This is a genomic window from Acidovorax sp. JG5, from assembly GCF_017939685.1.
Taxonomy (GTDB): Bacteria; Pseudomonadota; Gammaproteobacteria; order Burkholderiales; family Burkholderiaceae_C; genus Acidovorax.
In genome coordinates, this window is record NZ_JAGKSE010000002.1 from 113979 (window position 1) to 169110 (window position 55132).

The following is a 55132-nucleotide window of genomic DNA, read 5'->3' on the forward strand; positions in this document are numbered from 1 at the left end:
CCCAGGCGCGCAATGGTTGCAACGTCGGGGCGCTCGGCGGCGTCCAGCCAGTGCTGCAGGGTGTGGCCGCTGCAATATTCCATGACCAGGTAGGGGATGCGCTCCAGGTCGCCCGCGGCGACAAAGCGCGGCACGTGGGGCCCGGTGAGTGTGGGCAGGATCTGCAGCTCGACCTCGAAACTGACGATGTTCTCGGCGCCATCGCCCGCCGTCATGCGCGGGATCTTCATGGCCAGCGGAAACCCGGGGTTGGGCGGGCCCACGGCGTATTCCACGCGGTAGATATGGGCCATGCCGCCTGCATGGATGCATTCGAGCACGGTGAAGCCGTCCACCTCGGTGCCCGGTTCGAGCAGCTTCATCGGCCCACCTCCAGGCGCTGGGCAAAGTAGTCGGGCATGGCGCCGGTGGCGCGGATGGCGGCGGCAGCGGCGGCATGGTCGTAGGGCACGCGTTCAAAGCGCAGCAACCAGGCATCGGTGTCGAGCAGGGCATACATGGCACGCGGGTCGCCGTCGCGCGGCTGGCCCACCGATCCGATGGTGGCCACCCATTGCCGGCGTGGCGCCACCGGAATGGCCACGCCCGGCTGCGGCGCAAAGCGCATGAGCCCGCGCCCGGTGCCCCGGTAGTACAGCGTTTGCTGATGCACATGGCCGCAAAACACATGGCGGATGCCGGGGCGCTGGGTGGCGGCATCCAGGCATTGCTGCGCCACGGCCGCGTTGTCGACATAGCGCCAGCGCTCGGGCGCGTCGGCGCTGGCATGCACCAGCAAGACGCCGCCCACTTCGGCGACCAGGGGGCGTGCCGCGAGAAAGTCGCGCTCGTTGGGCGTGAGCTGCGCGTGGGTCCAGCCGGCCCCGTGTGCGGCCACGCTGCTGGCGGCCTTGTCGCCCGGTTGGGGCGGGTGTACGGCCAGGGCGTCATGGTTGCCGCCAATCACGCAGTGGCCGTCTGCCACCAGCGCCATGGCCTGCTGCACCACATAGCCCGGGTCGGCGCCATAGCCCACCAGATCGCCCAGCCAGGCAAAGCGCTGCGCGCCTTGCGCGCGGGCGTGGGCCATGCAGGCGTCGAGTGCCTGGCGATTGGAATGGATGTCTGACAGCAGCGCCAGCTTCATCAATGTCTCCTGGATGACGCCATCCTAGCCCAGACCCTGGTGAAGCCGGCCCGTGAATCCGCGCGATGGATTCGTCGGTTCGTCGCTAGAAGGGCCGGCAGGGCCCGCACCCTGTCGGCTCTGCCGGTGCTTCAGACCAGCGTGAGCGTCACGTCGATGTTGCCACGCGTGGCGTTCGAGTAGGGGCAGACCTGGTGGGCTGCATCCACCAGGGCTTGCGCTGCTGCGCGATCCATGCCGGGCAGGCTGATGGCCAGGCGCACGGCAATGCCGTAACCCGCACCGACCTTGCCCAGGTCCACGCTGGCGTCAATGGCCAGGTCCTGCGGCAGGGTGATTTTTTGCATGCCGGCCACGGCCTTCATGGCGCCGATGAAGCAGGCCGAATAGCCGGCGGCAAACAACTGTTCGGGGTTGGTTCCGGTGCCGGCCGTGCCGGGCGAAGACAGTTTGACGTCCAGGCGGCCATCATCGGTGCGCGAGGCGCCGTCGCGGCCACCAGTGGTATGGGCGTGGGCGGTGTAGAGAACTTTTTCGAGCGAGGCCATGGTGTCTTCCTTTGGAGGTGATGCCCGCAGCGCGGGACGGTGGTGGAAAGCAAACGGTTGGATAGCGTCAGGGCGCGTTGAGCCGGTCGCGCAGCGTCTTGAGCTGGCCGGTGAGTGCCGCCAGTTCGGGCAGCGTGCACTGGCTGCTTTGCAGCACGCAAGGCGGAATGCGTTCGGCGGCATCGCGCAGCGACTGCCCCACGGGCGTCAGGCTGATGCGCACGCGCCGCTCGTCCTCGGCGTCGCGCAGGCGGGCAATCAGCCCCGATGTTTCGAGCCGTTTGAGCAGCGGGGTGAGCGTGCCTGAATCCAGATAAAGGCGTTCGCCCAGGGCGCTCACCGTGATGCCATCGCCCTCCCACAGCACCAGCATCACCAGGTATTGCGGATAGGTCAGGCCAATGGCATCGAGCAGCGGCTTGTATAGCTTGGTCATCGCCAGCGAGGCGGAATACAGCGCAAAGCACACCTGGTTGTCCAGTTGCAGGGCTGCGGGGCTGGGCGAAAGGGGCGAAGGTTTGCGTAGCATGGGTTGAATTATTGTCGACAATTAAATTGTGCAAAATTTAATTGAGAGAAACCTTTTGGGGTAGGGGGTTTTTGCGTCTGGCCACGCCATCAAAAAAGGCGCCCTCGGGCGCCTCGTGTTGTACGTGGCGTTGCCGCCGTGCTCAGTAGCTGTAAACGCCACGGCCAGTCTTGCGGCCCAGGCGGCCGGCGGCCACCATTTCGCGCAGCAGCGGGCAAGCGCGGTATTTGCTGTCGCCAAACTCGGCCAGGTACACGTCCATCACGGCCAGGCACACGTCCAGGCCCACCATGTCGGCCAGGGCCAGCGGGCCGATGGGCTGGTTGCAGCCCAGCTTCATGCCCGCGTCGATGTCCTCGGCGGTGGCCAGGCCGTCGGCCAGCACAAAGAAGGCCTCGTTGATCATGGGCACCAGGATGCGGTTGACCACAAAGCCCGGGGCGTTCTTCACGGTGATGGGGCTCTTGCCCAGCGCGAGCGCCATGGCCTTCACGGCGTCGTGCGTGGCGTCGCTGGTTTGCAGGCCACGGATGATTTCCACCAGCGCCATCATCGGCACGGGGTTGAAGAAGTGCATGCCGATGAACTTGTCGGCGCGGCTGGTGGCGGCGGCCAGCTTGGTGATGGAGATGGACGAGGTGTTCGACGCAATGATCACGTCGGGGCCGACGATGCCGTCAACCTGCTTGAGGATCTTGAGCTTGAGTTCATAGTTCTCGGTGGCGGCTTCGATGACGAGCTGGGCGGCCTTGAGGTCGTCGTAGCTGGTGGACGTCTTGATGCGCGCCAGCGCCGTTTCCTTGTCGGCGGCCGTGATTTTTTCCTTCTTGATCAAGCGGTCCAGGCTGCCGGCCACCGTGGCCAGGCCCTTTTGCACTGCGGCGTCGGAGATGTCCACCATCACCACGTGGATGCCTGACACGGCGCACGCCTGCGCAATGCCATTGCCCATGGTGCCAGCGCCAATGATGCCAACGGTTTGAATCGTCATAGTGAGAGCTCTCTTGGAAGTGGAAAAAGTAACCGACATGGTAAAGGGATCGCATGTCCGGTCGGTTATCGTGCCTGGACACCGCTGCATCGCATGGCGGAAGAGACAAGGGCGACATGTTCGACTACATCGTGATTGGTGGGGGATCGGCCGGCTCGGTGCTGGCGGGGCGGCTGACCGAGGACCCCTCCGTACGCGTGTGCCTGCTGGAGGCGGGGCCCGCCGACCAAAGTGTTTTCATCCATTGCCCGGCCGGGCTGGCCGTGATGGCCAAGTTCGAGCTCAACGGCTGGGGGCAGAACACCACGCCGCAGCCAGGGCTCAATGGCCGCCAGGGCTGCCAGCCGCGTGGCAAGGTGCTGGGCGGCTCCAGTTCCATCAACGCCATGGTGTATGTGCGCGGGCAGCATGCCGATTACGACCATTGGGCCGCGCAGGGCAACCCCGGCTGGGCATGGAACGATGTCAGGCCCTATTTCCTGCGCGCCGAGCACAACGAGAGCCTGCGGGATGAATGGCATGGCCAGGGCGGCCCCCTGAATGTGGCCGACCTGCGCGCCCCCAACCGCTTCAGCCAGCTGTTCACCGAGGCGGCGGTGCAGGCAGGTTTTCCGCACAACACCGATTTCAATGGCGCCACGCAAGAAGGCGTGGGCATTTACCAGGTCACGCACAAGAATGGCGAGCGCCATAGTGTGGCCAAGGGCTATCTCACCCCGCACCTGGGCCGCCCCAACTTGCAGGTCATTACCCAGGCGCATGCCACGCGGGTGCTGTTGCAAGGGCGGCGGGCCGTGGGTGTGGAATACAGCCAGGGCGGCCAGCTGCACCAGCTCAGGGCCGCGCGCGAGGTGCTGCTGAGCGCTGGAGCGCTGCTGTCACCGCAACTGCTCATGCTGTCGGGCATTGGTCCGGGGGCGCAACTGCAGCGCCACGGCATTGCGGTGCAGCACGAATTGCCCGGCGTGGGCGAGCATCTGCACGACCACCCGGATGTGGTGCAGGTGATGGATGCACCGGGGGTGACCGATCTGTTCGGGCTGTCGCCGCGGGGCATGGTGAACGTGGCGCGCGGCATGCGGGAGTGGCGCCGCGCCCGCACCGGCATGCTCACCACCAATTTCGCCGAGGCGGGGGGCTTCATCAAGAGCGATCCATCCGAACCGGCGCCCGATCTGCAGTTGCATTTCGTGATCGGCAAGCTCTTGGACCATGGCCGCAAGACCGTGCTGGGCCATGGCTATTCCTCGCATGTCTGCCTGCTGCAGCCGCGCAGCCGCGGCACCGTATCGCTGGCCAGCAACGACCCCCTGCAACTGCCGTTGGTGGATCCGCAGTTTCTGCGCGATCCCGACGACATGGTCCGCATGGTGCGGGGCGTCAGGCGGATGCGCACTATCCTGAGTCAGCCGGCGCTGGCCCAGTTTGGCGCCAGGGAGCAGGCCGCATCCGCCCATGCCCAGACCGATGCGCAGATCGAGCAGTTCATCCGCCAATACGCCGACACCATCTACCACCCCGTGGGCACCTGCCGCATGGGGCCGGGACCGCTGGACGTGGTGGATGCCCAACTGTGTGTGCATGGCATGCAGGGATTGCGGGTGGTGGATGCGTCCATCATGCCGCGCATCGTGAGCGGCAACACCAATGCGCCGGTTGTCATGATTGCCGAAAAGGCGGTGGATTTGCTCCGCGCAGCAGCATAAAGAAGGACACGCCAAGGCGTGCTGGGCGGGAACCCATGAAGGTGTTCAAGCCTGCCTCAACCGTTTGGGACGGCCGAGAGGTCAGCGCCTGGCGTTGAAAAGCCACCGGTCGTGTCCGTCCGCAATGCCAGCTTGTTGCGCCGCCTTCATGCCATCAAACATCGGGCAATAACGGTGTAAGCCTTGAGCCCTGCGCTCGCGGGGCATCCCACGATGCCGTCATTTCCCTACAATTGAAGCGTGCCAAACGGCGCACAGTCGATCGGACGAACTCACTCTCTGCATGGAGGCGGCGATGTTCAGACCCATGATGATGCGTACCAGGGGCGCCGCCATGGCGTTGCTCGCGGGTTTGGCGATGTGCGGCGGCGCAACCACCGCGAGCGCGCAGGCCGATTGGCTGGCGCTTTGCAGCAAGTGCGTCAACCCGACGGTCTTTTCAAAGTCGGGCATCGGCACCGCCAACGCAGTGGCCGAGGCGCGGATCACGAGCGCCGAGGTGCAGGGCTGGTGTGCCAACTGGCAGCCTGGTGACAAAAACTGTGTGAAGCAGCAGCTTGCGGCTGAAGACCTGAACAAGGTCTATCGGGCCACAGCCAATTGCCCGGCCGGCCGCATCACGCCGATTGACGGCAAAACCTACCGCCTGGCAGGCGTCTGGGACAACCGCGACATTGGTGCAGGGCGCAGCAAATGGCGCGATGCCGCGGGCAGGATTGTCGGGCGGGATAACGCCAGCGGTGGTCTGGGCATTTCGCAGCAGTGGGAACTGCTGTGTCCGGGCAAGGGCCAAGGCGCGAAAAGCGTGCCTGCGGCGCCGCAGGTTGCCCGGAACCTGCCTGCCCCAGAGTTTGCGGTGGGCCAGATCGTCCAGGCCCGATACGGCCATGAATGGGTTCGGGCGCGCGTGAATCAGGTTCGGAGGGTCAACGGCACCGGGGGGCCGGAGATTTCCTATGACGTCAGTCTGGAGAACGGCAAACGCGGCATCGTGTCGGCGCGGATGCTGCGGGCGCAATGGCCCGGCTAGCCCGGCGGCTGCGCTCCGGGGGGTGTCGTGCACCGCCACTGCAAGAGGTGTTTTGCTTTTAAAAATATAGCTATTTGCGCTTGTCCTGATTGGGCTGGAGCCTGTTTTTATGCAAAACCCGGTGTGGACGGCCGCTGTCCGTTTCAGCCGCGAAAGCGCCGCCGCGTAAGCGCCAGGGCCACCCAGAAAGCCACCACGGTGGTGACCACCAGCACCAGGCCATGCCGCCATGGGTGGGCGGGCCACTCGTCCATGAACAGCGGCCGCACCAGTTCGACCGCATTGGTCAGCGGCAGCCAGTCGGAGATGGCGCGCACGATGGGCGGCAACTGCTCGCGCGGAAAGAACACGCCCGACAGGAACATCATGGGCGTGAGCACCAGCGTGAAGTAGTAGGTGAAAAAATCATAGCCCTTGGCCAGCGCGTTGAAGATGAGCGCAATGCTGGAAAACATGATGCCCACGAACAGCAGCACCGGCCAGGCCACCAGCAGCTTGGGGCTGTGGCTGATGCCCAGCGCCAGCATCACGCCCAAAATGGCGGTCACGGTGAACAGCGCCTTGAATGCGGCCCACAGCATTTCGGCCAGCACCACATCGTCCAGGCTGATGGGGGCGTTCATGATGCCGTCCCAGGTTTTTTGCACATGCATGCGCGAAAACGCCGAGTACAGCGCCTCAAAGCTCGCCGCGTTCATGGCGCTCATGCAGATTGAGCCGCTGGCCAGGAACAGGATGTAGGGCACCGCCTGCCCGCCCACATGGATCTGCCCCACCAGCGCGCCCATGCCGTAGCCAAAGGCCACCAGCCACATCAGCGGCTCGGCGATATTGCCCACCAGGCTGGGAATGGCCAGCTTGCGCCAGACCAGCAGGTTGCGCAAAAACACGGGCCACCAGCGCACAGACAGGCTGGGCGCGCGCCATACCGAGGGAGGGGGCGGGCCGGCAGTGGCCGAGGCGGATGGGACGGTGGTGGACATGCGCTTATTGTGCGATGTTGGCGGACGGGCGCACAGCTCCCGATACGCTGTTGCCCAGCCAGCTGGGCACGGCCATTGCTTGGGCATTGCCCATGTCCACCCATGTCCTGAACCTGCCCGCCGGTGCCAGTGCCCTCTGGCAAAACCGACTGGGGCTGTTGCTGGAGTCCACGGGCGAGGGGGTGTTTGGCATCGACCTGGCGGGAAACTGCGTGTTCATCAATCGGGCGGGTGCGCAGATGCTGGACTTTGCGGCCGATGAGGTGATGGGGCGCAATATGCACGCGCTCACCCACCACAGCCATCCTGACGGCAGTCCCTACCCAGATTGCGACTGCCCCATCTTCAACGCGTTTCGCCAAGGCCTGCCCTGCCGGGTGGATACCGAGGTGTTCTGGCGCCGCGATGGCTCGGCGTTTGCTGTGGAGTATTCGAGCCACCCTATTTTGGAAGGCAACCAGGTGCAGGGCGCCGTGATCGCTTTTGTCGACATCACCAGCCGCAAGCGTGCTGCCGACGAACTACAGCGTGCGCACGATGAACTGGCCCGCGCCAACGACGAGCTGGAGCGCCGCGTGGCTACCCGAACTCAAGAGCTGTCGCAGGCGCTGGCGCAGCTGCGCGAGCTGTCGGCCTACTCGGAGCAAGTGCGGGAGGACGAGCGCACCCGTATTGCCCGCGAAGTGCATGATGAACTGGGTAGCTTGCTGGTGGCTCTGAAGATGGATGTGAACTGGCTGCACAAGCGCCTGGGCGAGCAGGGTGAGCGCACGCCCGAGGCGGCGGGCGACATGCGCACCCAGATGCGCTGCAAGTGCCAGAACATGAGCCGCCTGATCGAAAGCGCCGTGGACAACGTGGGCCGCATCATTACCGACCTGCGCCCCAGCATCCTGGACCATCAGGGCTTGTGGGCCGCGCTGGAGTGGCAGGCGCAGGAGTTTGTGCAGTCGGCCGAGCTGGAACTGGAGTGGCAGATGGAGGTGCCTGCCACCTTGCTCCTGCCTGAGCCTGCGGCGATCGCGGTGTTTCGCATCTTCCAGGAGATGCTGAGCAATGTGGGCCGCCACGCGCAGGCCAGCGCCATCGACATTGCCATTGATGTGCAGGACGAGATGCTGCAACTGCGCGTGCGCGATAACGGGGTAGGCGCTACCCGCCAGGCCCTGGAGGCGCCCACCGCTTATGGGGTGATGGGCATGCGCGAGCGCGCGCGGCAGCTGGGTGGCCAGCTGAGCATCACCAGCGAGCCGGGGCAGGGCTTGTGCCTGCAATTGCTGATTCCTCTGGAGCTGTCGTGAATTCCGTGGTTCGTGTATTGATCGGGGATGACCACCGCATCGTGCGGGAGGGGCTAAAGCAGGTACTGGGCGACCCCGCCAACGGTGCACCCGAGATCGCCGTGGTGGCCGAAGCCACCCAGGGCAGCGAGGTGCTGGAGCAGGTCTCGGCACTGGAGGGGGTGACGGGCGCACCGGGGCTGGACCTGGTGCTGCTGGACATTGCCATGCCGGGCATGGATGGCCTTGAAGTGCTGCAGGCGCTGCGCAAGACGTGGCCCGCGCTGCCGGTGCTGATGCTCAGCACCTACCCCGAGCGGCAATACGCGGTGCGCTGCATCCAGATGGGCGCGGCGGGCTACCTGCACAAAAGCGCCGACCCCGACGACATGGTGGCCGCTGTGCGCAAGGTGGCGGCGGGCGGGCGCTATCTGACCGAGGCCACGGCGCAAGCTCTGGCGGGCGCGGTGGAACGCACCTGGGTGGTGCGCACAGTCCAGCAGGGCGCGCCCGCTGGGGTGGATGCGCTCTCCTACCGGGAGCACCAGGTGTTCCGCCTGCTCACTGCCGGGCAGAGCGTGAGCGAAATTGGTGCGCAGCTCAAGCTCGCGCCCAACACGGTGAGCACCTATCGCGCCCGCATCCTCGAAAAGACCGGCGCGCGCAACGACGTGGAGCTGGCGCTGCTGGCGCGTGGCGCGCCGACAGAGTGAATCCGGTGCGTTGCGTGACCGATTTGTAGTGCTGGCCCTACACGCTGTAGACACCACACCCACGAATTCATGACAGAGGGCCGGCACCGGCAAAAACTGGCCCGCGCTTTGCGTAACGCCTGGCACCAACTTCTTCGAGGTGTGCCATGTCCGAATTCTTCTCGCCCTACGATGCCGACCGCCCGTTGATGCTGAAATGCAGCTGTGGCCGCGACCACACGGTGGCAGACCACCACGCCGAGGTGTCGGCCGATGCCGCCGCAGCTACCCTGCGCCAGCGCAGCGAGACCCGCGAGTTCGAGCTCTACAGCAACGAGTTCATCGAAGCCACCCTTGTCAAGGCGCTGTTTCCGCAAGACGCAGTGCGCCGCCGCTTCATCAAGGCGGTGGGCAAGGGCACTGCCATGGCGGCCATCGCCAGCGTGCTGCCTGTGGCCAGCATGCAGGCCATGGCGCAAGAGAAACAGGGCGCACTGGAGAAGACCAACCTCAAGATCGGCTTCATTCCGATCACCTGCGCCACGCCGCTCATCATGGCCCACCCGCTGGGCTTCTACAGCAAGCAGGGCTTGAATGTCGAAGTCACCAAGACGGCCGGCTGGGCGCTGATCCGAGACAAGATGATCAACAAGGAGTACGACGCCACGCACTTCCTGAGCCCCATGCCGCTGGCCATCTCCATGGGCCTGGGTTCCAACGCCACGCCCATGAACGTGGCCACCATCCAGAACGTGAACGGCCAGGCCATCACGCTGAGCCTGAAGCACAAGAACAACCGTGACCCCAAGAACTGGAAGGGCTTCAAGTTCGCGATTCCCTTCGAGTACAGCATGCACAACTTCCTGCTGCGCTACTACCTGGCAGAAGCGGGCCTGAACCCCGACACCGACGTGCAGCTGCGCGTGGTGCCGCCGGCCGAAATGGTGGCCAACCTGCGCGCGGGCAACATCGACGGCTTCCTGGGCCCGGACCCCTTTAACCAGCGCGCTGTGTTCGAGGAGGTCGGCTTCATTCATCTGTTGACCAAGGACCTGTGGAACGGCCACCCTTGCTGTGCCTTTGGCACCAGCACCGAGTTTATCCAGAAGAACCCCAACACATTTGCCGCGCTCTACCGCGCGGTGCTCACCTCGGCCGCCATGGCGCGCGACCCGGCCAACCGCGAGCTCATCGCCAAGGTGATTGCGCCCCAGGCGTACCTGAACCAGCCCGAGGCAGTGCTCAACCAGGTGCTCACCGGAAAGTTCGCCGACGGCCTGGGCAAGATCCAGAGCGTGCCCGACCGCGTGGACTTTGACCCCATGCCGTGGCAGAGCATGGCCGTGTGGATGCTCACGCAGATGAAGCGCTGGGGCTACATCAAGGGCGATGTGGACTACAAGCAGATCGCCGAAAAGGTGTTCCTCATCACCGATGCGAAAAAACAGATGAAGGCGCTGGACCAGAAGGCGCCCGAAGGCGCATACCCCAAGTTCAAGATCATGGGGCGTGAATTCGATGCCGCCAAGGCGAGCGAGTACGCAAAGAGCTTCCCTATCCGCAAGGCGGCATGACATGACTCCCGCCAAGAACCTCAACCTGCGCGCGGGCCTGTTGTCCGTGCTCATTTTCCTGGCTCTGCTGGGTATCTGGTACATCGCCACCGCTTCTTCGGGCGCGGGCACCAGCACGGCAGGCATGACCGCCGAGCAGATCGAGTACGCCAAGATGATGGGCAAGGATCCAGGCGCCAGCGCCAAGGGCAGCGGCTTCCCATCACTGGCAGAGATGGGCCGTACCGTGTGGGGGCATGTGTCCAACCCGTTCTATGACAACGGCCCCAACGACAAGGGCATCGCCATCCAGCTCGCGCATTCGCTGGGCCGCGTGGCGCTAGGGTTCGGCCTGGCCTGCTTGGTGGCGATACCGCTGGGCTTCGTCATAGGCATGTCGCCGCTGCTGCGGCGCGCGTTCGATCCGTTCATCCAGGTGCTCAAGCCCATCAGCCCGCTGGCGTGGATGCCGCTCGCGCTCTACACCATCAAGGACTCATCCATCTCGGGCATCTTCGTGATCTTCATCTGCTCGGTGTGGCCCATGCTGGTGAACACAGCGTTTGGTGTGGCATCGGTCAAGCGCGAGTGGCTCAACGTGTCGGCCACGCTGCAGGTCAACCCGCTGCGCAAGGCCTTTCTGGTGATCTTGCCCGCCGCAGCGCCCACCATCCTCACGGGCATGCGCATCAGCATGGGCATTGCGTGGCTTGTGATCGTGGCCGCCGAGATGCTGGTGGGCGGCACGGGGATTGGCTACTTCGTGTGGAACGAGTGGAACAACCTGTCGCTCACCAATGTGATTTTCGCCATCCTGGTGATCGGTGTGGTGGGCATGTTGCTCGACCTGGCGTTTGGCCAACTGCAGAAGGTGGTGACCTATGTGGAGTGATGTCGCCCAGCGTCCCGCTGTTTCCAGCTCCAATGCCCTGCAACGAAAGGCCTATGCCGTGACCCAAGGCTTCCTCCAGATCGACCGACTCAGCAAGGCCTTTGTGCCCGCCAAACCGGTGTTTGCCGACGTGTCGTTCACGCTCGACAAGGGCGAGTTCGTATGCATCATTGGCCACTCGGGCTGCGGCAAGACCACCATCCTGAATGTGCTGGCGGGGCTCGACACTGCCACCTCGGGCACCGTCATCATGGACGGTCGCGAAGTGGCCGGCCCCAGCCTGGACCGGGGCGTGGTATTCCAGAGCCATGCGCTCATGCCCTGGCTCACCGTGCGTCAGAACATCGCCTTCGCCGTCAAGTCGCGCTGGCCCGACTGGAAGAAGAGCCAGGTCGACGCGCATGTGGAGAAGTTCGTGGCGCTGGTGGGCCTGTTGCCAGCGATAGATAAGAAGCCCTCGCAGCTGTCGGGTGGTATGAAACAGCGCGTAGGCATTGCGCGCGCTTTCTCCATCCAGCCCAAGATGCTGCTGCTCGATGAGCCATTCGGCGCGCTCGATGCGCTTACGCGGGGCACCATCCAGGATGAGCTGATGACCATCGTGCGTCAGACCCAGCAGACGGTATTCATGATCACCCACGATGTGGACGAAGCCATCCTGTTGGCCGACCGCATCTTGCTCATGAGCAACGGCAACGAGACGCCCGACGGCTACCGCCCCGGTGGCATCGCCGAGGTGGTCGTCAACCCACTGCCGCGTGAACGCACGCGTACCAGTCTGCACCACCTGGATGGCTATTACGCGCTGCGCAACCACATCGTGGACTTTCTGGTGACGCGAGCGAAAGCGTGAAACACCCCCGAGTCACATCGCGCCTTTTCCCTTTCAGGGGGACGCCGCCAGTGCGGCGGGGCGGCCCTTGCACGGCGGCCCTGGCCTGGGTAGCGCCAGTTTCAGCCACTGCATCCAAAGCCCGGCCGAAATACGTCTCCCTTTTAACCCACTCTTTTTCAAGGAGCCATCACCATGAACCGCAACGACGTTACCGAAAAGATCATTAGCACCAAGGTCGCCAAGGGCCTGCAATGGGACGCCATTGCCAAGAAGGTCGGCCAGTCCAAGGAATGGACCACGGCCTTGTGTCTGGGCCAGATGACGGCCACGCCCGAGCAGGCAAAAATCCTGGGCAAGATATTTGGCCTTACCGTCGAGGAGCAGAAGTGGCTGCAAGTGGTGCCCTACAAGGGCTCGCTGCCCACGCCCGTGCCCACCGACCCGCTGATCTACCGCTGGTACGAAGTGGTGAGCGTGTACGGCACCACCATCAAGGAATTGATTCACGAGGAGTTTGGCGACGGCATCATGAGCGCCATCGACTTCAGCATGGACATCCAGCGGGAAGCCAACCCCAGCGGTGATCGCGTGAATGTGGTGCTGTCTGGCAAATTCCTGCCGTATAAATCGTATTGATCGACCCCTTGAGGCGCTTTGCGCCTTCCCCCGAGGGGGCACCGCCAGTGCGGCGGTTACTGGTTTGGGCGGTGCGAGTGTGTCGCCATAGCCCCTGCCGGGTTGCCCGGCAGGGGCGCATCCAGCTGTTACCAGGCGGGTTACAGCTGCAAGGCCTTTGAACAGGCGCTTACGCAGCCTTCCTAAAGATGCAATTGACCTGGTGCTTCACGATCTGGCGCTTGACCTTGTTGGCCGTGGTGCATGCGGTCGCGGGGCCACGCAGCCCTTCAAAACCTCATCGAGCAGCAGCTGGTCGAGCAATATGGCGGTGGCAATCGTGCTGGCCAGGGGATCAGGCCGGAAACGGTGGACGGGGTGATGTTCATGGCGTTTTGTCTGTGCCGGTGGGTTGAAAAGACAGCCGCATCTCGTGCTGCTGCCATGAGCACTCACCACAATGCCGTTTTGAAAGCCAGCCGGGCGCAAAAAAATTTCGCGCCCGGCACTTGGGAACGGAGTCCCTTTTTCAATGAAGCGTCAGCGGCCGGGTGGTGGTCTTCACTCGCACCACTGCAGCCCGGTGTTCATAAGGGCTGGCATCTTGGCCCAGCACAGCAGCAGCCAATGTGCGCGCCTGGCGGGCAATCGGTTCGATGAATCGGCTGCATTGCCCGTCGATGCTGATGCAATCGCCCAGCGCATGGATGCGGGGCACGCTGGTTTGCAGGGTTTCTGCGTTCACCGCAATGCCATTGGCCCAATCGAGTCCTGCACTCTGCGCCAGGCGATGGTGGGGCAGCAGGCCTGCGGCTACCACCACTTCGTCGGCAGCAAATCGTGACCCGCTGGTGGTGCTGACGCGGTATTGAGAGCCTATGCGTTCCACCTGCTGCACTTGTAGGCCGCCCTCAAAGCGGATGGAAAGGTCCTTCCAGGCGTCAAGCAGCTGAGGCCCCGCTTGCTGGCTCTGCCAGCGCGCCAGCGGTTCTGCGGCTGTGTCCAGCAGCGTGATGCGGTGGCCGCCCAGGGCCAGGTCGTTGGCCAGCTCGCTGCCTACCAGGCCCGCGCCAATGATGAGCACGTCCTTGGGCTGGTCGCCCAGCTGCTGGCGCAGGCGCTGGTAGGCGTCCAGGTGGTTGATGCGCCAGCACATCTGGGGTGACAGTCCAGGGGGCAGGGCCGCTTGCGCACCATGGGCCAGCACAAGGTGGCCGTAGTGCAGTGCGCCCCGGGTAGTGCGCAGCTGTTGCGTATCGGCACAGATGCGCACCGCATGGGTGTGGGCCAGCAATGTGATGCCCAGGCGCTGCGCCGCATCGCGTCCGGTTTCGGACACCAGCGCCTGCGGGTCCAGTTGGCGCGCCATGGCGACCGATAGCAAGGGCTTGTCGTACCGGTCGCCCGCACATGCGGTGACCATGGTGATGGGCAGCGTGGCGCTGTACAGGCGCAGGGTTTCGGCCAGTTGCCAGCCGGCGCGACCCGCGCCGACGATGACCACACCCGGTTCGCCACGCAGGCGGATGGTGGGTGGCGCCGCGCTGGCCAGCGCACGCAGCGCTTCCAGGGTGGGTGCTTCATACGGCGAAAAGTCCGCCTTGGTCACACCGCACAGCGGGCAGGCCCAGTCGTCGGGAATGTCTGCCAGCCGCGTGCCGGGTGGCAGGCCGCCATCGGGGTCGCCGTCGACTTCGTTGTAGATGTAGCCGCAGGCGTTGCAGATGTAGCTTTTCCAGGGCGCTGTAGCAGCTCCATCGGCCACAGCGGCTGTATCGGCGAACGCTTCGCACAGCGCCAGTGACGCTGCGCTCAATTCAAACTTGGAAGTAGCCAGTGGCGTGGTGGTAGAGGGGGTCATGCGGGCATCTCCTCGGTGCTGAGCCGGGCAATTTCTTTGCGCAGGTGCTTGATGGCGGGCGTGACGATGGCCACAAAGTGTGATTCGCGCACGCGCCGCTGCACGTCCGAGCTCATGAGGTAGCCGCGCGCGCCCTGGTGCATCAGGGCCGACTGGGCAGCGCGCAGGCACAGCTCCGCGCCATGGGCGCGGGCGTCCAGCACGTCGATGAAGAAGTCAGTGTTGGTGTCGAAAGGGGTTTGAGCCAGTTGCATGACGCGTGCGGTCAGCGCGTCCAGCTCGGTCTGCAGCGCATCGGGCCGGTCTTCCAGGAATTGGTTGACGTGGCCCAACTGGGCTTCCACCGCCCACATCGAGTCGATGGCGCCCTGGGTGATGCCAACGGCCATGCCGCATTGCAGCATCACAAACGCAGCACGGATGCGCGCGATGAAGGGGCGGGTGGGGGCGGCCATGATGTCGGCCGTGCTGATGAAATGGTCCTTGAGCCGCAACGCATAGGTGCCCGTGCCTTCCATGGCCGAGAAGCTGGGGCATTCGCGCATCTCCACGCCAGGGGCATTGCAGCGCAGCAGGAACATCACCTCGCGCTGGCTGGCCGCGCCATCCGCCTCCACCACCGCCGCAATCGCACCGCAGTAGTGGTCAGGACCCAGGTTGCTCACCCAGGGCAGGGTGCCGTTGATGAGGTAGCCACCCTCCACGGGCGTGGCTTTGAGCAACAGGCTTTCGATTTGCGCGTAGCTCTTCATGGGGTTCGACAGCGCCGTGCCGCCCATGCCTGCGCCGCTGGCGTGGCGCTGCAGCACATCGCCCACCAGCGCGGGGTTGCCCGACTGCTGCAGGTACAGCCCGCACACCGCCTGGCACCACATCATGAAGCCGGTGGCGCCGCACACGCGCGAGGCCTCGGCCATGGCGCGGATGGCCAGGCCGTAGTCGGCCGGGCCGGCCGTGCTGTCCAGGTGCGCACTCATCGCGCCCACGGCGGCCAGCTGCTGTAGCTCGGCGCAGGGGTAGTAGCCGGTGCGGTCAATCGCCTCCACCTGCGCGGCCAGCGGGCCCTGGGCAATCTGGCGCACGGCGGCCAGCAGCGCATCGCCCCGCAGGGCGCCGTTCAGGTGGAGTTGAGGAGGGAGATCGGCGGGGTTCATGGGGCTCCTTGGGTGCGCGGGGAACGGTTGGTCAGGTATGGGGCGCCCTCAATCAGCCAGGCTGATCTCGAAGGGGATGGGGTTGCGCATGCTGTTGGCCACGGGCGAGTAGAAGTTGGCGTGCTGCACGATCTCGTCCAGCACCTCGCGCGGCGCATCGCCCTCCACCAGCACCTTCACGCGGATGGCCTGGAAGCCCATCTCGGGTGGCGTCTTCTGCAACGCACCACCCGCACCCCAGGCGGCCGGGTTGCCGATGTCGCCTTCCATGAAGACCTCGATCTTGCTGAGCTTGACCTGCTTCCAGGTGGCCACGGCCGTGATGCCTACGGCCAGGCAGCCGCCCAGGCCCGACAGCACGATTTCGCCAGGAGCCGGTGCCGTGTCCTGCCCGAACAAGTGCAGAGGCTCGTCCACCACCACTGGCGCATGGTTGCCCACATAGCTTAGCGAGCGGTACTGTCCTTCCATCACCGTGTGGACCTTGTTGGTGCCCCGGCTCGCAGGGTTGTTGCGGCCCTTGTCGGCAAAGGCCATGAGCCCGTCGCGGTCGATGGGGCGCAGGTGCGTGTGCACGGTGGTGACGGGGGCAGAGGGTTCCAGCAGATCGGTGGACATGGTATTCCTTAAAGAAAAAAGAGTGGAGGCAGAGAAAAATGAAATGGAGGGATCGCAGCGGGCCACGCCCGCTGCAAAGGCACACGGGGCTCAGGCTGCCAGTGCCAGCGCAGGCTTTCTGGGGAACTTGACCAGCGGCAGCCCGCTTTCAATTGGCAGCTTGTCGTCGCGCGACCATTCGTTCCACGAGCCGAAGTACATGCGCACATCGGCAAAACCTGCCTGCTTGAGCGCGAGGAAGGTGTTGGACGCACGCGCGCCTTTAAAACAGTACAGATACACCGTGTCCGCAGGGCTGATGCCCGCCGTGGCGCATTCAGCGCGCACTTCGTCGGGCGACTTGAAGACGGGGCCCTGGGCCGATGGCTTCATAAAGCGGTACCACTCCAGCCACTTGGCGCCCGGCAGGCGGCCCTTGCGCGGCGCAAAGTCCTTGCCATAGGGGCTGGAGCTGTCGCCAATCCACTCGTCCACATCGCGCACGTCCAGCAGCACGGTGTCGGTGCCCAGGGCCTCGATCACGTCCTCCTTGGTCAGCATCACATCGGTGGTGGCCAGGTCGGTGGGGAAGATGGCCGGTGTGGGCACCACGTCTTCGGTGGAGGTGGGCAGCTCTGCGGCCTTCCAGGCCGAGTAGCCGCCATTGAGCACCTTGACCTTGGGGTAGCCCAGCCAGGTCAGCAGGTAGTAGCCCCGGCACGACTGGCCATAGCCGCTGTTCAGTGCATCTTCATAAAACACCGCCGTTTCCGCACCCGACAGGCCGATGGCGCCTAGGTGTGCGGCAAAGGTGTCCTTGAGTTCTTGCAGCCCCTGGGGTGTGGAGGTGGCCAGGTAGGTGAAGGTCTCGCGCAAATTGACTGCGCCGGGGATGTGCCCCAGGGCATAGGTATCAGCGTCGCGGGTGTCGATCAGTACCACAGGCTCCGCGGCTTGCAGGGCCTGTAGCTGGGTGGGCGAGATGAGGATGGCGTCGGAGGCGGTAATGGTGCTCATGGGAAACCTTTCGATGCGGTGGTGGGCGGGATGCCTGCCCTCCTTATCGCAACAGGCGTGCCAGAGCGCTTTGTATGGGGGAATTTGAATAAAAATGGCCGGTAGCGCTAGTGGAATATGCGCTGAGAGCTATCAATTTAATAGTGAGTGGCGTGCTGCCATGTGTGGGAGGCCTGCATGGAGCAGGCCGCGCCAGACACTGTGTCTACAAATTGTCGACACAGTGTCTGGCGTCACTTCAATCCCGCTTTATGCAGCCGGTAGCTGAATTGCCGGAGCGTCAGCCCCAGGCTCTGCGCCGCGCGCGACTGGTTGCCGTGGTGTTCGGCCAGTGCGGTCTGCAGTACTTGGGCGCTGTGGGACTGGGCCGGGTGGTAGTCGCGCACCAGCGGCGCTGCAGGGGGAGCCGGGGTTACTGCCGCTTCGTACGGCGCTGCGGGCAACCCAGCGGGAGGCAAAGCCACAGACGTGGCAGCGGGCAGAAACCGGTCCAGCTCAGCCCGCGCCACCAGCGTGTCGTTGGCTAGCAGCACCAGGCGTTCAATCACGTTGCCCAGCTCGCGGATGTTGCCGGGCCAGGGGTGTTCTTCAAGCCGGGCAAGTGCGTCGGGTGACAGGTTTACGTTGCGCTGGTGTGCCTGGTTGGCGCGGCTAACAAAGTGCAGCGCCAGCGCACGGATGTCCTCGCGCCGCTCGGCCAGCGATGGCAGGCGGATGGGAATCACGTTGAGCCGGTAGTACAGGTCCTGCCGAAAGTTTCCGGCCTCCACCTCCTGCGCCAGATCGCGGTTGGTGGCCGCCACCAGGCGCACGTTCACCTTCACCTCGCGCTGCCCGCCCAGGCGTACCAGCGTGCCCTCCTGCAGCGTGCGCAGCAGCTTGGACTGCATGGCCAGCGGTAGCTCGCCAATCTCGTCCAGAAAGATGGTCCCGCTGTCGGCCTGCTCAAACCAGCCCGCGCGGGCCGTGCTGGCGCCGGTGAACGCGCCCTTTTCATAGCCGAACAGTTCGGACTCAAACAGCGCATCGGGGATGGCCGAGCAGTTGACCTTGATGAAAGGCCGGTCGCGCCGCCCGCTGGCCAGGTGCACGGCGCGCGCAAACAGCTCCTTGCCCGTGCCGGACTGGCCTAGCAGCAGCACGGTGGCCTGGGTTTGCGACACGCGCTCCAGTTCGCTCAATGCCTGCAGCAGCGGCGGCGAGCTGCCGATGAGCCCGTAGCGCGCGCTTTTGGTGTTGAGCGCATTGGCCAGAACGGCGTTGCGTGCCTGGAGTTGCCGCGTCTGCTCGGCCACCAGGGCTTCCAGCTGCAGCAGCTGCCCCACCAGCGTGGCCAGCACACGCAGCACGGCCAGGTCGTCGTTCAGGTGGCGCTGGCGGCTGCGGATGCGGTGGCAGGCCAGCACGCCAATGGGCGCGTTGTTGACCTCGATGGGGAGGGCGATGAAGGCCACCGTCTCGGGTGGCAGCTGGCTGCGTGCCACTGCTCGTGCCAGGAACAAGGGCTCGGCATCGATATCCTGCACGATGGCAGGCTGCCCCGTGGCCAGCACGCGGCCTGTGATGCCCTCGCCCCAGGCGTAGTGTCCACGCTGCACCTCGGCCTGGGTGAGGCCGTAGGCGTGCTGGATGGAGGCGGTGCGCGGCGCACCAACGGCGGAAGGGGCTTCGTCCACCAGCACGATGCGCCCCCGGTTCAGGCCCAGCAGCTCGCTCATCAGGTGCAGCATCTCGCGCAGCACCAGGCCAGGCGCCAGGCTGCGACCGATGAGGCGCATCACCTCGCGCATCAGCAGCAGCTCCTGGGCGTGCCAGTCGGTGGGGCTGTGCGAGCGGGCCGTGCTGGGAGGGGAGGGCATGGGCGGTGGGGGCATGCCAGGGCGATTGCAAGTTCTGCGCCCGGGTGCATTAAAGTCGCCTGCGTCCAGCCACCTACCGACTTTTTCACCTTCTCGAAAGCCCCCACCATGACCACCCTCGGAACCCCCCTGTCCCCCCATGCCACCAAAGTCATGCTGCTGGGCTCGGGCGAGCTGGGCAAGGAAGTGCTGATCGCGCTGCAGCGCCTGGGCGTCGAAACCATCGCGGTGGACCGTTACGAGAACGCGCCCGGCCAGCAGGTGGCCCACCACGCGCGCACCATCACCATGAGCGACCCGTCCCAGCTCAAGGCCTTGATCGAGGCCGAGCGCCCTCACCTGGTGGTGCCCGAGATCGAAGCCATCGCCACCCCCATGCTCGAAGAGCTGGAAGCCGCTGGCACCGTGCGCGTGATCCCCACCGCCCGCGCCGCCCGCCTGACCATGGACCGCGAAGGCATCCGCGTGCTGGCCGCCGAAACCTTGGGCCTGCCCACCAGCCCCTACAAGTTTTGTAACTCGCTCGAAGAACTGCAGGTCGCCATTGATGCGGGCATCGGTTATCCCTGCATCGTCAAGCCGGTGATGAGCAGCTCCGGCAAGGGCCAAAGCAAGATCGACGGCCCGGCTGACGTGCAAAACGCCTGGGACTACGCCATGGCCGGCGGCCGCGTGAGCCACGGCCGCGTGATCGTCGAGGGCTTCATCGACTTCGATTACGAAATCACCCAGATCACCGTGCGTGCGGTGGGCGCGGACGGCCAGATCGAGACCCACTTCTGCGACCCCATCGGCCATGTGCAGGTGAGCGGCGACTATGTGGAAAGCTGGCAGCCCCACCCCATGCACCCTGCCGCGCTCGAAAAGTCGCGCCAGATCGCCAAGGCCGTGACCGACAACCTGGGCGGCCAGGGATTGTTTGGCGTGGAGCTGTTCGTCAAGGGCCAGGACGTCTGGTTCAGCGAAGTGAGCCCCCGCCCGCACGACACCGGTCTGGTCACGCTGTGCACCCAGCACCAGAGCGAGTTCGAGCTGCACGCCCGCGCCATCCTGGGCCTGCCGGTGGACACCAGCCTGCGCAATCCCGGCGCCAGCGCCGTGATCTATGGCGGTGTGGAAGCACAGGGCATCGTGTTCGACGGCGTGGAAGAAGCCCTGCGGGTGCCGGGCACCGACCTGCGCCTGTTCGGCAAGCCCGAGAGTTTTGTGAAGCGCCGTATGGGTGTGGCCCTGGCGCGAGCGGCCGATGTGGACACGGCGCGCACCAACGCCAAGCTGGCCGCCAGCAGGGTCAAGCCACGCAAGGTATGAGGCGAAATCTAAGTGAAATTGGCCTCTAGCACTTATTCCATAAGCGCTAGTAGCTATTGAATCAGGAGTGATTGAAGGCCCGATGAGCGGCGTTCCCCCAGTGCCAACGCATCACTCCCTCACTCCCGGATCTGCCGCCCGGTGAGCTTGAGGAACAGGTCTTCCAGGTTCGCCGGCCGGTGCAGCGTGCGCAGGTGGCCATGCTGCCCCAGCGCCTGCAGCAGCGGCTGCGCGTTCTGTGTGTAGAAAAACACCGTCTCGCCGCTGACCTCCACGCGGGCGGCCAGTACGCGCAGGGCGGCGTCTTCGGCCAGGGCCACGGCGCCCACGCCATAGACCTCGACCACGTCGGGCTCCAGGTGCTGGGCGATCAGCTCGCGCGGGCGGCCTTCCGCGATCTTGCGGCCGTGGTCCAGCACCAGCAGGCGCGAGCACAGGCGCTCGGCCTCGTCCATGAAATGCGTGGTGAGCAAGATGGATTTACCCTGCTGCAGCAGCAGTTGCAGGCGTTCCCACATCAGGTGGCGGGCCTGCGGGTCGAGGCCCGTGGTGGGCTCGTCAAGCAGTAGCAGGCGCGGGTCGTTGACCAGCGCGCGGGCCAGCGACAGGCGCCGTTTCATGCCGCCCGACAGCTCACCGGGCTTGGCGTTGGCCTTGTGCGTGAGGGCCGCAAACTCCAGCAGGCGGGGCACGCGCTCGTCCATCACCGCACCCTTGAGCCCGAAGTAGCGGCCAAACACGCGCAGGTTCTCGGCGCAGGTGAAATCCGGGTCGAGCGTGTCGAACTGCGTGACCACGCCCAGCTGGGCCTTGATGGCCAGGGCATCGCGGGGCATGTGCAGCGGGGCCGTGTCCGCCCCGGGGAAAAACTGCACGCTACCGCTGTCGGGGGCGGTGTGGCCCAGGCACATGCGGATGGTGGTGGTCTTGCCGGCGCCATTGGGGCCGATCACGCCCAGGCACTCGCCGGGGGCAATAGCAAACGACACATCGTTGACCACCGTGGTGTCGCCATAGCGTTTGCTCAGCTGCGATGCTGCGAAGAGGTCCGTCATGGACTGATTGTGTGCGATCTGGCGGGCGCCCGGGCTGGGTCGCGGGAGTCGGCGGGGGTGGGATGAAAGCAGCCCAGCTGCATTGGTTGTGCCAGCGCGAGCAGCTATCCAGAACGAGGGTTTCGGTGACGGCGTTGTTGCCCGCCCGCCGCTCGCGCGGTTTACTGGAACGCCACCTCGGCAAAGCTGCGCAGCTTGCGGCTGTGCAGGCGCTGCACGCCGCCGCTGCGCAGGATCTCGATGGCGCGCATGCCGATGCGCAGGTGCTGATCGACCCGTTCGCGGTAGAAGTGGTTGGCCATGCCGGGCAGCTTGATTTCGCCGTGCAGGGGCTTGTCGCTCACGCACAGCAGGGTGCCGTAGGGCACCCGAAAACGAAAGCCGTTGGCCGCGATGGTGGCGCTTTCCATGTCCAGCGCTACGGCGCGGCTTTGGCTGAAGCGCCGCTGGGGCAGGTTGTTGGGCAGCAGCTCCCAGTTGCGGTTGTCGGTGCTGGCCACGGTGCCGGTGCGCATGATGCGCTTGAGCTCGTCGCGGCCCATGCGCGTGATGTCGGCCACGGCCTGCTCCAGAGCCACCTGGATTTCGGACAGGGCGGGAATGGGCACCCACAGCGGCAGCTCTTCGTCGAGCACATGGTCTTCGCGCACGTAGGCGTGGGCCAGCACGTAGTCGCCCAGCTGCTGCGTGTTGCGCAGGCCGGCGCAGTGGCCCAGCATCATCCAGGCGTGCGGGCGCAGCACGGCGATGTGGTCGGTGATGGTCTTGGCGTTGGCCGGGCCCACTCCGATGTTGACCATGCTGATGCCGCTGCGGTCGGCGCGCACCAGGTGGTAGGCCGGCATTTGCGGCAGGCGCGGCGGCGGGGTGCCCAGTTCGTCGCCTGGTTCGGCGGCGAGGCCCACGCGCCGCGTGACCACGTTGCCCGGCTCGATGAAGGCGATGTATTCGCTGTCGGGTTTGGCCATTTCGGCGTGGCCCAGGCGCACGAACTCGTCGATGTAGAACTGATAGTTGGTGAACAGCACGAAGTTCTGGAACCACTCGGGCTGCGTGCCGGTGTAGTGGCGCAGGCGGTGCAGTGAGTAGTCCACGCGCGGCGCGGTGAACAGCGACAGCGGCTGCGCCTCGCCGGCCCGTGGCTGCCAGGTGCCGTTGGCGATGCCGTCGTCCATGGCGGCCAGGTCGGGCAGGTCGAACAGGTCGCGCATCAGCATGCGGCGCTCTGCGCTGAGCTGGCCCTCCACATGGTCGTGCTCGGCAAACGAGAAGTGGATGGGGATGGGGTGCGCGCTGGTGCCCACTTCCAGGTCCACGCCGTGGCTATGGCGCAGCAGGCGGAACTGCTCCAGGTAGTAGTCGGCAAACAGGTCGGGCCGCGTAAGTGTGGTTTCGTAGCGCCCGGGGCCTTCAACGAAGCCATAGGCCAGCTGGCTGTCGGCGCGCGCCACGGTGCTGGTGTGCACGCGCACGAAGGGGTAGAAAGCGCGCACAGGGGCTGGCGGGGTGTCGCCGGCCACAAAGCGTTGCATTGCGGCGCGCAGGTGGCCGATTTGCTGCTGGTAGATGCGCTGCACCTGGGCCAGGGCGTCGGCCGGGTCGGTGTGGCGGGTGGGGGCGATGAAGTCGGGGATCTGGGGCATGGGGCTATTGTCCACAAGCGCATGGGGACCGCGTGACAGTGCGGCGCAGCCGCCCTTTCTCTTTCTGTCACCATGCGGCAGGGGCTTACAAGAAAGGCACAAAAACACTATGCAGGATGTGGCAGATTTTTCTACGGCGCTGGCCGTGCTGGCGAGTGCCGCTGGCTGCGGTTTGCTGATGGGTATCGAGCGGGAGCGCCGCAAGGGGGAGGGGCCTTACCGGTCGTTGGCCGGGGTCCGGTCATTCACTCTGGTGTCCATCGCCGGTGCCGCTGCCGCGCTGATCGCCATTCCAGCCCTGGTGGTGGTAGGGGCTGCCTTGGTGGCAGTCCTGACCGTGGTGGCCTATGCACGGGACCGCTCGGGCGACCCGGGGGTGACCACCGAGGTCGCCTTTTTGTTGGCCTACCTGATCGGGGTGACCTGCGCGCGTGACCAGTTGCTGGCCGCCGCCCTGGCCGTGGTGGTAACGGGGCTGCTGGCGCTGCGCGAAGTCTTGCACCAGTTTGCCAATCAGTGGCTGCAGCCTGGCGAGGTGCGCAGCGGGCTCATTCTGGCCGCGCTGGCCTTGCTGGTGTATCCGCTGGCTCCTAACGCGCCCCTGTGGCAAGGGGGGGTGAACCCGCAGGTGGTGGTGCGCCTGGTCATTGTGTTGCTGGTGATCCAGTCGCTGGCGCATGTGGCCAAGCGCCTCATGCAGGCGCGCCATGCGGTGGCGCTGTCGGCGCTGGCGTCGGGGTTTGTGTCGAGCACCGCCACCATCGCCAGTCTGGGGATGGAGGTGCGCGCCGGGAAGGTTGCGCCGCGCGTCAATGCGGGGGCGGCGCTGCTGTCGTGCGTGGCCACCATGGTCCAGATCGTGGTGGTGGCCGCCACGGTGCAGCCGCAGTGGCTGGCGCGGTTGTGGCTGCCCGCCCTGGCGGGGGGCTGCGTGGCGGCGGCCCTGGGGTGGTGGGGTGCTCGGGTCAGCGCAACGCAACGGATGGTGCCCGCGCCTGCGCACGGCACCGAGGCGGTTGCCGGCATGCTGCCCGACACGCCCATGTTCAAGTTGCGTGACGCGTTGATCATTGCCGTCTTGCTCACAGGCATCCAGGTGGGGGTGCACCTGCTGACGGCGTGGCAGGGCGATGCGGGCATGCTGGCCGGTACCCTGCTGGCAGCCCTGGCCGATGTGCATGCCGCCACGGCAGCGGTGCTGGTGCGCGGTGCGCCGGGCAGCGCAGCGGGGCCCGCCATCGCATCGGCCCTGATGGCCGCGCTGCTGGTGCATGCGGGCAGCAAGTGCGTAGTGGCGCTGGCCAGTGGTGGCTGGCGCTACGCGTTGGCCGTGGCGCCGGGTATCGTGGCGCACACGCTGGCCTTTGTAGGCGTGCTGGCGCTGCAGTAGCCCTCTGGCGGGTGCCGGCATCGCCGACCCAGGGGGTGCACCGGATAATCGGGCCATGACCTCCAAAGAAAACGCCGCCAGCACTGATTTCAGCGCGCTGGCCCTGAGCCCGGCCACGTTGGCCAATTTGCAGCAGCTGGGCTACATGCAGATGACGCCCATACAAGCGGCCAGCCTGCCCCCCGCCTTGCTGGGCAAGGATTTGATCGCCCAGGCCAGCACCGGCAGCGGCAAGACTGCTGCATTTGCCCTGGCCCTGCTGGCCAACCTCAATCCCCGCCGTTTTGCGGTGCAGGCCCTGGTGCTGTGCCCCACGCGCGAGCTGGCAGACCAGGTGACCTCCGAAATCCGCCGCCTTGCACGCGCCGAAGAAAACATCAAGGTCGTGACCCTGTGCGGCGGCGTGCCCTTGCGCGCGCAGACACTGAGCCTGGAGCACGGCGCGCACATCGTGGTGGGCACGCCCGGCCGCGTGATGGACCACCTGGAGCGCCAGCACCTTTCGCTGGAAGCCCTCAACACCCTGGTGCTCGACGAAGCCGACCGCATGCTCGACATGGGCTTCTTTGACGACATCGCCACCGTGGCGCGCCAGTGCCCCAAAGAGCGCCAGACCCTGCTGTTCTCGGCCACCTACCCCGAGGGCATCGCCAAGCTCAGCGCCCAGTTCATGAAGACCCCCGTGCAGATCACGGTGCAAGCCCAGCATGCCGAGGGCAAGATCGAGCAACGCTGGTACGAAGTGAAGAACAGCGAGCGCCTGCATGTGGTGTCGCAACTGCTCAACCATTTCCGACCCGAATCGTCGATTGCCTTTTGCAACACCAAGCAGCAATGCCGCGACCTGGTGGGCGTGCTGCAGGCCCATGGCTTCAGCGCCCTGGCGCTGTATGGCGAGCTGGAGCAGCGCGAACGTGACCAGGTGCTGGTGCAGTTTGCCAACAGGAGCTGCTCGGTGCTGGTGGCCACCGACGTGGCTGCGCGCGGGCTCGACATTGCCAACCTGGCCGCCGTCATCAATGTGGACGTGACGCCCGACCCCGAGGTGCACATCCACCGCATCGGCCGCACCGGCCGGGGCGACGCCGAGGGCTTGGCGCTCAACCTCGCCAGCATGGACGAAATGGGCAGCGTGGGCAAGATCGAAGTGCTGCAGGGCCGCGAGTCGCGCTGGTTTCCGGTGGCCGAGCTCACGCCCACGGGCAGCGGCCCGCTGGTGCCGCCCATGGTCACCATCCAGATCATCGGCGGCCGCAAGGAAAAAATCCGCGCGGGCGACGTGCTGGGCGCGCTGACGGGCGAGATGGGCTACACCCGCGAGCAGATCGGCAAGATCAATGTGAACGATTTTTCCACCTATGTGGCGGTGGACCGCGCCATTGGTGCGCAGGCTGCACAGCGGCTGAATCAGGGCCGGGTCAAGGGCAAGGCCGTGAAGGCGCGGCTGGTGACTGGCGACGAATGATCAGCCTGTTGCAGCGCGTGCGACAGGCGCGCGTGGAGGTGGACGGGCAGGTCGTGGGCGCCATTGGCACCGGCCTGCTGGTGCTGGTGTGCGCCGAGCGCGGCGACACCGAGGCCGAGGCCGACAAGCTGCTGGCCAAGATCCTGAAGCTGCGCATCTTCTCAGACGACGCCGGCAAGATGAACAAGAGCGTGCAGGACCTGGACGGCCACGGCGGGGCCGGCGGCCTGCTGCTGGTCAGCCAGTTCACTTTGGCGGCCGACACCACCGGCGGCAACCGCCCGAGCTTTACGCAGGCGGCGGCCCCGGATGAAGGGCGCAGGCTCTATGACTACCTGGTGGAACGGGCCCGCGCTGCCCATCCCGAGGTGGCCACCGGTCAATTTGCAGCCGACATGCAGGTGCACCTGGTGAACGACGGACCCGTGACGATTCCACTGCGCGTGGCGCCTGCCGCCGGTTAGTGGCTCTCGTTGTTCTCGGCGCCCGTGACAATGCTATTCCTGTCATCGTGATGGGGAAGGACGGGGCTACCATGCGTTTTTTCGGAGGAGTTTTCCATGTACGAAAAGATTCTGGTTCCTGTGGATGGCAGCGCCACCTCGCTCGCAGGCTTGCAAGAGGCGATTGCACTGGCGCGGGTGATGGGCTCGACCATCAAGGTGCTGCATGTGGTCGATGAAATCTCGTTCATGACGAGCTTCGAGTCCAGCATGGCACTGACGGCGGAGGTGTTCGAGACGCTCAAGAAGGCCGGCCAGGAGGTGCTGCAGGATGCCCAGAACCGGGTGCGTGCCGCCGGGGTGCCGGTGGAAGCCGAGCTGTATGAAAGCTACTCCGGGCGCGTCAGCGATTTGGTCATCACCAAGGCCAGGGAATGGGGCGTGCAGCTCATCGTGCTGGGCACCCATGGCCGGCGAGGCGTGGGCCGGATGCTGCTCGGCAGCGATGCCGAGCAGGTGCTGCGCCAGTCGCCGGTGCCGGTGTTGCTGGTGCGTGGCGCCTAAGCAGCATATGCGCTGGCAACTGGACAAGCGCGTTGCGGGCTGCTCCCAGCCCTCAGGCAAAGCGGGCCCATGACGCATCCCTCGGGCATCGCGCCGCACAGTTTCTGGACGCAGTCTGCGCAGGACCTGTATGCCCAGTTGCATTGCACGGCAGAGGGACTGACCGACATCGAGGCGCAGGCCCGGCTGGCGCAATACGGGCCCAATGCCGATGCCCCGCCGCAGGCCAAGGGGCTGCTGGCGGCAGTCGGCCGGCGGCTGCGCGAGCCGTTGTCGCTGATCCTGCTGGGCGCTGGTGCGGTCTCGGTGGCCACGGGCGACGGCGTGGGTGGCGGCATCATCGTGACTATTCTGGGTCTGTCGATCGGGCTTGACACCGTGCAGGAAGGGCGGGCCAACCGCGCGGCCGAGATGCTGCGCCGTTCGGTGGCGCTGCGTGCCGAGGTGCTGCGGGGCGGCGTGTTTCGCCAGGTGCCCGTGGAAGAGGTGGTGCCCGGCGACGTCATGCGCGTGCGCGCGGGTGACATCATCGCCGCCGATGCCCTGGTGCTGGAAGGCGATGCCTTCACGGCGGGTGAGGCCGCCCTGACTGGCGAGCCCTATCCCGTGGAGAAGCGCCCCGGCGTGGTGACTGCCTCCGCGGCGGGCGAGGCCAGCAATGCCTTGTTTCGCGGCGCGGTCGCGCAGACGGGCGAGGCGCGGGCGCTGGTGGTGGGCACCGGCCGCAACACGTTGTTTGGCGCCGCCGCCGCTGTGCTGGGCGAGGGGCAGGAGGTGTCGGCCTTCCAGCGCGACATGCATGCCTTTGGCCTGGTGACCGCCCGCCTCACGCTGGCCCTCGTGGTGGTGGTGCTGGCCACGCACATGCTGTTTGGCCGCCAGGTGCTTGAATCGCTGATGTTTGCGGTGGCGCTGGCGGTGGGCCTCACGCCCGAGCTGCTGCCCATGATCACCACCGTGACGTTGTCGCGTGGCGCCTTGCGCATGGCGGGGCGCAGGGTCATCGTCAAGCGGCTGGCGGCCATTCACGACCTGGGTGCCATGACGGTGCTGTGCACCGACAAGACGGGCACGCTGACCAGTGCCGAGATTGCCCTGTCACGCAGCCTGGATGCGGCGGGGCAGGACGACCCGCAGGCAGCCTGGTTGGGCGCCATTGCCGCCAGCCTGGGCGGCGACCGGGGGGCGCTGGATGCGGCGCTGCTGGCCAGCCACCCCGAAGCGGCGCAGGGCTGGAAGATGCTGCAGCGCCATGCGTTCGATTTCACCCGCCGCGTCGGAAGTGTCTGGGCCGAGGGGCCAGACGGGCGTCTGCTGATCGTCAAGGGCGCGCCCGAGGCGGTGCTGGCCTTGTGCACGGCCCACCGCGTGGGCGGCGCGGTGCAATCCTTCGGCGACGTCGAGCAGGCCCAAGTCCGTCAGCGCTTGCAGGCGCTGGCCCAGCAGGGGCTGCGCGTGGTGGCCGTGGCCTCGCGCAACCAGCTCGACATCGCCAGTGCTGTACAGGCATTGACCGCAGCCGACGAGAAGGACCTGGTCTTGGAGGGGCTGTGTGCCTTTGCCGACCCGGCCAAGCCCACGGCGGCTGCGGCCATTGCCCGGCTGTCGGGGGCTGGCGTGCGCCTGAAGATCCTGTCGGGCGACGACCCCGTCGTGGTGCAGCGGCTGGCGCAGCAGGTGGGCTTGCCCGCCGACCGGGTGCTGACCGGCGCCGACGTGGCCGCCCTCACGGACGATGCCCTGGCGGTGCAGGTGCAATCGGTGGACATCTACGCCCGGCTGGCGCCCGACCAGAAGGCGCGCCTGGTGCGGGCGCTGCAGTCGCATGGCGCGGTGGTGGGGTTTCTGGGCGACGGCATCAACGACGCCCCCGCGCTCAAGGTGGCCGACATCGGGCTGTCGGTGGAAGGCGCCAGCGGCGTGGCCCAGGCGGCGGCTGACATGATCTTGCTGGCATCCGATCTGGAGGTGGTGGCCGATGGCGTGGAGGAGGGGCGACGCACTTTTGTCAACATCCTCAAATATGTGCGCATGGGCGCCAGCTCCAACTTCGGCAACATGTTGTCGATGGCGGTGGCATCGTTGTTCCTGCCGTTTTTGCCTATGCTGCCCACGCAGATTCTGTTGAACAACCTGCTGTACGACTTTTCGGAAATCGGTATTCCGCTCGACACGGTGCGCCCCGAGGCCATCGCACATCCGCAGGTGTGGGACATGCAGGGCCTGCTGCGCTTTGCCGGCACCATGGGGCCGCTGTCGTCGCTGTTCGATCTGGCCACGTTCGGTGGGCTGCTGTGGTTGTTTCAGGCCACGCCTGAGGAATTTCGCACGCTGTGGTTCATGGAGTCGATGGCCACGCAGATCCTGGTGATCTTCATCATCCGCACCCGTGCCCAGCCGTGGCGCGATCTTGCGCACCCGGCGCTGGTGGCGTCGTCGCTGGTCGCCTTGCTGGTGGCCATGGTGTTGCCGTTCACGCCGCTGGGGGGCTGGTTCGGTTTTGTGGCGCCCCCCGCCGACATGTTGGTGGGCATGGGCGCGCTGGTGCTGGGCTATCTGGTTTGTGCGCAGTGGCTCAAAGCCTACGCGCTGGCGGGTCGCTCCAGCTCCCTGGCGCCGGGGCGTTAGCCTGGCAACCGTCCGAGCCTATTGACGCCAGAAAAACAGCCCCGCCATCACCAGCCCTGTGGCCACGATGCCCCAGCGCAGCCAGGGCGCCGGAATGCGCCGCGCGACGCGTGCACCGCCATAGCCGCCGGCCGTGGCGGCCAGCATCATCAGCAGCGCCTCGCGCCACAGCACCACGCCACCTGCGGCATAGATGAGCACGGCAATGGCGGTGAGCAGGGCCGAAACCCAGTTCTTGAGGCCGTTCATGGCATTCAGGTTCGTCTGGCCCAAAAGGCCGAACAGGGCCAGCAGCAAGATGCCCAGCCCGCCGTTGAAGTGGCCGCCATACGCCGCCACCGCCAGCACGCCCACGGTGGCTTTGGCGGTGGACGGTTTGCCGCCTGCCAGCAGCCGGCGCAATTGCGGCCCGAACGCAAACAGCGCGGTGGCCGCCAGCAGCAGCCAGGGCACCACGCGGCGGAAGGTGGCGTCGGGCGTGACCAGCAGCAGCGCCGCACCTGCCGCACCGCCGATGAGCGAAAGCACCACCAGTCGCCGCATCGACAGCCCGGGCGGCGGGGCCGTGTCTTCCCTGAACCCCCAGGCCCCTGCCATGTAGCCGGGCAGCAGCGCCACGGTGCCAGTGGCGTTGGCCACCACGGGCGGTACGCCGGTAAAGACCAGGGCGGGCAGCGTCAGAAAGCTGCCGCCTCCTGCAACGGCATTGAGGGTGCCGGCCGCAAAGGCGGCGGTGAGCAGCAGGGCAATCTCGAACATGTCTCTCCTGATGGTTTGGGGCAAAAAACTCAACGTGTTCAGGGCGGCTTGCACCGAAGGGAGGATAGTAGGGGCTGGCGCCGTTCGCGCCCCCACTGTTCTGTGAATCTGCTGTGCGCAAAAGTGGCGCAATCGCGGCGCGGCCCTGGCTGGGGCAAGAGTCAGGGTCAGACGCGCTGCTTGCCCAGTTTGCGGCTGAGCGTGCGGCGGTGCATGCCCAGCCGGCGTGCGGCTTCGGAGATGTTGAAGTCGGTTTCTGCCAGCACCTCGTGGATGCGCTCCCATTCCAGGGTTTTGATGGAGCTGGAGCGGTTGCTCAGTTCGACGTCGGCATTGCCTTCGTGCAGGCCGAAGGCGGCTTCGATGTCGTCGGTGTTGGACGGCTTGGCCAGGTAATGCGCAGCGCCCAGTTTGATGGCCTCCACCGCCGTGGCAATGCTGGCGAAGCCGGTCAGCACCACGATGCGCATGGGAGCGTGGTGCGCATGGAGCTTGCGCACGCAGGCCAGGCCCGATGCCTCGCCCTTGAGTTTGAGGTCCACCACCGCATAGTCGGGGCGGTGTTCGGTCAGCAGGTCTTCCATGCGCGCCACGCTGTCGGCCTGCAGCACCCGGTAGCCGCGCCGCTCGAACGAGCGTGCCAGGGTGCGGGCAAAGGCTTCGTCATCTTCCACGATGAGCAGCAAGCGTTCAGTGTCCATGGGTGCCTTGTCCGGTGTCCTGCAGTGCGATGGTGGCCAGTGCCATTGTGATGGTGACCTCCGCGCCGCCCTCGGGGCGGTTGCGCGCCACCAGGCTGCCGCCCAGGGTGCGGGCCACGTTCATCGACAGGAACAGGCCCAGCCCGCCGCCAGGGCGCCCCTTGGTCGATTGGTAGGGTGTGCCGATCTGCGCCAGCACCTCGGGCGAAAACCCTGGTCCCCGGTCGGTCACCACGATGCGCAGCGTGTCGTCATCGCGCTGTGCCCGCACGGCCACCCAGTGGGGGGATGCGTCCCGGGCATTGTCTAGCACATTGAAAACCATTTGCTGGAGCGCGGTATCCGCCACCATGGGGCTGTCGTGCTGGATGCGGTTGTCATAGACCAAGGTGTCGATCGAGCGCGTGGCGCGCCAGTCGGTGACCAGGGTGTCCAGAAACTGGCAGACCGTGGTCTGGCTGGAGTCTTCGCCGCGCGTTTCGCCCGCGGTCAGCAGGATGCCGCTCACGATGGCCTTGCAGCGCTGCACCTGGGTTTGCATCTCGGCGATCTCTTCCTGCAGCACCGGGTCTGTGGTCAGGGCCGGGATGCGCCGCCAGTCGCCCAGGATGACGGCCATGGTGGCCAGCGGGGTGCCCAGCTCGTGCGCCGCCCCCGAGGCCAGCAGGCCCATGCGCACGATGTGCTCTTCCTCGGCGGCCCGCTGGCGGGCCGCCGCCAGCCGTGCATCGCGCCGGCGCAGGTCGTGGCTGATGCGCGTGATGAAGATGACCACCAAAATGGCGTTGATCATGAAGCACACCAGCAGGCCCAGCACATACGGGCTGGCCCAGCCTTCGTGCAGGTTGGTGGTCAGGGGCAGTGGCTGGCTGTGCTGCGCCAGCAGCACCACGCACGACGAGGCAACCAGCACGATGAACCACATGGTGCCGCCTTGCAGCAGCATGGCGCTCACGGCAATCTGCAGCAGGTACAAAAATACAAAAGGGTTGCCGATGCCGCCGCTCAGATACAGCTGGGCGGTCAGTGCGGCCACATCCACCAGCAGCCCGAGGAAGATTTCGAAGTCGGGAACGTTTCGCCGGGTGCGCCAGCGCAGCAGGCTGGCCAGGTTGAACAGCACCATGCCCGCCACGATGGAGCGCATGGCCTGCAGCGGCAAGGGCATGCCCAGGCCGTAGTGGGTGGCCTCGATGGTGAGCAGCTGGCCCACCACGGCGATCCAGCGCAGCTGGATCAGCTGGTGCAGGTTTCTGAGCCCTGCGGAGGCATTGGCCGGCGTGGCGGGGTTCCGGGTGGTGTGGAAGGGTTCAGGGCTGCGGTTCATGGGCGGGGTGTTGGCGGTGGGCTGCACGCAGCTTCGCCTCGTAGCGTGCCACAAGCACCGCAGCCCCTGCCACCATGAGTGCCAATCCAAACCAGGTGATCGCATAGACCAGGTGGCTGTTGGCAAAGCGCACCACCGTCAGGCCCTGGCGCGGCCACGGGCCCTGCGCTGCAGGGGGCCGTTCTGCCGTGGCGGCGCTTTGCCGATCGGGGATGCCAGCATCCACAAAGAACGGGGCGGCGCGCGGCAGTTGCCGGGCCTGGGCCATGGCGGCCACGTCGCGCGAATACCAGCGTTGCTGCGCCGGGTCATTGCGGCGCAGAAAGCCGCCGCCAGGCTCGCTCATGCGCAACAGGCCTTCCACCGTGACGGGTTCTGTGGCCGTGCCGGGTGGGGTGGCGGGGCGCGCTTTCCACTGCGCGCGCTGGCCTTGCGGCACGAACCCGCGGTTGACCAGCACCTGTGTTCCGTCAGCCTGCTGCAACGGGGTCATCACCCAATAGCCCGCACCGAGCGCGGTGCTGGCCTGGGCCAGCACGGTTTTGTCGGCCAGCCACTGCCCCTGCAGGCGCACGGGCTGGTAGGCGTACCCGGTGGCGTCCACCTGCGGCCACTGTGCTGGCGGCGGCAGTGCGCCGGGCGGGGCCTGGATGCGCTGCGTGACGCGCTCGATGAGGTCGAGCTTCCAGGCGCGGCGCTGCACCTGCCATACGCCCAGCGCGATGAACCCCACGAAAAGCGCGATGCCCACCAAGGTGAGCATCGCCAGGGTTGCAGGGGAGTGCGGGCGCTTGCGGCCCACCTGCGGTGTTGGCACGGTGCGGTGGTGCCGGTCAGGGGGTGGCGCTGTGGGCTGTGCCTTGCCCGGGCGCGTGCTGCTGCGCCGCAGCCGGCGCCTGGGGGTGCTCGGGCATCATGTTGGTGTTCATGTGGAACATCACCCACAGCGTGCCAGCGATGGCAATGGCCACGAACACCACCGTGAAGATGGTGGACAGAAGGGTCCAGCCGCCTTCGACCTTGCCGTTCATGTGCAGGAAGCACACCATGTGCACCAGGATCTGGGCCACGGCAAAGCCACCCAGCACCAGCACTGCAGTGTTACGGTCGGCAATCACCTTGGCCATGACCAGCCAGAAGGGAATGGCGGTGAGGATGATTGACAGCACGAAACCGGTCATGTAGCCCGACAAGCTGCTGTGCGGGCCTGCGTCGTGGTGGTGATCGTCATGCCCATGCGCATCGTGCGCGTGTGTTGCGTGTTGTGCGCTCATTTACAGCACCCCCATCAGGTACACAAAGGTGAAAACGCCGATCCAGACCACGTCCAGAAAGTGCCAGAACATGGACAGGCACATCAGCCGGCGCGTGTTCGCCGGGATCAGGCCATGCTTGCCAATCTGCACCATCAACACCACCAGCCAGATCAGGCCGAAGGTGACGTGCAGGCCGTGGGTGCCCACCAGCGTGAAGAAGGCCGACAGGAACGCGCTGCGCTGCGGGCCTGCGCCTTGGTGGATCAGGTGCGAGAACTCATACAGCTCCAGTCCCAGGAAGCACAGGCCAAACAGGCCCGTGATGCCCAGCCACAGCAGCGTGCCTTTGACGTCGCCCAGTTGCTTGCGCAGCATGGCAAAGCCGAAGGTGATGGATGACAGCAGCAGAAAGGCCGTGTTGATGGCCACCAGGGGCAGGTCGAACAGCTGCGCGCCCGTGGGGCCGGCCGCATAGCTGCGGCCCAGCACGCCGTAGGTGGCGAACAGGGCAGCAAAGATGAGGCAGTCGCTCATCAGGTACAGCCAGAAACCCAGGGAGGTACCGTTTTCGGGGTGGGGCTCGTGCGCGAGGTGGTACTCGCGCGGGGCCAGGGCGCCTGCTGCGGCGCCAGCGTGGATGCGGATATCAGACATGGCGGGCCAGTTGGAGTGTGCGGGCTTCTTCGGTGGCGACCACTTCGGCCGCCGGGATGTAAAAGTCACGCTTGTAGTTGAAGGTGTGGACGATGGCGGCCAGCAGCAGCGCGGCAAACGACACGCCTGCCAGCAGCCACATGTGCCAGATCAGCGCAAAACCGAAGACCAGCGACAGGGCCGATATCACCGCGCCCGAGCCCGTGTTGGCGGGCATGTGGATGGGTGCAAAGCCAGTGAGCGGACGCTGGTAGCCGTGCTTCTTCATGTCCCACCAGGCGTCGATCTCGTGCACCACGGGCGTGAAGGCGAAGTTGTAGTCGGGCGGGGGCGAAGAGGTGGCCCATTCCAGCGTGCGTGCATCCCAGGGGTCGCCCGTGTGGTCGCGCAGCTGCTCGCGCTTCAAGTAGCTCACCACCAGCTGGATCAGGAAGCAGGCGATGCCCAGTGCAATCAGGAAGGCGCCGAACGCCGCGATCTGGAACCAGATCTGCAACGACTGGTCTTCAAAGTGGTTGGCGCGGCGCGTGACGCCCATCAGGCCCAGCACATACAGCGGGCCGAACGCCACCCAGAAGCCCACTACCCACAGCCAGAAGGAGCGCACGCCCCAGGTGCGGTCGAGCTTGTAGCCAAAGGCCTTGGGGTACCAGTAGTTGATGCCGGCAAACAGGCCGAACAGCACGCCGCCGATGATCACGTTGTGAAAGTGCGCGATCAGGAACAGGCTGTTGTGCAGCACGAAGTCGGCCGGGGGCACCGCCAGCAGCACGCCGGTCATGCCGCCGATGGCAAACGTCACCATGAAGGCCACGGTCCACATCATGGGCAGCTCAAAGCGGATGCGGCCCTTGTACATGGTGAACAGCCAGTTGAAGATCTTCGCGCCCGTGGGGATCGAGATGATCATCGTCGTGATGCCAAAGAAGGTGTTTACGCTGGCACCCGAGCCCATGGTGAAGAAGTGGTGCAGCCACACCAGGTACGACAGGATGGTGATCACCACCGTGGCATAGACCATGGAGGTGTACCCAAACAGGCGTTTGCGGCAGAACGTGGCCACCACCTCGGAGAAGATGCCAAAGCACGGCAGGATCAGGATGTACACCTCGGGGTGGCCCCAGATCCAGATCAGGTTCACATACAGCATGGGGTTGCCGCCCAGCTCGTTGGTGAAGAAGTTCGTGCCCACGAAGCGGTCCAGCGACATCAGCACCAGCGCGGCCGTCAGCACGGGGAAGGACGCGACGATCAGCGCGTTGGTGCACAGCGCGGTCCAGGTGAACACGGGCATCTTCATCAGGTTCATGCCCGGCGCGCGCATCTTGATGATGGTCACGATCAGGTTGATGCCCGACAGCGTGGTGCCCACCCCGGCAATCTGCAGCGCCCAGATGTAGTAATCCAGCCCGGTGCTCGGGCTCTGCGCCCCCAGGTTCGATAACGCCAGCCAGCCCGAGGTGGAGAACTCGCCCAGGAACAGCGACACCATCACCAGGATGGCGCCGGCAGTGGTCATCCAGAAGCTGAAGTTGTTGAGAAATGGGAACGATACATCGCGCGCACCGATTTGCAGCGGCACCAGGTAGTTCATCAGGCCTGTGACCAGCGGCATCGCCACGAAGAAGATCATGATCACGCCGTGGGCGGTGAAGATCTGGTCGTAGTGGTGCGGCGGCAGGTAGCCCATGTTGTCGCCAAAGGCCATGGCCTGCTGCAGGCGCATCATCACGGCGTCGGCAAAGCCGCGCAGCAGCATCACCAGGCCCAGGATCATGTACATGATGCCGATCCGTTTGTGGTCGATGCTGCAGATCCAGTCGCGCCACAGGGGGCCCCACAGGCGGAACTTGGTGATGCCGGCCATGACGGCAATGCCGCCCAGGACCACGGCAATGAAGGTCCACAGCACGATGGGCTCGTGCGCCATGGGAACGGCGTCCCAGCTCAGGCGGCCCAGCGCCCAGTGGGATGGAGAAAGGGTTTCGGAGGTCATAGGGAGACTTATTGGCGGATGCTGGCGCCGGATGTGGGTGCCGGTGCGTTGCGGGTTTCAAGTGCTGCTACCACCTGTGCGGCGTTTTGCACGGTGCAGACGTCCTGGGGCAGGTTCAGGCCCGCGGCGCGCATGTAGGCGTCGCCACCCTGGGCGTCAATGGCCATCATGTGGTGCATGCACATCTTTCCGTCTTCCACGCAGCGGTTGAGCACCTTGTCGTACAGGCCTTCTTCCACCGTGGCAAAGCGCTGCACGGGGTCGCGCTCGCTGGGCTTGACAAGGTTCAGGTAGGTGCTCTTGTCCAGGGGCTTGCCTTCGGTCTTGGCCTTTTGCACCCACTGGGCAAAGTCGCCATCGCTCAGGCCGTGGAACTTGAACGTCATGCCCGAAAAGCCCGCGCCGCTGTAGTGCGACGACATGCCCTTGTACACGCCGGGCTGGTTGATCACGGCGTTCAGCTCGGTCTGCATGCCGGGCATGGCGTAGATCATGCCGGCCAGGTCGGGCACGTAGAACGCGTTCATGGTTGATGTCGCGGTCAGCTTGAACAGGATGGGGCGGTCCACCGGTGCAGCCAGCTCGTTCACCGTGGCAATGCCCTGCTCTGGGTAGAAGAACAGCCATTTCCAGTCCATGGCCACCACTTGCACTTCCAGCGGCTTGACATTGGCCGCCAGCGGCCGCTGGGCGTCGATGCGGTCCAGTGGGCGGTAGGGGTCAAGCTTGTGCGTGCCGATCCAGGTCAGTGCCCCCAGGGCAATGATGATGAGCAGCGGCACGGTCCAGATCACCAGCTCCAGCGTGGTGGAGTGGTGCCACTCGGGGTCGTAGTCGGACTCGGTGTTGGCGGCGTTGGACTGGCGGTATTTCCAGGCAAACCACAGGGTGAGCGCAATCACCGGCACGATGATGAGGAGCATCAGCAGCGTGGCGGTGATGACCATCTGGCCCTGTTGGGCGGCAATATCGCCGGCCGGGTTGAGAACGACCGCCTTGCTGCAGCCGGCCAAGCCGGCGGTCATGGCGATCGCTGCAAGCCAGGTGGGCCTGCGGAGTTCCTTGTTGTTGAGCATGCTAGGGGTGCGACCAAAAGGCGCTTAGGTGTAAACGCGAATGACTGAGGTTTCGGAATGTAGTACAGCCAGTGAAATTGTCGATTGGACATTTTGTCCAAGATCAATGGCGACCCGGTGGTTTTGTGTTTGTCTGGGTGGATTTTTGGCTGTCTGCTCCCGGAAATTTGCCCGCTTTGGGGGTGGCTATCAGGGTTTTCCTGTGCGCCCCGCCTGCAAAAACGCAGCGGCGGGGCGGTTTTCGGGTGTAAAAAAGAGCCGTTCGCATCCGTTGCTTGAGGAGTCTTTATGGTTAATCAAAGTGCTGCCGCACTGCCCGTGCCCAGTTTTGAGAGTTCGATGTCTCTGGCGCGCGCCCATACCGATGAGGATGTGACACCCGGCGAGATCGCGGTGGGGGTGATCATTGGGCGGTCCTCCGAATACTTTGACTTTTTTGTCTTCGGCATTGCCTGCGTGCTGGTTTTTCCCTCGCTGCTGTTCCCGTTCCTGTCGCGGCTGGACGGCACCTTGATGGCTTTTGCCATCTTTGCACTGGCTTTTGTCGCCCGGCCGGTGGGCACGGCGATTTCCATGGCGGTGCAGCGGCGCTGGGGGCGCGGCACCAAGCTGACGCTGGCGTTGTTTTTGCTGGGCGCCTGCACCGCAGGCATGGCTTTTTTGCCCAGCTATGCCTCGGTGGGGAGCAAGGCCATCACCGCGTTGGTCATCTTGCGCATCGGTCAGGGGCTGGCGCTGGGCGGCACCTGGGATGGCCTGCCGTCGCTGCTGGCCATGAGCGCCCCCCCGGCGCGGCGCGGCTGGTTTGCCATGATCGGGCAGCTGGGCGCCCCGGTGGGCTTCATTCTGGCGGCCAGCCTGTTTGCCTATTTGTATAGCAGCCTGAGCGTGGCGGAGTTTCTTGACTGGGGTTGGCGCTTCCCCTTCTTCGTGGCCTTTGCCATCAACGTGGTGGCCCTGTTTGCCCGGTTGCGCCTGGTGGTGGGGCAGTCGTATGCCGAATTGCTGCAGCAGCTTGAATTGCAGCCGGTGAGCGCGACCCAGGTGGTGCGCCACGAAGGCGGCAATGTGCTGCTGGGTGCCTTTGCCGCCCTGGCCAGCTTTGCGCTGTTCCACCTGGCCACGGTGTTCCCCTTGTCGTGGATTGCCATGTATTCCGAGCAGTCCATCACCGAAGTGTTGGGCGTGCAGATTGTCGGGGCTTTCCTGGCCGCCGCTGCCATCGTGTTGTCCGGGTGGCTGGCCGACCGGGTGGGGCGGCGCAACCTGCTCGGGTCCATGGCGGTGTTGATCGGGCTGTTCAGCTTCGCGGCGCCCTGGCTGCTGGGCGCAGGCTCTGTGGGCAACAACGTGTTTTTGCTGGTGGGGTTTGTGCTGCTGGGGCTGTCGTATGGGCAGGCATCGGGCACGGTCACGGCCAATTTCTCGCCCCGATACCGTTACACCGGGGCGGCGCTGTCGGCCGACCTGGCGTGGCTGCTGGGGGCCGGGTTTGCGCCCCTGGTGGCTTTGGGGCTCTCGGCCCGGTTTGGCCTGGGGGCTGTATCGCTGTACTTGCTGTCGGGGGTGGTGTGCACCTTGGCGGCGCTGCGCATCAACCGGTTGATAGAGCGCAAGGAGTAATGCCGCCGCTGGTGCCGCCGCTGGTGCGGTCCCGGTGGGGCCCCATCAGCGGATGCGCTGAGAAGCCGCCTTCACTTGGCGTAAGGGTCGGCAAACCCCAGCGCCTGCAGGATGGCGGTTTCGTAGGCCTCCATCTCGTCGGCGTCGGCGGCGCTGGTCTCGTGGTCCCAGCCCTGGGCGTGCAGCGTGCCGTGCACCAGCAGGTGGGCGTAGTGTTCTTCCAGACTTTTGTTCTGCTCGCGCGCTTCGCGCTCCACCACAGGGGCGCAGAGCACCAGGTCGGCGGTTACCACCGGCTCTTGGGTGTAGTCGAAGGTGAGCACGTTGGTGGCGTAGTCTTTCTGGCGATAGTCGCGGTTCAGCTGCTGGCCCTCGTCGGCACCGACGATGCGCACGGTGATCTCGGCATCGGTTGCCAGGGCGTGGCGAATCCAGCGCGTGACCTTGTGGCGCGGCAGCACGGCGCGGTGGGTGGCAGCGCCGTCAAAACGGCCAAACTGCAGCGACAGGGAGAGTTGATTCAAGGTCATTTATGCCTCTGGCGCTTATGTGGTAAGCGCTGATAGCTATTAAAAAGGGAGCATTCAGGCGGTGCGGCCACGCGGGGCCGGCGCGCGGCGTGGCGCGTCATAGGCGTCCACGATGCGCGCCACCAGCGGATGGCGCACCACGTCGGCACTGGTGAAGCGCGTCACGGCGATGCCCTTCACGCGCTTCAAGACGCGCTCGGCGTCGATCAAGCCGCTCATCGCGCCCTTGGGCAGGTCGATCTGGCTCACGTCGCCCGTCACCACCGCTTTGGCGCCAAAGCCGATGCGCGTCAAAAACATTTTCATCTGCTCGGGCGTGGTGTTCTGCGCTTCATCGAGGATGACGAAGGCGTTGTTCAGCGTGCGCCCGCGCATGAAGGCCAGCGGGGCGATTTCGATGGCGTTGCGCTCGAACGCCTTTTGCACCTTGTCGTAGCCCATCAGCTCATACAGCGCGTCGTACAGCGGGCGCAGATACGGGTCCACCTTCTGCGCCAGGTCGCCCGGCAGAAAGCCCAGGCGCTCGCCCGCCTCCACCGCGGGGCGCGTCAGCACGATGCGCTGCACGGCGCTGCGCTCCAGCGCATCCACGGCGCAGGCCACGGCCAGATAGGTCTTGCCCGTGCCGGCAGGGCCGATGCCGAAGGTGATGTCGTGCGTGGCGATGTTTTCGAGGTACAGGTTCTGCGTGGGCGTGCGCCCGCGCAGGTCGGCCCGGCGGGTGTTGAGCACGATGGCCCCCTCGGGCGCTTCCACCAGAGAGCTGTCGCCCGCCAGCATGAGCTGCAGATAGTCTTCGGTGATGGGGCGCTCGGCCATCTCGTACAGGGCCTGCAGCAACTCCATGGCCTGCGTGGCCTTGGCCTTGGGGCCATCGACCTTGAACTGCTCGTGCCGGTGCGCAATGCCCACTTGCAGGGCCACCTCGATGGTGCGCAGGTGCACGTCGGCCGGGCCGCACAGGTGCGTGAGCCGGGTGTTGTTGTGGGGGGTGAAGGTGTGGCGCAGGATCACGCGGATAATTCCAGTCAGGCAACGGAAAACACGGCAAAAAGACGGCGCTGCAATTGGTGCGTTCGCCGGCAAAGGACATCCATGATAGGCAAATTGACCGGCACCCTGCTGGAGAAGAACCCACCCGAGGTGCTGCTGGACTGCCACGGCGTGGGCTACGAGGTGCATGTGCCCATGAGCACCTTCTACAACTTGCCCGCCGTGGGCGAGCGCGTGAGCCTGCTCACACAGTTCATCGTGCGCGAGGATGCGCAGCTGCTGTATGGCTTTGCCACCGCGCCCGAGCGCCAAGCGTTTCGCGAGCTCATCAAGATATCGGGCGTGGGGCCGCGCACGGCGCTGTCCATCCTGAGTGGCATGGGGGTGGCTGATCTGGCACAGGCCATCACGCTGCAGGAGGCGGGCCGCCTGGTCAAGGTGCCGGGCATCGGCAAGAAGACCGCCGAGCGCCTGCTGCTGGAGCTCAAGGGCAAGCTGGGCGCCGACATGGGCGCGCACGCGCAGGTAACCAGTGATGCCCAGGTGGATATTCTGCAGGCGCTGCTCGCGCTGGGGTACAACGACAAGGAAGCGGCGGCAGCGCTCAAGGCCTTGCCGCCGGATGTGGGCGTGAGTGACGGCATCAAGCTGGCGCTCAAGGCGCTGGCGAAATAGCCCGACCAAACGTCTCTAAGGAGATGCCATGAAGCTTCACCATTCCATGCCTTGGATGTGCGCTGTGGGTGCAGCGCTGCTGGTGGCCGCTTGCGGCGGTGGTGGAGGTGGCGGTTCGCCCGCGCCGGATGCATCGGCAGCCGACCGGATTGAGCCGTTTGACCCGAGCCTCTTCAGGCCCTTCAAGTTAGCTGTCACCGCGCCGCGCGCGGACGGATATTCACCGCAGGCCACGGTTGTGCAGCTGGGCCCGCTGGCGGTCCCAGTGCTGCAATCGCTGCAAAAAAAAGCAGGGCCTATCCCCGGCAACGGCATGCGCCAGCAAATTGGTCTGGCCCGGGGCGTGGTTGCCACAGCCACTTCGCCGGGGCTGCAGGGGCAGTTGCATTGGTACGCCACAGAGCGCGGCACGCAGCGTGCCGCCATCAGCTTCGAGGCGCAAGGTGCGCTGGGCGTTCGCTTGGGCGTCTTGGTGCGCGCGCTGCCGGCGGGCAGCACGTTGCGCTTTTATGCGCAGGCCGGTGAGGCGGTGGTCGAGATGTCGGGCGAAGAGGTGCTGGGCACCATTGCGCGTAACCTGCAGGCGGGCGATACCGGCGATGCAGCACGCACTTACTGGAGTCCCGATTTCAGCGGCGCTGAGACCACGCTGGAGCTGGAACTGCCGGCCAATGCCGATCTGACCCAGCTCGACATCGCCGTGCCTACGCTGTCGCACTTTTATCTGCAGCCAGAGCGTGCGGCGCAACCCAGCTTGACCGATGGGGAGCAGGCGGGCAGTTGCAATATTGATGTCTCATGTCGGCCCGAGTACAGCAGTGAAAGCCGCTCGGTGGCGCGCATGCTGTTTGTGGAAAACGGCAGCACTTTTCTGTGCACGGGGACACTGCTGAACGATGTCCAGTCGAGCGCCACCCCGTATTTTCTGAGCGCCAGCCACTGCATTTCCACGCAATCGGCGGCATCCACCCTCACAACCGACTGGTTCTTCCGCTCGGCCGCCTGTAACAGCAGCCAGGTCAATATGGGCGCACAGCGTCTGAACGGCGGCGCGACCCTGCTGTACGCCGAGGAATCCACCGACACAGCCTTCATGCGCCTGAACGCGGCGCCACCGGCCGGTATTGTGTTCGCAGGCTCTTATTTCGGCGCCGTGGTCGAAGGCTCACGCGCGGCCGGCATCCACCACCCCCTGGGCGACTTGCAAAAGCTTAGTGAGGGCACTGTGAAGCAGTTTGACAACTGCACCCTGGAAGCCTGTCTGGCCAGCACGCCGCAGGATGGGCGCTTCCTGACCGTGGGTTGGCAAGCGGGCACCGCGGAGAGCGGCAGCAGCGGCTCGGGCCTGTTCCTGCCCATCGGCACTAAGCGCTACGTGGCTGGGCAGCTGCTGGGCGGCGCTGCAAGTTGTCAGAATCCCAGCGGCCTCAACTACTATGGCCGTTACGACCTGGCATTCCAGGCAGCCCTCAAGAACTGGCTGAAACCGGCGCCATGAGTCCGCACGCACATCGCCCCCAGGGGCCGCACATGGCATGAGCATTCAAACCGACGACTTCGCCCCCGCGCCCGCAAAGCGCGTCATCTCTGCTGTCCCGGCATCGCCCCAAGAGGAGGCCATTGAGCGCGCCCTGCGCCCCAAGCTGCTGCAGGAATACGTGGGCCAGGCCAAGGCGCGCGAGCAGCTCGAGATCTTCATCGGCGCCGCCAAGAAGCGTGGCGAGGCGCTCGACCATGTGCTGCTGTTTGGTCCGCCCGGCCTGGGCAAGACCACGCTGTCACACATCATCGCGGCCGAACTGGGCGTGAACCTGCGCCAGACCAGCGGCCCGGTGCTCGAAAAACCCAAGGACCTGGCGGCGCTGCTGACCAATCTGGAGAAGAACGACGTTCTGTTCATCGACGAGATCCACCGCCTCTCGCCCGTGGTCGAGGAAATCCTCTACCCCGCGCTGGAGGACTACCAGATCGACATCATGATCGGCGAAGGGCCGGCGGCGCGCAGCATCAAGCTCGATCTGCAGCCCTTCACGCTGGTGGGCGCCACCACGCGCGCGGGCATGCTCACCAACCCGCTGCGCGACCGTTTTGGCATCGTGGCGCGGCTGGAGTTTTATACGCCCGAAGAGCTGGCGCGCATCGTCACCCGCAGCGCGGGGCTGCTGGGTACGCCCATGGACGACGAGGGTGGCTTCGAGCTGGCACGGCGCTCGCGCGGCACGCCGCGCATCGCCAACCGGCTGCTGCGCCGCGTGCGCGACTACGCCGAGGTCAAGGGCGATGGCCGCATCACCAAAGCCATCGCCGACAAGGCGCTGGCCATGCTCGACGTGGACCCGCAGGGCTTTGACGTGATGGACCGTAAGCTGCTCGAAGCCCTGATCCACCGCTTTGACGGTGGCCCTGTGGGCCTCGATAACATCGCCGCCAGCATTGGCGAGGAAAGCGGCACCATCGAGGACGTGATCGAGCCGTATCTCATCCAGCAAGGCTACCTGCAGCGCACGCCGCGCGGGCGCATTGCCACACTGGCGGCGTATCGCCACTTGGGGGTTACGCCGCCGAAGGCGAGCGGGCAAGATCTGTTTGGGGTGTGAGGGTGGCGGCGGGGGCTGGCTCTGTGAGGGCTGCACCCCGCAGTATTCCCGCCACGATCAGTGCTTGCGCTGCGTAATACGTTGCCAGCACCCAGACCTGCGCCATGGGCAAGGGGTGCACAAACCGGTTGGTGGCCAGCAGCGAGTCACTGAGCATGAAAAACCCGGCGCCGATGGCGACCAGCAGCGAAGGCGTGTCGCGCAACACCTTCGCCCGGCCGATGGCCTGGGCCGCCATCAGCGCGATCACCAGCACATAGGCCGCGACCGGTACGCGCAGCGCAGACGGCAGGCCGCCCGCCCACAGAAAGGCATACATGGCCACGCCAATGCCCAGCGTAGCGGCCAGTGCGCCCCGGTGCGGAAACCACGCCTGTCCACGTTTGAACAGCGCCACATAAAACAGATGCGCCACCAGAAAGCTCACCAGGCCGGGAATGAAGAAGCCCGGGAACATCAGGAACACATCCCCGGCCAGCGATCCGGCCAGTGCAGCAGCAAGAAGAATCAGGGATTTAGAGCCAAATTGGCCTATAGCGCTTGATGGGTAAGCGCTGATAGCTACCAAAAAAATAGCGAATACCATCGTCAGCGGCTTGAACAGCCAATGCCATTGCGTGAACCCCAGCGCACTGGTGGCCGTGGCCAGCGCAGCGCTTTGCAGCATCAGCGCCATCAGCATGCCAATGCGCCCCTGCATCACCGCGCCCAGCGACCATTGCACCGTCAGCAGCACCGCAAACCAGATGGCGTTGTGCGCCAGCGGCGCCGCATCGGCCTGCCACAAAAAGGCCGCCACGCCCGCGAGCAGCAGCACGAACTGCACCAGCGCAAACCATTGCACGGCGCGCGACATCGGCGGGTGGTAGAGCGCCATCCGCGCCATGCTGAAGGCGGGCTTGGGAAAGCGCGCGGCCACATCGGCCGGCCGCCAGCCCGGGGGCTTGAGCCACACGCGCAGCTTGTCGCCCCAGCGCCGGGTGTGCCAGCTGTCGTGCGCCAGCCCGGAATACACCTGCGCGTTGGCCCACAGCGGGTCCCAACTGTTGAGTAGGCCGCGCGTGCCGTACACACATTTCTCCTGCGCGCCTTCGTCCTTGAAGGTGCCGAACATCCGGTCCCAAAGGATCAGGATACCGCCGTAGTTCTTGTCCAGATACGCATCGTTGACGGCATGGTGCACGCGGTGGTTGCTGGGGCTGCAGAACCAGCGGTCAAACCAGCCGAGCTTGCCCACCTGCTCGGTGTGCACCCAGAACTGGTAGAGCAGGTCGATGAGCGCCACCACGCCAAACACCAGCGGCGGCACGCCCGCCAGCGCCATGGGCACATAAAAAACCCAGCCCAGCAGCGCGCCCGAACTGGTCTGGCGCAGCGCGGTGGACAGGTTGTAGTCCTGGCTCTGGTGGTGCACCGCATGCGCCGCCCACAGCACCGCCGACTCGTGCCCCATGCGGTGCAGCCCGTAGTAGCAAAAGTCGTAGAACACCAGCGCCAGCAGCCAGCCAGGCAGGCTGGTCCAGAACGCATCGTTGCGCCACAGCGCCACCTGCTCGAACAAGGCGGTGTAGATGCCGATGCGCAGCAGCCGCGTGAACACGGCGCTGGTCTGGCTCAGAGCCCCAAGGCTGATGCTGCTGACTGCATCGGCCAGCCGGTAGGTGTTGCGCTGGCGCCGGATGCCGATGGCCAGCTCGATGGCGATCAGTACGAGAAAGACCGGGGTGGCAAGAACGATGATCTGGCTGGGGCTCATGGGAGGACACCAAAATGTCCGCTGATTCTTGCCCCAATCAGGTCAGCGCGCCTCTGGCATCAACCCTGATGATGCGCTCCACCGTGCCCGCCGCCAAACCGCCGCGCACGCCGATCAAAAAGTCGTGCAGGTTGACCGTGGGGTCGCAATGACCGGGGATGAGCCAGAGCATGTGTCCCAGGCTGGGCAGGCGGGCGTCGGAGGTGTCGGCATACAGCAGGCCGTGTTCGTCACCACCGTTGGCATAGCGCAGGCTGCGGTCGGCGGGCAGCAGGGCCACGGTGGGCAAGCCCGAGTCGATGGCGTGGCTCTTGTGGCCCGCGTCGCACACAGCATGGCTGTCGCTCACTGAGATGACCTGTGTCTTCACGAACAAGGCCTGCTCGAATGCGGGCTGGGCGGGCTCGCGCTCGTTGCGGGCGTAGTCGGCATCCATGAACAAAAACGAGCCAGCTTGCAGCTCGCCATACACGCCGCTGGCGGCTTCGTGCACCAGGGTACCGGTGCCTGATCCGGTGACCAGCGGCATGGGCAGGCCTGCCGCCACGATCAGTGCGCGGGTGTGCTCGGTGGCGCGCACAGCGGCGGCAATGGCCTCGCGCCGCTCGGCCGCACCGGGCAGGTGCTGCGCGCGGCCATGGTAGGCCTGCAGGCCCGCAAAGCGCAGCCGCGCATGGCGGGCCACGGCCAGCGCCAGCGTTACCGCCGGTGCTCCGGGCGGCACGCCGCAGCGGCCTTGGCCCACGTCGATTTCTACAAACACGTCGATGCCGTCCGCGCTGCCGGCCGCTCCCATGGCCTCTGCCAGGCGCTCAATGCCTTCCGCGTTGTCCACCGCAATGGCCAGGTGCCCGCCGCATGCGGCCAGATGCGCCGCCAAGCGCGCAACCCGCAACAGCTTGGGTGGGGCCACCACCTCGTTGCTGATGTAAATGTCGTTCACCCCGCCGGCGGCCAGTGCCTCGGCCTCGGCCACCTTTTGCACACAGGCGCCGGTGGCGCCGGCGCGCTGCAGCAACAGGGCGATCTCGGCGCTTTTGTGCATCTTGGCATGCGGGCGCCAGCGCACGGCGTGCTGGCGGGCAAAGTCGGCCATGCGCTGGATGTTGCGCTCCATGGCGTCCAGGTCCACCACCAGCGAAGGCGTGTCGATCAAGTCCACACGCTGGCCGATGCTGGCCTGCAGCGCCGCAGGCAGATCAGGCTGTGGTTTCATCGCGGGCGGCGTTGTCCAGGTGCTGGGTGTCGGCCCAGCCCACCAGGCTGAGGCCCTGCGGCGTCCACAGCAGGCGGTTGATGGCCGCGTTGGCCAGCTGCCAGGTGCGCGGCGCCTGGATCTCCTGGCCGGTGGCCAGGCGGTACAGCACATCGAGCACGCCGCCGTGCGCCACCAGCACCACCAGCTCGCCGGGGTGGCGCGCGGCCAGGCGGTGCACGGTGGCGGCGATGCGCTCGCGCAGCAAGGTCAGCGATTCGCCGCCCTCGGGCGCGAAGTGCGGGTCGCGCTTGCGCCAGCGCAAGGCCTGCTCGGGCTGCTCGGCTTCGATTTCGGCAAAGGTGCGCCCCTGCAGCGCGCCAAAGCTGCGCTCGCGCAGAGCGGGCTCGGGCGTGAGCGGTGCGCCCGTGGCGTCTGCCACCGCCTGGGCCGTGGCCTGGGCACGCTGCAGGTCGCTGGTGTAGATGGCGGCCACGGGCTCTTCGGCCAGGGCGCGCGCCAACTGCCGCGCCTGCCACAGGCCGGTGTCGTTGAGCGGAATGTCAAGGTGGCCCTGGATGCGGGTGTCCACGTTCCAGGCGGTTTCGCCGTGGCGAATGGCAATGATGCGGGTGGCGTTCATGGGGCGGGGTGTGCGATGGGGTGCTGGCGGTTCAGCGCGGTATTTCCAGGACGATGCGGCGCGGCCCGGTGGGCGGCGTGGGAAAGCCGCTCAGCGCCGCGTCGAACATGGCGGCAAACACGGCCGGGTTGTCGGTCCACACGCCCTCGTGGACGGCGCGGGTTTCGTACACCACGGTGCCGCTGGCCGCTTCGCGCAGGACCAGGCCGACTTCGCGCCGGTACAGCGTGGGGGGCGGAAAACGCATCGACAGGCCGCCATGAAAACCCCGGCCACCGCCCCAGCCACCCCAGCCCCAGCCGGGGCCATCCCAGTAGTCCGGATAGGCCTGGAGGTCAGTGCGGGCATGCACCTGCACGCGGTAAAACGGCGCCGCGCTGTCCTGGCGCAGGCCCACCTTGGCCAGCGCCTGCCGGGCCTGTTCTTCCACGGCAGACTGCTGGGCGCTCTGGGCCTGCTGCGACGGCAGGCGCTCAAAACGGTAGGTGGGATGCGCGGGCGCGCCGGCGAGCTGCGAGAACGATTGCACATCGCTGTCCACCAGGCGGGTGCTGGCGCAGCCGGTCAGCCACAGCGCCGCGCACAGCAGGGGCCAAGTGATCCATCGCATGGCAGTCATGGCAGCTCCTTGAAAAAAGCGCCGGTGGCGGCGCTGTCAGCCGATGCGCACCACCTGCACGCCGGGCAGCGCAGAGGGCGCGGGGAAATCCTCGGTGTCAAAGGCCTTGTCGCCGTTGTCGTCGGCCACGCCGGTGGCGCGCGCTCCCTTGAAATCGTACAGCGCGCCATCGAGCAGGTGGCTGGGCACCACGTTCTGCAGCGCGTTGAACATGTTCTCCACGCGGCCGGGGTATTTTTTCTCCCACTCGCGCAGCATCTCGCCCACCTGCTTGCGCTGCAGGTTCTCCTGGCTGCCGCAGAGGTTGCAGGGAATGATGGGAAAGTTGCGGTGCTGCGCCCAGCGGGCGGTGTCTTTTTCGGCCACGAAGGCCAGCGGGCGGATCACCACATGGCGGCCGTCGTCGCTGACTAGCTTGGGCGGCATGCTCTTCATCTTGCCGCCAAAGAACATGTTGAGCAGCAGCGTCTGCAAAATGTCGTCGCGGTGGTGGCCCAGCGCGATCTTGGTGGCGCCCAGCTCGTCGGCCACGCGGTACAGAATGCCCCGGCGCAGCCGGCTGCACAGGCTGCAGGTGGTCTTGCCCTCGGGAATCAGGCGCTTGACGATGCTGTAGGTGTCCTCGTTCTCGATGTGGAACGGCACGCCGGTGGTTTTGAGGTAGTCGGGCAGCACATGCTCGGGAAAGCCGGGCTGCTTCTGGTCGAGGTTGACGGCAATCAGATCAAAGTGAATCGGCGCGCGGCGTTTCAGCTTGAGCAGGATGTCCAGCAGCGCATAGCTGTCCTTGCCGCCCGACATGCAGACCATGACCTTGTCGCCCTCTTCGATCATGTTGTAGTGCACGATGGCCTTGCCCACCTCGCGGCACAGGCGCTTTTCGAGCTTGTGGGTCTCGCGCTCGATCTTGAAGTCGGCCGGTGCGCGCTCGGGCGCCACCGCAGTTTCGTCGCCCGTCCAGGCGCTGCTGTCCATTGCATTCATCGCGTTCACCACTGTCCTGTCTCCATGCGGATCGCCACTTCGCAGTCGTCAAAAATTTCGAGCTTGGCGATTTTCACGCGCACGCCCAGCACGCCGGGCAGCTGCATCAGCCGCTGCGCCAGCTTGCCGATCAGGCTTTCGAGCAGGTTCACATGCTCGGCCGTGCACTCGTCGATGATGATCTGGCGCACCTTGCGGTAGTCGAGCACATGCGCGATGTCGTCGTCGTGCGGCGCCAGCGGCTGCGCGCCCAGGCTCAGCTCGGCATCGACCTGGATCGGCTGGGGGGCTTTTTTCTCGTGCGCCAGGATGCCCAGGTTGGCATCAAAGCGCAGCCCGGTGAGGGTCAGGGTCTGGAGACCGGTGGCTTGGTTCATGGTGTGGGGGTGAGCATGGGCTCACATCAGGGAAAAGTCACGCTCGAATTTCATCAGGTGCTGACCACCATCGACGAGCAGCGTGGTGCCGGTGATCGACCGGTTCTCCAGCGCAAAGCGCACGGTGGCCGCCACGTCGTCGGCGGTGGACGAGCGGCCCAGCGGGCTCAGGGCGTGCAGTTGCTGGAATTTTTCGTCGCTCAGCAGATGGCTGGTGAGCGTGAGGCCGGGCGCCACGCCCACCACCCGCACGCGCGGCGCCAGCGCCAGCGCCAGCATGGTGCCAGCGGCTTCGAGCGCGGCCTTGGAGAGCGTGTAGCTCAGAAAATCGGGGTTCTGGTTCCAGAGCTTCTGGTCCAGCAGGTTGACCACGGCGCCGTGCGCGTCGGCATCGCCGGCGGCGGCGCGCTCCTGCAGATGCTGGTGCAGGGCCTGGGCCAGCACGATGGGGGCGCCGGTGTTGCTGCGCAGGTGCTTTTCGAGTGCGGCAAACCCGAAGGACTGGGCGTTGTCGTGCTCGAACAGCGAGGCGCTGTTGACCACCGCATCCACGCTGCCAAAGTGGTCGATCACGCGGGGCAGCAAGGCGCGCACCGACGCCTCGTCGTTAAAATCTGCATCAAAATGGGCGCTGGCGCTTGTCAGCTGTGCGCAGGAAGCTACTGTATCGATAGCATCTTGCTGCGATGTGCGGTAATGCACCGCCACCTGCCAGCCGCCTGCCGCCAGCGCCAGCGCAATGCTGCGGCCCAGGCGCCGGGCGGCGCCGGTGACCAGGACGGTACGCGGACGGGGGGTGGTGGACATTCGGGGACAATGCAGGCCGTGACGACAGAACCCACAAGTTTAACGACCGCCCTCCAAACCCACATCGCCGGGGCCATTGCCGCCGCCGGCGGCTGGATCGGGTTTGACCGATTCATGGCGTTGGCCCTGTACACCCCGGGCCTGGGCTATTACGCCAACGATTCCACCAAATTCGGCGCCATGCCGCAGTCGGGCAGCGACTTCGTCACGGCGCCCGAGCTCACGCCGCTGTTCGGCCAGACCCTGGCCGCCCAGGTGGACGAGGCGCTGGAGCAGACCGGCACCCACGAAATCTGGGAGTTTGGCGCCGGTTCGGGCGCCCTGGCGCTGCAACTGCTCGACGCGCTGGGCGACCGGGTGCAGCGCTACACCATCGTTGATCTGTCGGGCAGCCTGCGCGCGCGCCAGCAGGCCCTGCTGGCCCGGCATGCGCACAAGCTGCAATGGCTGGACGCGCTGCCCGCGCAGTTCGAGGGCGTGGTGGTGGGCAACGAGGTGCTCGATGCCATGCCCGTGCAACTGCTGGCCCGCCACGGCGGGCAAGAGGGCGGCAAAGACGGTGATGGTTGGTATGAACGCGGCGTGGCCGTGCACGAAGGCGCCTTCGTCTGGGCCGACCGGCCCACCGGCCTGCGCCCGCCCGTCGAGATCGAAGGCCCGCACGACTATCTGACGGAAATCCACGCCCAGGGCGAAGGCTTCATCCGCACCCTGGCCGACCGGCTGGTGCGCGGCGCCATTTTCTTGCTGGACTATGGTTTTGGCGAGAGTGAGTACTACCACCCGCAGCGCCACATGGGCACGGTGATGTGCCACCAGGGCCACCTGGCCGACGGCGACCCGCTGGTGGCGGTGGGCCTGAAAGACATCACCGCCCATGTCAACTTCACCGCCATGGCGCTGGCCGCGCAGGAGGCCGGGCTGGAAGTGCTGGGCTACACCACGCAGGCGCACTTTCTGATCAACTGCGGGCTGCTTCCAAAAATGGAGCAGCTTCCGCAGGCGCAACGGGCAACAGCGGCCAAATTGATCATGGAGCACGAGATGGGCGAGTTGTTCAAGGTACTGGCGCTGGCCAAAGGCGAGCCGTGGGACGCGCTGGGTTTTGCGCGCGGCGACCGATCGCACCGGCTTTGAGTGCATGAAAAAGGCCTTGCCATGATCCGCTGGCTCATCGTTGTCTTCCTGGCGCTGGTGCTTATCAACGGCCTGTCGCCCTGGCTGCAGCGCATGGGGCTGGGGCGGCTGCCGGGGGATTTTCGTTTTCGGCTATTCGGGCGCGACTGGTTCATTCCGCTGGCCAGCACGGTGCTGCTGAGTTTTTTGCTGAGCCTGGCTGTGAAGTGGCTTTAAAGCGCAACCTCTCCGCGCCTTGAATTTCAAGGCCCACGGCCCGATGTCCCCAAGACTCCGCATCGAAAGCCCCGCCATGACCGAAGCCCTGCACATCGTCTGCCCCCACTGCCACACCACCAACCGCGTCCAGGCGGCGCAACTGGGCAGCCAGCCTGACTGCGGCAGTTGCCACCAGCCGCTGTTCACGGGCGCACCACTGGCGCTCGACGCTGCCAGCTTTGGCAAGCATGTGCAGCGCAGCCATATCCCGGTGCTGGTCGATTTCTGGGCGCCCTGGTGCGGCCCCTGCCGCCAGATGGCCCCAGCGTTTGCGCAGGCCGCACGCGAGTTGGAGCCCGGTGTGCGCCTGGCCAAGCTCGATACCGAGGCCCACCCGCAGGTGGCGGCGCCCTACAACATCCGCAGCATTCCGACCATGGTGCTGTTCCAGGGCGGACGCGAGCTGTCGCGCATTTCGGGTGCGATGGGCGCGGCCGACATCGTGCGCTGGGTGCGCTCGGTGCAGGCTGCTTGATTGCTTGATCAGGCGCCGGGCGCGGGCGCCAGCCCTGGCCAGGCGGCCACGGCCTGCACCCGCGCTGCGTGGATCATTTCACCCACTTTTTGGCCTGTAACGCCCGCCTGTGCTGCGCGTGCAGCTATCACACTGGTAGCAACCGACTGCACCGCGGCGAGTGCTTCGCGCAGCCGCTGGCGCTGCGGGTAGGGCGCTTCCTCAAAGCCCAGGCGCCCGCGCGCGTCGCACTCGCAGGCCAGCAAGATTTCGTCAAAGCGCGCCGGCTTGCGAATGCCGTCGCAGCGCTCGATCAGGCGCACCAGGGCCGCTGCGCCCAGCTCGCCGCTGCGGTGGATGTTGCCGTGCTCGCGCGCCACCACGTCGGCGGTTTCGCGGCATTCGGTGGGCACGCGCAGGCGCTCGCACAGGGCCTGGAGCCGTTTGGCGCTGCGCTGCCCGTGGCCGATAGGGAAATTGGAGAAATTGGAGTCTGACCCCAATTTTTCTGACCCCAATTTTTCACCCAGCTCGTGCGTGAGGCAGGCAAAGCGCACGGCCAGTGGCGCCTGCAGCCGCGCCGCCATGTCCAGCACCCGCATCAGGTGCACGCCGGTGTCCGCTTCGGGGTGGTATTCGGCGCGCTGGGGCACGCCCCACAGGCGGTCCACCTCGGGCAGCACCACGGCGAGGGCGCCGCATGCGCGCAGCACCTCGAACATGCGCGAGGGGCGCTCCTCCATCAGCCCGCGCGCCAGCTCTTGCCACACGCGCTCGGCCACCAGGTGGTCGGCCTCGCCGTGCGCCACCATCTCGCGCATGAGCTGCATCGTCTCGGGCGCCACCGTGAAGTCGGTGAAACGCGCGGCAAACCGCGCCACGCGCAGGATGCGCACCGGGTCTTCGCGAAACGAGTCGGTGACGTGGCGCAGCACGCGGTCGTGCAGGTCGCGTTCGCCGCCATAAGGGTCAAAATGGCCTGTAGCGCTTGATGGGTCTGCGCTAGTAGCTATCGCATTGATAGTAAGGTCGCGCCGCGCCAGGTCTTCTTCCAGCGTCACATCGGGTGAGCTTTGCACCACGAAACCCCGGTAGCCGCGCCCGCTTTTGCGCTCGGTGCGCGCCAGCGCGTATTCCTCGCGCGTTTCGGGGTGCAGAAAAACCGGAAAGTCGCGCCCCACCGGCAGATAGCCCAGCGCCCGCATCTGCTCGGGCGTGGCACCCACCACCACCCAGTCGTGGTCATTCACGGGGCGGCCCAGTAGCTTGTCGCGGACGGCGCCGCCTACCATGTAGATTTGCATCGGCGTAGTTTAGGCCGGGCCCCCCGGCCGTATATTCCAGCCCACCATGTCCCTATCGTCTGACCTCACCATTGCCCAGCTCAACCCCGACGGCAGCGTGCCCGTGCCCACCGCACCCGACGCCGCAGCCAACGCCGCCGCGGCCGCCCTGCAGCGCGAGGCGCAGTTCGAGGCCTTGCAATCCAGGGTGGACGACCTGCAGGAGATCCTGGCCAAGCCGCTCAGCAGCATCCTGGCCGAGCACGACAAGTTCAAGGAAGCCGCCGCAGCCTGGGACGCCTTTGGCGCCATGTGGATGCTGTCGCAGCGCGCCATGAAGCGCGTGGCGCTGGATCTGGCCGCGCAGCAGGGCGTGGGCGACGAAGAGGTGGTGGCGCGCGCGCTGGCCTATGCCAACGAGGTGCTCAACGGCGATGGCGTGGACCTGGGCGGCACCATTGCCCCCGCGCAGATGGCGCACATTGCGCGGCACAAGCCGTTTTTGCGCAAGCAGTTTCGGCCGGGCTGAGGCGTTTCTGGCTCAGCGCTGGAGCCGGTAAGGCTCCTCGAATGCGCGGAAATCCTGCTCCGCCAGGGCGTCATCGATCCAGGTCTTCACGCCCGGCAGTTCGCGCACACGGTCCACATAGGCGGCGATGTGCGCGGGCACCGGCAGGCCGTAGGTGGCAAGGCGCATGCACACGGGGGCGTAGAAGGCGTCGGCGATGGTGAACGCGCCAAACAGCATCGGCCCGCCGTATTGCGCGAGCAGGCCGCTCCACATGTCCACCAGGCGCTGCACGTCGGCGCGCACGGCGCTCTGGTCGCGCCAGATCAGGGCCCCGGTGTCGGCAAGATTTGCTTCGATGTTCATGGGGCAGTGGCTGCGCAGCGCGGTGAAGCCGCTGTGCATCTCGGCGCAGACGCTGCGGGCACGCGCGCGGGCCGCCTTGTCCTGGGGCCAGAGCTGTTTCTCGGGGTAATTCTCGGCCAGGTATTCGGCAATCGCCAGGGTGTCCCACACCACCAGGTCGCCATCGACCAGCACCGGCACCTTGCCCGTGGGGCTGACAGCGCCGAGGGTGCGCTTGAACTCCGAGCCGGCCTCGAAGCTGTCAAAGCGCACGCGCACTTCGTCGAATGCAATACCTGCCTGGCGCAGCAGCACCCAGGGGCGCATGGACCACGAGGAATAGTTTTTGTTGCCGATGTAGAGCTGGGGCATGGGGCACCTGTGATGGGAAAATACACGGCCACCATGCTAGCGCCGACACCCCGGTGGGCGCGAGCCTTCTCGGGATCGCCACCCTTTTCCGGGGCGCCTGCGCTGGGTTGCGGTGCTTTCCCCTGGCATCGGACGCATGGCTCTTGAAGGTTGCACGAACGATGAACACCACCCCCTCTCTCGATCTGTTTGGCGAAGTGCCAGCCGCTGAGCCCGCCCCGGTCACCGACAGTGTGGCGCGCCTGAAAGTGAAAAAAACCGCGCAGGGCAAACTCAGCCCCGCACAGCAGCGCTTTAACAAGCTGCTGGCACGGGTGGACAACCTGGGCCGCCAGATGCAGGACATCGAACAGTTGGCGGCCAGCGTGCGCGGGCCGCATCTGGCGCAGCTTTCGGAGCTTGAGCGCCGCATTGCGCAGACACAGGCGCAGATGCTGCTT

General features: G+C 65.9%; 55 protein-coding genes (2 of these 55 only partly in view). 23 read left to right on the forward strand and 32 right to left on the reverse strand.

Annotation, left to right across the window (positions count from 1 at the left end):
* From J8G26_RS02905 to J8G26_RS02925, 5 genes are all read right to left on the reverse strand, one after another.
* Window positions 1-362, reverse strand: partial view of a bifunctional serine/threonine-protein kinase/universal stress protein gene (locus J8G26_RS02905; protein WP_210567862.1) — the start only. It extends 1075 nt beyond the left edge of the window; only the first 362 of its 1437 coding nucleotides appear in the window; the start codon lies at window positions 360-362; its stop codon lies beyond the left edge, outside the window.
* Complete coding sequence (locus J8G26_RS02910) at window positions 359-1126, reverse strand: metallophosphoesterase family protein (RefSeq protein ID WP_087747750.1); 768 nt, start codon at window positions 1124-1126, stop codon at window positions 359-361. The genes J8G26_RS02905 and J8G26_RS02910 overlap by 4 nt, the downstream gene beginning before the upstream one ends.
* Before the next feature lie 131 nt (window positions 1127-1257).
* Window positions 1258-1674 carry an organic hydroperoxide resistance protein gene (locus J8G26_RS02915; protein WP_087747749.1) on the reverse strand — a complete coding sequence of 139 codons (417 nt, stop codon included), beginning with the start codon at window positions 1672-1674 and terminating at the stop codon, window positions 1258-1260.
* A 67-nt stretch (window positions 1675-1741) separates the two neighbouring features.
* Window positions 1742-2203: a MarR family transcriptional regulator gene (locus tag J8G26_RS02920; RefSeq protein WP_210567863.1), complete on the reverse strand. Its 462-nt coding sequence runs from the start codon at window positions 2201-2203 to the stop codon at window positions 1742-1744.
* Between the two features lie 142 nt (window positions 2204-2345).
* Window positions 2346-3194, reverse strand: coding sequence for a 3-hydroxybutyryl-CoA dehydrogenase (locus tag J8G26_RS02925; RefSeq protein ID WP_087747747.1), 849 nt, complete (start codon window positions 3192-3194; stop codon window positions 2346-2348).
* Window positions 3195-3310: 116 nt separating this feature from the next.
* On the opposite strand from J8G26_RS02925, the gene J8G26_RS02930 reads away from it, so the two are divergent.
* Window positions 3311-4900 (forward strand): GMC family oxidoreductase N-terminal domain-containing protein, encoded by a 1590-nt coding sequence (locus J8G26_RS02930; RefSeq protein WP_210568034.1) that lies wholly within the window; start codon window positions 3311-3313, stop codon window positions 4898-4900.
* 334 nt (window positions 4901-5234) lie between these two features.
* Complete coding sequence (locus J8G26_RS02935; RefSeq protein ID WP_210567864.1) at window positions 5235-5930, forward strand: hypothetical protein; 696 nt, start codon at window positions 5235-5237, stop codon at window positions 5928-5930.
* A 143-nt stretch (window positions 5931-6073) separates the two neighbouring features.
* On the opposite strand, the gene J8G26_RS02940 is transcribed toward J8G26_RS02935, so the two are convergent.
* Window positions 6074-6913 (reverse strand): ABC transporter permease, encoded by an 840-nt coding sequence (locus J8G26_RS02940; protein WP_210567865.1) that lies wholly within the window; start codon window positions 6911-6913, stop codon window positions 6074-6076.
* 92 nt (window positions 6914-7005) lie between these two features.
* Between J8G26_RS02940 and J8G26_RS02945 the strand changes: the two genes are divergently transcribed.
* From J8G26_RS02945 to cynS, 6 genes are all read left to right on the forward strand, one after another.
* Entirely contained in the window at window positions 7006-8214 is a 1209-nt protein-coding gene (locus tag J8G26_RS02945; RefSeq protein ID WP_087748423.1) for a PAS domain-containing sensor histidine kinase, read from the forward strand.
* The gene (locus J8G26_RS02950) at window positions 8211-8906 is read left to right on the forward strand and encodes a response regulator transcription factor (RefSeq protein WP_210567866.1); all 696 of its coding nucleotides are present in this window, start codon (window positions 8211-8213) and stop codon (window positions 8904-8906) included. The genes J8G26_RS02945 and J8G26_RS02950 overlap by 4 nt, the downstream gene beginning before the upstream one ends.
* 146 nt (window positions 8907-9052) lie before the next feature.
* Window positions 9053-10459, forward strand: a complete 1407-nt coding sequence (locus J8G26_RS02955; RefSeq protein WP_210567867.1) for a CmpA/NrtA family ABC transporter substrate-binding protein — start codon at window positions 9053-9055, stop codon at window positions 10457-10459.
* A gap of 1 nt (window position 10460) precedes the next feature.
* The gene (gene ntrB, locus J8G26_RS02960) at window positions 10461-11330 is read left to right on the forward strand and encodes a nitrate ABC transporter permease (protein ID WP_087747741.1); all 870 of its coding nucleotides are present in this window, start codon (window positions 10461-10463) and stop codon (window positions 11328-11330) included.
* Window positions 11320-12183 carry an ABC transporter ATP-binding protein gene (locus J8G26_RS02965; RefSeq protein ID WP_087747740.1) on the forward strand — a complete coding sequence of 288 codons (864 nt, stop codon included), beginning with the start codon at window positions 11320-11322 and terminating at the stop codon, window positions 12181-12183. Before ntrB ends, J8G26_RS02965 begins: the two co-directional genes overlap by 11 nt.
* A 174-nt stretch (window positions 12184-12357) precedes the next feature.
* Window positions 12358-12801: a cyanase gene (gene cynS, locus J8G26_RS02970; RefSeq protein WP_210567868.1), complete on the forward strand. Its 444-nt coding sequence runs from the start codon at window positions 12358-12360 to the stop codon at window positions 12799-12801.
* 508 nt (window positions 12802-13309) lie between these two features.
* Here the strand turns inward: cynS and J8G26_RS02975 are convergent.
* The 5 genes from J8G26_RS02975 to J8G26_RS02995 all read right to left on the reverse strand — a co-directional run bounded on the left by J8G26_RS02975 (window position 13310) and on the right by J8G26_RS02995 (window position 19268).
* Entirely contained in the window at window positions 13310-14641 is a 1332-nt protein-coding gene (locus J8G26_RS02975) for an FAD-dependent oxidoreductase (RefSeq protein ID WP_087747738.1), read from the reverse strand.
* The gene (locus J8G26_RS02980; RefSeq protein ID WP_087747737.1) at window positions 14638-15795 is read right to left on the reverse strand and encodes an acyl-CoA dehydrogenase family protein; all 1158 of its coding nucleotides are present in this window, start codon (window positions 15793-15795) and stop codon (window positions 14638-14640) included. Before J8G26_RS02980 ends, J8G26_RS02975 begins: the two co-directional genes overlap by 4 nt.
* A 48-nt stretch (window positions 15796-15843) precedes the next feature.
* Window positions 15844-16413, reverse strand: a complete 570-nt coding sequence (locus J8G26_RS02985) for an OsmC family protein (RefSeq protein WP_008905298.1) — start codon at window positions 16411-16413, stop codon at window positions 15844-15846.
* Window positions 16414-16503: 90 nt separating this feature from the next.
* Window positions 16504-17409 carry a sulfurtransferase gene (locus J8G26_RS02990; RefSeq protein WP_087747736.1) on the reverse strand — a complete coding sequence of 302 codons (906 nt, stop codon included), beginning with the start codon at window positions 17407-17409 and terminating at the stop codon, window positions 16504-16506.
* Window positions 17410-17642: 233 nt separating this feature from the next.
* Window positions 17643-19268, reverse strand: coding sequence for a sigma 54-interacting transcriptional regulator (locus J8G26_RS02995; protein WP_246881213.1), 1626 nt, complete (start codon window positions 19266-19268; stop codon window positions 17643-17645).
* 108 nt (window positions 19269-19376) lie between these two features.
* Between J8G26_RS02995 and purT the strand changes: the two genes are divergently transcribed.
* Window positions 19377-20579: a formate-dependent phosphoribosylglycinamide formyltransferase gene (gene purT, locus J8G26_RS03000; protein WP_210567870.1), complete on the forward strand. Its 1203-nt coding sequence runs from the start codon at window positions 19377-19379 to the stop codon at window positions 20577-20579.
* Window positions 20580-20698: 119 nt separating this feature from the next.
* On the opposite strand, the gene J8G26_RS03005 is transcribed toward purT, so the two are convergent.
* Both J8G26_RS03005 and J8G26_RS03010 read right to left on the reverse strand, forming a co-directional pair.
* Window positions 20699-21634: an ATP-binding cassette domain-containing protein gene (locus tag J8G26_RS03005; RefSeq protein ID WP_210567871.1), complete on the reverse strand. Its 936-nt coding sequence runs from the start codon at window positions 21632-21634 to the stop codon at window positions 20699-20701.
* Between the two features lie 161 nt (window positions 21635-21795).
* Complete coding sequence (locus tag J8G26_RS03010; RefSeq protein ID WP_210567872.1) at window positions 21796-23277, reverse strand: AMP nucleosidase; 1482 nt, start codon at window positions 23275-23277, stop codon at window positions 21796-21798.
* 109 nt (window positions 23278-23386) lie between these two features.
* Here J8G26_RS03010 and J8G26_RS03015 point away from each other — a divergent pair, with 109 nt between their 5' ends.
* The 5 genes from J8G26_RS03015 (at window position 23387) to mgtA (ending at window position 29767) form a co-directional block, all read left to right on the forward strand.
* Window positions 23387-24667, forward strand: a complete 1281-nt coding sequence (locus J8G26_RS03015; RefSeq protein ID WP_210567873.1) for a DUF4010 domain-containing protein — start codon at window positions 23387-23389, stop codon at window positions 24665-24667.
* Window positions 24668-24722: 55 nt separating this feature from the next.
* Entirely contained in the window at window positions 24723-26132 is a 1410-nt protein-coding gene (gene dbpA / locus J8G26_RS03020) for an ATP-dependent RNA helicase DbpA (protein ID WP_210567874.1), read from the forward strand.
* Window positions 26129-26596 (forward strand): D-aminoacyl-tRNA deacylase, encoded by a 468-nt coding sequence (dtd, locus tag J8G26_RS03025; protein ID WP_087747729.1) that lies wholly within the window; start codon window positions 26129-26131, stop codon window positions 26594-26596. The genes dbpA and dtd overlap by 4 nt, the downstream gene beginning before the upstream one ends.
* 96 nt (window positions 26597-26692) lie before the next feature.
* Complete coding sequence (locus J8G26_RS03030; RefSeq protein WP_087747728.1) at window positions 26693-27139, forward strand: universal stress protein; 447 nt, start codon at window positions 26693-26695, stop codon at window positions 27137-27139.
* 69 nt (window positions 27140-27208) lie between these two features.
* Window positions 27209-29767 (forward strand): magnesium-translocating P-type ATPase, encoded by a 2559-nt coding sequence (gene mgtA, locus J8G26_RS03035; RefSeq protein ID WP_210567875.1) that lies wholly within the window; start codon window positions 27209-27211, stop codon window positions 29765-29767.
* 18 nt (window positions 29768-29785) lie between these two features.
* On the opposite strand, the gene J8G26_RS03040 is transcribed toward mgtA, so the two are convergent.
* The 8 genes from J8G26_RS03040 to cyoA form a co-directional block, all read right to left on the reverse strand.
* Window positions 29786-30526 (reverse strand): sulfite exporter TauE/SafE family protein, encoded by a 741-nt coding sequence (locus J8G26_RS03040; protein WP_210567876.1) that lies wholly within the window; start codon window positions 30524-30526, stop codon window positions 29786-29788.
* Window positions 30527-30693: 167 nt separating this feature from the next.
* Window positions 30694-31227: a response regulator transcription factor gene (locus J8G26_RS03045; protein ID WP_087747725.1), complete on the reverse strand. Its 534-nt coding sequence runs from the start codon at window positions 31225-31227 to the stop codon at window positions 30694-30696.
* The gene (locus J8G26_RS03050; protein WP_210567877.1) at window positions 31217-32554 is read right to left on the reverse strand and encodes an ATP-binding protein; all 1338 of its coding nucleotides are present in this window, start codon (window positions 32552-32554) and stop codon (window positions 31217-31219) included. Before J8G26_RS03050 ends, J8G26_RS03045 begins: the two co-directional genes overlap by 11 nt.
* Window positions 32538-33317, reverse strand: a complete 780-nt coding sequence (locus J8G26_RS03055) for an SURF1 family protein (protein WP_087747723.1) — start codon at window positions 33315-33317, stop codon at window positions 32538-32540. The genes J8G26_RS03050 and J8G26_RS03055 overlap by 17 nt, the downstream gene beginning before the upstream one ends.
* A 70-nt stretch (window positions 33318-33387) precedes the next feature.
* The gene (cyoD, locus tag J8G26_RS03060; RefSeq protein WP_232476422.1) at window positions 33388-33828 is read right to left on the reverse strand and encodes a cytochrome o ubiquinol oxidase subunit IV; all 441 of its coding nucleotides are present in this window, start codon (window positions 33826-33828) and stop codon (window positions 33388-33390) included.
* Window positions 33829-34464, reverse strand: coding sequence for a cytochrome o ubiquinol oxidase subunit III (gene cyoC / locus J8G26_RS03065; RefSeq protein WP_210567878.1), 636 nt, complete (start codon window positions 34462-34464; stop codon window positions 33829-33831).
* Entirely contained in the window at window positions 34457-36460 is a 2004-nt protein-coding gene (gene cyoB / locus J8G26_RS03070) for a cytochrome o ubiquinol oxidase subunit I (RefSeq protein ID WP_087747721.1), read from the reverse strand. The genes cyoC and cyoB overlap by 8 nt, the downstream gene beginning before the upstream one ends.
* An 8-nt stretch (window positions 36461-36468) precedes the next feature.
* Window positions 36469-37536 carry a ubiquinol oxidase subunit II gene (gene cyoA, locus J8G26_RS03075; protein ID WP_210567879.1) on the reverse strand — a complete coding sequence of 356 codons (1068 nt, stop codon included), beginning with the start codon at window positions 37534-37536 and terminating at the stop codon, window positions 36469-36471.
* Between the two features lie 288 nt (window positions 37537-37824).
* Between cyoA and J8G26_RS03080 the strand changes: the two genes are divergently transcribed.
* Window positions 37825-39159 carry an MFS transporter gene (locus tag J8G26_RS03080; RefSeq protein WP_087747719.1) on the forward strand — a complete coding sequence of 445 codons (1335 nt, stop codon included), beginning with the start codon at window positions 37825-37827 and terminating at the stop codon, window positions 39157-39159.
* 71 nt (window positions 39160-39230) lie between these two features.
* Here J8G26_RS03080 and ybeY read toward each other — a convergent pair whose 3' ends face one another.
* Both ybeY and J8G26_RS03090 read right to left on the reverse strand, forming a co-directional pair.
* Window positions 39231-39689, reverse strand: a complete 459-nt coding sequence (gene ybeY / locus J8G26_RS03085) for an rRNA maturation RNase YbeY (protein ID WP_087747718.1) — start codon at window positions 39687-39689, stop codon at window positions 39231-39233.
* A 54-nt stretch (window positions 39690-39743) separates the two neighbouring features.
* Window positions 39744-40703, reverse strand: a complete 960-nt coding sequence (locus J8G26_RS03090) for a PhoH family protein (protein WP_210567880.1) — start codon at window positions 40701-40703, stop codon at window positions 39744-39746.
* An 81-nt stretch (window positions 40704-40784) separates the two neighbouring features.
* Between J8G26_RS03090 and ruvA the strand changes: the two genes are divergently transcribed.
* From ruvA to ruvB, 3 genes are read left to right on the forward strand one after another with little or no spacing between them, the layout of a single operon-like run.
* A complete protein-coding gene (ruvA, locus tag J8G26_RS03095; RefSeq protein ID WP_087747716.1) occupies window positions 40785-41357 on the forward strand; it encodes a Holliday junction branch migration protein RuvA in 573 nt (190 codons plus the stop codon).
* A gap of 28 nt (window positions 41358-41385) precedes the next feature.
* On the forward strand, window positions 41386-42855 hold the full coding sequence (locus J8G26_RS03100; protein ID WP_210567881.1) for a trypsin-like peptidase domain-containing protein: 1470 nt from the start codon (window positions 41386-41388) through the stop codon (window positions 42853-42855).
* Between the two features lie 37 nt (window positions 42856-42892).
* A complete protein-coding gene (gene ruvB / locus J8G26_RS03105) occupies window positions 42893-43954 on the forward strand; it encodes a Holliday junction branch migration DNA helicase RuvB (protein WP_087747714.1) in 1062 nt (353 codons plus the stop codon).
* Here the strand turns inward: ruvB and J8G26_RS03110 are convergent.
* The 7 genes from J8G26_RS03110 to J8G26_RS03140 are packed head-to-tail and all read right to left on the reverse strand — an operon-like array spanning window position 43911 to window position 50335.
* Complete coding sequence (locus J8G26_RS03110; protein WP_210567882.1) at window positions 43911-45710, reverse strand: lysoplasmalogenase family protein; 1800 nt, start codon at window positions 45708-45710, stop codon at window positions 43911-43913. The two genes, ruvB and J8G26_RS03110, sit on opposite strands and share 44 nt — an antisense overlap.
* A gap of 37 nt (window positions 45711-45747) precedes the next feature.
* Window positions 45748-46926 carry a DSD1 family PLP-dependent enzyme gene (locus J8G26_RS03115; RefSeq protein WP_210567883.1) on the reverse strand — a complete coding sequence of 393 codons (1179 nt, stop codon included), beginning with the start codon at window positions 46924-46926 and terminating at the stop codon, window positions 45748-45750.
* Window positions 46910-47548 (reverse strand): histidine phosphatase family protein, encoded by a 639-nt coding sequence (locus J8G26_RS03120; protein WP_210567884.1) that lies wholly within the window; start codon window positions 47546-47548, stop codon window positions 46910-46912. Before J8G26_RS03120 ends, J8G26_RS03115 begins: the two co-directional genes overlap by 17 nt.
* Before the next feature lie 31 nt (window positions 47549-47579).
* Entirely contained in the window at window positions 47580-48167 is a 588-nt protein-coding gene (locus tag J8G26_RS03125) for a DUF4136 domain-containing protein (RefSeq protein ID WP_210567885.1), read from the reverse strand.
* 36 nt (window positions 48168-48203) lie between these two features.
* Window positions 48204-49151 carry a tRNA 2-thiocytidine(32) synthetase TtcA gene (ttcA, locus tag J8G26_RS03130; protein ID WP_246881214.1) on the reverse strand — a complete coding sequence of 316 codons (948 nt, stop codon included), beginning with the start codon at window positions 49149-49151 and terminating at the stop codon, window positions 48204-48206.
* 5 nt (window positions 49152-49156) lie between these two features.
* A complete protein-coding gene (locus J8G26_RS03135) occupies window positions 49157-49528 on the reverse strand; it encodes a dihydroneopterin aldolase (RefSeq protein WP_087747710.1) in 372 nt (123 codons plus the stop codon).
* Between the two features lie 21 nt (window positions 49529-49549).
* Window positions 49550-50335, reverse strand: a complete 786-nt coding sequence (locus J8G26_RS03140; protein ID WP_210567886.1) for an SDR family oxidoreductase — start codon at window positions 50333-50335, stop codon at window positions 49550-49552.
* Window positions 50336-50344: 9 nt separating this feature from the next.
* Here J8G26_RS03140 and J8G26_RS03145 point away from each other — a divergent pair, with 9 nt between their 5' ends.
* From J8G26_RS03145 to trxC, 3 genes are all read left to right on the forward strand, one after another.
* Complete coding sequence (locus J8G26_RS03145; protein WP_210567887.1) at window positions 50345-51472, forward strand: SAM-dependent methyltransferase; 1128 nt, start codon at window positions 50345-50347, stop codon at window positions 51470-51472.
* Between the two features lie 21 nt (window positions 51473-51493).
* On the forward strand, window positions 51494-51688 hold the full coding sequence (locus tag J8G26_RS03150; RefSeq protein ID WP_210567888.1) for a DUF2905 domain-containing protein: 195 nt from the start codon (window positions 51494-51496) through the stop codon (window positions 51686-51688).
* Window positions 51689-51764: 76 nt separating this feature from the next.
* Window positions 51765-52205, forward strand: coding sequence for a thioredoxin TrxC (gene trxC, locus J8G26_RS03155; RefSeq protein WP_210568036.1), 441 nt, complete (start codon window positions 51765-51767; stop codon window positions 52203-52205).
* Window positions 52206-52213: 8 nt separating this feature from the next.
* Here trxC and J8G26_RS03160 read toward each other — a convergent pair whose 3' ends face one another.
* Window positions 52214-53488, reverse strand: coding sequence for a multifunctional CCA addition/repair protein (locus tag J8G26_RS03160; RefSeq protein ID WP_210567889.1), 1275 nt, complete (start codon window positions 53486-53488; stop codon window positions 52214-52216).
* Between the two features lie 46 nt (window positions 53489-53534).
* Between J8G26_RS03160 and J8G26_RS03165 the strand changes: the two genes are divergently transcribed.
* Complete coding sequence (locus tag J8G26_RS03165) at window positions 53535-53996, forward strand: hypothetical protein (RefSeq protein ID WP_087747705.1); 462 nt, start codon at window positions 53535-53537, stop codon at window positions 53994-53996.
* A gap of 12 nt (window positions 53997-54008) precedes the next feature.
* Here the strand turns inward: J8G26_RS03165 and J8G26_RS03170 are convergent, their stop codons facing one another.
* The gene (locus J8G26_RS03170; protein ID WP_210567890.1) at window positions 54009-54692 is read right to left on the reverse strand and encodes a glutathione S-transferase family protein; all 684 of its coding nucleotides are present in this window, start codon (window positions 54690-54692) and stop codon (window positions 54009-54011) included.
* Between the two features lie 161 nt (window positions 54693-54853).
* Here J8G26_RS03170 and J8G26_RS03175 point away from each other — a divergent pair, with 161 nt between their 5' ends.
* Window positions 54854-55132: the beginning of a hypothetical protein gene (locus tag J8G26_RS03175; protein ID WP_087747703.1), read on the forward strand. It continues 921 nt past the right edge of the window; 279 of the gene's 1200 nt are visible here — the first part of the coding sequence; the start codon lies at window positions 54854-54856; its stop codon lies off the right edge, out of view.

Coding starts and splice junctions, on each gene's coding strand:
- J8G26_RS03055 (WP_087747723.1), bottom strand. CDS start 33,317: ATGCTCACCTTGGTGGGCATCGCGCTTTTCGTGGGGTTCATCGCGCTG.
- J8G26_RS03150 (WP_210567888.1), top strand. CDS start 51,494: ATGATCCGCTGGCTCATCGTTGTCTTCCTGGCGCTGGTGCTTATCAAC.
- J8G26_RS03120 (WP_210567884.1), bottom strand. CDS start 47,548: ATGAACGCCACCCGCATCATTGCCATTCGCCACGGCGAAACCGCCTGG.
- J8G26_RS03050 (WP_210567877.1), bottom strand. CDS start 32,554: ATGAACCGCAGCCCTGAACCCTTCCACACCACCCGGAACCCCGCCACG.
- J8G26_RS02995 (WP_246881213.1), bottom strand. CDS start 19,268: ATGCCCTCCCCTCCCAGCACGGCCCGCTCGCACAGCCCCACCGACTGG.
- J8G26_RS02985 (WP_008905298.1), bottom strand. CDS start 16,413: ATGTCCACCGATCTGCTGGAACCCTCTGCCCCCGTCACCACCGTGCAC.
- J8G26_RS02935 (WP_210567864.1), top strand. CDS start 5,235: ATGGCGTTGCTCGCGGGTTTGGCGATGTGCGGCGGCGCAACCACCGCG.
- J8G26_RS02990 (WP_087747736.1), bottom strand. CDS start 17,409: ATGAGCACCATTACCGCCTCCGACGCCATCCTCATCTCGCCCACCCAG.
- J8G26_RS02915 (WP_087747749.1), bottom strand. CDS start 1,674: ATGGCCTCGCTCGAAAAAGTTCTCTACACCGCCCACGCCCATACCACT.
- J8G26_RS03010 (WP_210567872.1), bottom strand. CDS start 23,277: ATGCCCCAGATCCCCGACTTCATCGCCCCCACCCGCCACACCGACCCG.
- ruvA (WP_087747716.1), top strand. CDS start 40,785: ATGATAGGCAAATTGACCGGCACCCTGCTGGAGAAGAACCCACCCGAG.
- ntrB (WP_087747741.1), top strand. CDS start 10,461: ATGACTCCCGCCAAGAACCTCAACCTGCGCGCGGGCCTGTTGTCCGTG.
- J8G26_RS03015 (WP_210567873.1), top strand. CDS start 23,387: ATGCAGGATGTGGCAGATTTTTCTACGGCGCTGGCCGTGCTGGCGAGT.
- purT (WP_210567870.1), top strand. CDS start 19,377: ATGACCACCCTCGGAACCCCCCTGTCCCCCCATGCCACCAAAGTCATG.
- J8G26_RS03030 (WP_087747728.1), top strand. CDS start 26,693: ATGTACGAAAAGATTCTGGTTCCTGTGGATGGCAGCGCCACCTCGCTC.
- ttcA (WP_246881214.1), bottom strand. CDS start 49,151: ATGAATGCAATGGACAGCAGCGCCTGGACGGGCGACGAAACTGCGGTG.
- J8G26_RS03040 (WP_210567876.1), bottom strand. CDS start 30,526: ATGTTCGAGATTGCCCTGCTGCTCACCGCCGCCTTTGCGGCCGGCACC.
- J8G26_RS02945 (WP_087748423.1), top strand. CDS start 7,006: ATGTCCACCCATGTCCTGAACCTGCCCGCCGGTGCCAGTGCCCTCTGG.
- cynS (WP_210567868.1), top strand. CDS start 12,358: ATGAACCGCAACGACGTTACCGAAAAGATCATTAGCACCAAGGTCGCC.
- J8G26_RS02920 (WP_210567863.1), bottom strand. CDS start 2,203: ATGCTACGCAAACCTTCGCCCCTTTCGCCCAGCCCCGCAGCCCTGCAA.
- ybeY (WP_087747718.1), bottom strand. CDS start 39,689: ATGACCTTGAATCAACTCTCCCTGTCGCTGCAGTTTGGCCGTTTTGAC.
- J8G26_RS02910 (WP_087747750.1), bottom strand. CDS start 1,126: ATGAAGCTGGCGCTGCTGTCAGACATCCATTCCAATCGCCAGGCACTC.
- J8G26_RS03045 (WP_087747725.1), bottom strand. CDS start 31,227: ATGGACACTGAACGCTTGCTGCTCATCGTGGAAGATGACGAAGCCTTT.
- J8G26_RS03140 (WP_210567886.1), bottom strand. CDS start 50,335: ATGTCCACCACCCCCCGTCCGCGTACCGTCCTGGTCACCGGCGCCGCC.
- mgtA (WP_210567875.1), top strand. CDS start 27,209: ATGACGCATCCCTCGGGCATCGCGCCGCACAGTTTCTGGACGCAGTCT.
- J8G26_RS03110 (WP_210567882.1), bottom strand. CDS start 45,710: ATGAGCCCCAGCCAGATCATCGTTCTTGCCACCCCGGTCTTTCTCGTA.
- J8G26_RS03080 (WP_087747719.1), top strand. CDS start 37,825: ATGGTTAATCAAAGTGCTGCCGCACTGCCCGTGCCCAGTTTTGAGAGT.
- J8G26_RS03165 (WP_087747705.1), top strand. CDS start 53,535: ATGTCCCTATCGTCTGACCTCACCATTGCCCAGCTCAACCCCGACGGC.
- J8G26_RS02925 (WP_087747747.1), bottom strand. CDS start 3,194: ATGACGATTCAAACCGTTGGCATCATTGGCGCTGGCACCATGGGCAAT.
- trxC (WP_210568036.1), top strand. CDS start 51,765: ATGACCGAAGCCCTGCACATCGTCTGCCCCCACTGCCACACCACCAAC.
- dbpA (WP_210567874.1), top strand. CDS start 24,723: ATGACCTCCAAAGAAAACGCCGCCAGCACTGATTTCAGCGCGCTGGCC.
- J8G26_RS02980 (WP_087747737.1), bottom strand. CDS start 15,795: ATGAACCCCGCCGATCTCCCTCCTCAACTCCACCTGAACGGCGCCCTG.
- J8G26_RS03125 (WP_210567885.1), bottom strand. CDS start 48,167: ATGACTGCCATGCGATGGATCACTTGGCCCCTGCTGTGCGCGGCGCTG.
- J8G26_RS03005 (WP_210567871.1), bottom strand. CDS start 21,634: ATGACGGACCTCTTCGCAGCATCGCAGCTGAGCAAACGCTATGGCGAC.
- J8G26_RS03145 (WP_210567887.1), top strand. CDS start 50,345: ATGCAGGCCGTGACGACAGAACCCACAAGTTTAACGACCGCCCTCCAA.
- cyoA (WP_210567879.1), bottom strand. CDS start 37,536: ATGCTCAACAACAAGGAACTCCGCAGGCCCACCTGGCTTGCAGCGATC.
- dtd (WP_087747729.1), top strand. CDS start 26,129: ATGATCAGCCTGTTGCAGCGCGTGCGACAGGCGCGCGTGGAGGTGGAC.
- J8G26_RS03135 (WP_087747710.1), bottom strand. CDS start 49,528: ATGAACCAAGCCACCGGTCTCCAGACCCTGACCCTCACCGGGCTGCGC.
- J8G26_RS02965 (WP_087747740.1), top strand. CDS start 11,320: ATGTGGAGTGATGTCGCCCAGCGTCCCGCTGTTTCCAGCTCCAATGCC.
- J8G26_RS03100 (WP_210567881.1), top strand. CDS start 41,386: ATGAAGCTTCACCATTCCATGCCTTGGATGTGCGCTGTGGGTGCAGCG.
- J8G26_RS02955 (WP_210567867.1), top strand. CDS start 9,053: ATGTCCGAATTCTTCTCGCCCTACGATGCCGACCGCCCGTTGATGCTG.
- ruvB (WP_087747714.1), top strand. CDS start 42,893: ATGAGCATTCAAACCGACGACTTCGCCCCCGCGCCCGCAAAGCGCGTC.
- cyoC (WP_210567878.1), bottom strand. CDS start 34,464: ATGTCTGATATCCGCATCCACGCTGGCGCCGCAGCAGGCGCCCTGGCC.
- J8G26_RS03160 (WP_210567889.1), bottom strand. CDS start 53,488: ATGCAAATCTACATGGTAGGCGGCGCCGTCCGCGACAAGCTACTGGGC.
- J8G26_RS02930 (WP_210568034.1), top strand. CDS start 3,311: ATGTTCGACTACATCGTGATTGGTGGGGGATCGGCCGGCTCGGTGCTG.
- cyoD (WP_232476422.1), bottom strand. CDS start 33,828: ATGAGCGCACAACACGCAACACACGCGCACGATGCGCATGGGCATGAC.
- J8G26_RS03115 (WP_210567883.1), bottom strand. CDS start 46,926: ATGAAACCACAGCCTGATCTGCCTGCGGCGCTGCAGGCCAGCATCGGC.
- J8G26_RS03170 (WP_210567890.1), bottom strand. CDS start 54,692: ATGCCCCAGCTCTACATCGGCAACAAAAACTATTCCTCGTGGTCCATG.
- cyoB (WP_087747721.1), bottom strand. CDS start 36,460: ATGACCTCCGAAACCCTTTCTCCATCCCACTGGGCGCTGGGCCGCCTG.
- J8G26_RS02975 (WP_087747738.1), bottom strand. CDS start 14,641: ATGACCCCCTCTACCACCACGCCACTGGCTACTTCCAAGTTTGAATTG.
- J8G26_RS02940 (WP_210567865.1), bottom strand. CDS start 6,913: ATGTCCACCACCGTCCCATCCGCCTCGGCCACTGCCGGCCCGCCCCCT.